This is a genomic window from Porticoccaceae bacterium LTM1 (genome assembly GCA_030252795.1).
In the GTDB taxonomy this organism is placed as follows: Bacteria; Pseudomonadota; Gammaproteobacteria; order Pseudomonadales; family Porticoccaceae; genus SCSIO-12696.
Window position 1 is genome coordinate 3,052,573 of record CP127080.1, and the last position, 57,671, is coordinate 3,110,243.

The 57,671-nt window shown below is 52.6% G+C and carries 55 protein-coding genes (2 of these 55 only partly in view); 27 read left to right on the forward strand and 28 right to left on the reverse strand.

Annotated elements, in window-relative coordinates; genetic code table 11:
- Positions 1-440, reverse strand: the 5' portion of a protein-coding gene (locus QP938_13235; protein ID WIO74247.1) for a hypothetical protein. The gene continues 136 nt to the left of window position 1, outside the view; only the first 440 of its 576 coding nucleotides appear in the window; it begins with the start codon at positions 438-440; the stop codon falls past the left edge of the window.
- Complete coding sequence (locus QP938_13240) at positions 430-1,170, reverse strand: SURF1 family protein (protein WIO74248.1); 741 nt, start codon at positions 1,168-1,170, stop codon at positions 430-432. Before QP938_13240 ends, QP938_13235 begins: the two co-directional genes overlap by 11 nt.
- A 76-nt stretch (positions 1,171-1,246) precedes the next feature.
- On the opposite strand from QP938_13240, the gene QP938_13245 reads away from it, so the two are divergent.
- On the forward strand, positions 1,247-1,465 hold the full coding sequence (locus QP938_13245; GenBank protein WIO74249.1) for a DUF2909 domain-containing protein: 219 nt from the start codon (positions 1,247-1,249) through the stop codon (positions 1,463-1,465).
- Positions 1,466-1,515: 50 nt separating this feature from the next.
- Here the strand turns inward: QP938_13245 and QP938_13250 are convergent, their stop codons facing one another.
- The 4 genes from QP938_13250 to coxB all read right to left on the reverse strand — a co-directional run bounded on the left by QP938_13250 (position 1,516) and on the right by coxB (position 5,731).
- On the reverse strand, positions 1,516-2,403 hold the full coding sequence (locus QP938_13250) for a cytochrome c oxidase subunit 3 (protein ID WIO74250.1): 888 nt from the start codon (positions 2,401-2,403) through the stop codon (positions 1,516-1,518).
- Positions 2,404-2,413: 10 nt separating this feature from the next.
- On the reverse strand, positions 2,414-2,938 hold the full coding sequence (locus QP938_13255) for a cytochrome c oxidase assembly protein (GenBank protein WIO75672.1): 525 nt from the start codon (positions 2,936-2,938) through the stop codon (positions 2,414-2,416).
- Between the two features lie 85 nt (positions 2,939-3,023).
- Positions 3,024-4,580, reverse strand: a complete 1,557-nt coding sequence (gene ctaD, locus QP938_13260; protein WIO74251.1) for a cytochrome c oxidase subunit I — start codon at positions 4,578-4,580, stop codon at positions 3,024-3,026.
- Between the two features lie 11 nt (positions 4,581-4,591).
- Positions 4,592-5,731, reverse strand: a complete 1,140-nt coding sequence (coxB, locus tag QP938_13265) for a cytochrome c oxidase subunit II (GenBank protein ID WIO74252.1) — start codon at positions 5,729-5,731, stop codon at positions 4,592-4,594.
- A 695-nt stretch (positions 5,732-6,426) separates the two neighbouring features.
- Between coxB and QP938_13270 the strand changes: the two genes are divergently transcribed.
- Positions 6,427-7,761 carry an MATE family efflux transporter gene (locus tag QP938_13270; protein ID WIO74253.1) on the forward strand — a complete coding sequence of 445 codons (1,335 nt, stop codon included), beginning with the start codon at positions 6,427-6,429 and terminating at the stop codon, positions 7,759-7,761.
- Between the two features lie 86 nt (positions 7,762-7,847).
- Positions 7,848-8,519, forward strand: a complete 672-nt coding sequence (locus QP938_13275) for a hypothetical protein (protein WIO74254.1) — start codon at positions 7,848-7,850, stop codon at positions 8,517-8,519.
- A 77-nt stretch (positions 8,520-8,596) separates the two neighbouring features.
- Here QP938_13275 and QP938_13280 read toward each other — a convergent pair whose 3' ends face one another.
- The gene (locus tag QP938_13280; GenBank protein ID WIO74255.1) at positions 8,597-8,839 is read right to left on the reverse strand and encodes a YheV family putative zinc ribbon protein; all 243 of its coding nucleotides are present in this window, start codon (positions 8,837-8,839) and stop codon (positions 8,597-8,599) included.
- Between the two features lie 194 nt (positions 8,840-9,033).
- On the opposite strand from QP938_13280, the gene QP938_13285 reads away from it, so the two are divergent.
- From QP938_13285 to QP938_13300, 4 genes are all read left to right on the forward strand, one after another.
- Complete coding sequence (locus QP938_13285) at positions 9,034-11,565, forward strand: TonB-dependent receptor (protein WIO74256.1); 2,532 nt, start codon at positions 9,034-9,036, stop codon at positions 11,563-11,565.
- 88 nt (positions 11,566-11,653) lie between these two features.
- Positions 11,654-12,187, forward strand: coding sequence for a gamma carbonic anhydrase family protein (locus tag QP938_13290; GenBank protein ID WIO74257.1), 534 nt, complete (start codon positions 11,654-11,656; stop codon positions 12,185-12,187).
- Between the two features lie 24 nt (positions 12,188-12,211).
- Positions 12,212-12,463, forward strand: a complete 252-nt coding sequence (locus tag QP938_13295; protein ID WIO74258.1) for a hypothetical protein — start codon at positions 12,212-12,214, stop codon at positions 12,461-12,463.
- Between the two features lie 123 nt (positions 12,464-12,586).
- Positions 12,587-13,165: a YceI family protein gene (locus tag QP938_13300; protein WIO74259.1), complete on the forward strand. Its 579-nt coding sequence runs from the start codon at positions 12,587-12,589 to the stop codon at positions 13,163-13,165.
- Between the two features lie 83 nt (positions 13,166-13,248).
- Here the strand turns inward: QP938_13300 and aroE are convergent, their stop codons facing one another.
- The gene (gene aroE, locus QP938_13305) at positions 13,249-14,076 is read right to left on the reverse strand and encodes a shikimate dehydrogenase (GenBank protein WIO74260.1); all 828 of its coding nucleotides are present in this window, start codon (positions 14,074-14,076) and stop codon (positions 13,249-13,251) included.
- A gap of 512 nt (positions 14,077-14,588) precedes the next feature.
- On the opposite strand from aroE, the gene QP938_13310 reads away from it, so the two are divergent.
- The 9 genes from QP938_13310 to QP938_13350 all read left to right on the forward strand — a co-directional run bounded on the left by QP938_13310 (position 14,589) and on the right by QP938_13350 (position 18,776).
- The gene (locus QP938_13310; GenBank protein WIO75673.1) at positions 14,589-14,750 is read left to right on the forward strand and encodes a cold shock domain-containing protein; all 162 of its coding nucleotides are present in this window, start codon (positions 14,589-14,591) and stop codon (positions 14,748-14,750) included.
- A 92-nt stretch (positions 14,751-14,842) separates the two neighbouring features.
- Positions 14,843-15,118 (forward strand): hypothetical protein, encoded by a 276-nt coding sequence (locus QP938_13315; GenBank protein WIO74261.1) that lies wholly within the window; start codon positions 14,843-14,845, stop codon positions 15,116-15,118.
- 3 nt (positions 15,119-15,121) lie between these two features.
- Entirely contained in the window at positions 15,122-15,532 is a 411-nt protein-coding gene (locus QP938_13320; protein ID WIO74262.1) for a hypothetical protein, read from the forward strand.
- On the forward strand, positions 15,532-15,882 hold the full coding sequence (locus QP938_13325; GenBank protein WIO74263.1) for a hypothetical protein: 351 nt from the start codon (positions 15,532-15,534) through the stop codon (positions 15,880-15,882). The genes QP938_13320 and QP938_13325 overlap by 1 nt, the downstream gene beginning before the upstream one ends.
- 36 nt (positions 15,883-15,918) lie before the next feature.
- Positions 15,919-16,326 (forward strand): SMI1/KNR4 family protein, encoded by a 408-nt coding sequence (locus QP938_13330; protein ID WIO74264.1) that lies wholly within the window; start codon positions 15,919-15,921, stop codon positions 16,324-16,326.
- 80 nt (positions 16,327-16,406) lie between these two features.
- Positions 16,407-17,207, forward strand: coding sequence for a glucosaminidase domain-containing protein (locus QP938_13335; protein WIO74265.1), 801 nt, complete (start codon positions 16,407-16,409; stop codon positions 17,205-17,207).
- Positions 17,207-17,749 carry an antibiotic biosynthesis monooxygenase gene (locus QP938_13340; GenBank protein ID WIO74266.1) on the forward strand — a complete coding sequence of 181 codons (543 nt, stop codon included), beginning with the start codon at positions 17,207-17,209 and terminating at the stop codon, positions 17,747-17,749. Before QP938_13335 ends, QP938_13340 begins: the two co-directional genes overlap by 1 nt.
- Before the next feature lie 80 nt (positions 17,750-17,829).
- The gene (locus tag QP938_13345) at positions 17,830-18,123 is read left to right on the forward strand and encodes a hypothetical protein (GenBank protein WIO74267.1); all 294 of its coding nucleotides are present in this window, start codon (positions 17,830-17,832) and stop codon (positions 18,121-18,123) included.
- A gap of 95 nt (positions 18,124-18,218) precedes the next feature.
- Positions 18,219-18,776: a CBS domain-containing protein gene (locus QP938_13350; GenBank protein ID WIO74268.1), complete on the forward strand. Its 558-nt coding sequence runs from the start codon at positions 18,219-18,221 to the stop codon at positions 18,774-18,776.
- A 107-nt stretch (positions 18,777-18,883) separates the two neighbouring features.
- Here the strand turns inward: QP938_13350 and QP938_13355 are convergent, their stop codons facing one another.
- Both QP938_13355 and QP938_13360 read right to left on the reverse strand, forming a co-directional pair.
- Positions 18,884-20,323, reverse strand: a complete 1,440-nt coding sequence (locus QP938_13355; protein ID WIO74269.1) for a diguanylate cyclase — start codon at positions 20,321-20,323, stop codon at positions 18,884-18,886.
- An 87-nt stretch (positions 20,324-20,410) separates the two neighbouring features.
- Entirely contained in the window at positions 20,411-20,830 is a 420-nt protein-coding gene (locus tag QP938_13360) for a VOC family protein (GenBank protein ID WIO74270.1), read from the reverse strand.
- 90 nt (positions 20,831-20,920) lie between these two features.
- Here QP938_13360 and soxR point away from each other — a divergent pair, with 90 nt between their 5' ends.
- A complete protein-coding gene (gene soxR, locus QP938_13365; GenBank protein WIO74271.1) occupies positions 20,921-21,364 on the forward strand; it encodes a redox-sensitive transcriptional activator SoxR in 444 nt (147 codons plus the stop codon).
- A gap of 24 nt (positions 21,365-21,388) precedes the next feature.
- On the opposite strand, the gene hemF is transcribed toward soxR, so the two are convergent.
- The 5 genes from hemF to QP938_13390 form a co-directional block, all read right to left on the reverse strand.
- Positions 21,389-22,291 (reverse strand): oxygen-dependent coproporphyrinogen oxidase, encoded by a 903-nt coding sequence (hemF, locus tag QP938_13370; protein WIO74272.1) that lies wholly within the window; start codon positions 22,289-22,291, stop codon positions 21,389-21,391.
- A 170-nt stretch (positions 22,292-22,461) separates the two neighbouring features.
- A complete protein-coding gene (locus QP938_13375) occupies positions 22,462-23,025 on the reverse strand; it encodes an L-threonylcarbamoyladenylate synthase (GenBank protein ID WIO74273.1) in 564 nt (187 codons plus the stop codon).
- Between the two features lie 20 nt (positions 23,026-23,045).
- Positions 23,046-23,552 carry a 5-(carboxyamino)imidazole ribonucleotide mutase gene (gene purE / locus QP938_13380; protein WIO74274.1) on the reverse strand — a complete coding sequence of 169 codons (507 nt, stop codon included), beginning with the start codon at positions 23,550-23,552 and terminating at the stop codon, positions 23,046-23,048.
- 269 nt (positions 23,553-23,821) lie between these two features.
- Positions 23,822-24,916 carry a DNA-processing protein DprA gene (gene dprA / locus QP938_13385; protein ID WIO74275.1) on the reverse strand — a complete coding sequence of 365 codons (1,095 nt, stop codon included), beginning with the start codon at positions 24,914-24,916 and terminating at the stop codon, positions 23,822-23,824.
- 93 nt (positions 24,917-25,009) lie between these two features.
- Complete coding sequence (locus QP938_13390) at positions 25,010-26,023, reverse strand: LysM peptidoglycan-binding domain-containing protein (protein WIO74276.1); 1,014 nt, start codon at positions 26,021-26,023, stop codon at positions 25,010-25,012.
- Between the two features lie 129 nt (positions 26,024-26,152).
- Here QP938_13390 and def point away from each other — a divergent pair, with 129 nt between their 5' ends.
- The 6 genes from def to QP938_13420 all read left to right on the forward strand — a co-directional run bounded on the left by def (position 26,153) and on the right by QP938_13420 (position 32,418).
- Complete coding sequence (gene def, locus QP938_13395; GenBank protein WIO74277.1) at positions 26,153-26,659, forward strand: peptide deformylase; 507 nt, start codon at positions 26,153-26,155, stop codon at positions 26,657-26,659.
- Between the two features lie 33 nt (positions 26,660-26,692).
- Positions 26,693-27,655 (forward strand): methionyl-tRNA formyltransferase, encoded by a 963-nt coding sequence (fmt, locus tag QP938_13400; GenBank protein ID WIO74278.1) that lies wholly within the window; start codon positions 26,693-26,695, stop codon positions 27,653-27,655.
- Positions 27,655-28,962 (forward strand): 16S rRNA (cytosine(967)-C(5))-methyltransferase RsmB, encoded by a 1,308-nt coding sequence (gene rsmB / locus QP938_13405; protein WIO74279.1) that lies wholly within the window; start codon positions 27,655-27,657, stop codon positions 28,960-28,962. The genes fmt and rsmB overlap by 1 nt, the downstream gene beginning before the upstream one ends.
- A gap of 69 nt (positions 28,963-29,031) precedes the next feature.
- Entirely contained in the window at positions 29,032-30,426 is a 1,395-nt protein-coding gene (trkA, locus tag QP938_13410) for a Trk system potassium transporter TrkA (GenBank protein ID WIO74280.1), read from the forward strand.
- A gap of 208 nt (positions 30,427-30,634) precedes the next feature.
- Complete coding sequence (locus QP938_13415; protein WIO74281.1) at positions 30,635-32,083, forward strand: TrkH family potassium uptake protein; 1,449 nt, start codon at positions 30,635-30,637, stop codon at positions 32,081-32,083.
- Between the two features lie 20 nt (positions 32,084-32,103).
- Positions 32,104-32,418 (forward strand): tetratricopeptide repeat protein, encoded by a 315-nt coding sequence (locus QP938_13420; protein WIO74282.1) that lies wholly within the window; start codon positions 32,104-32,106, stop codon positions 32,416-32,418.
- A gap of 268 nt (positions 32,419-32,686) precedes the next feature.
- Here QP938_13420 and QP938_13425 read toward each other — a convergent pair whose 3' ends face one another.
- From QP938_13425 to QP938_13435, 3 genes are all read right to left on the reverse strand, one after another.
- Positions 32,687-34,585, reverse strand: coding sequence for a PhoX family phosphatase (locus QP938_13425; GenBank protein ID WIO74283.1), 1,899 nt, complete (start codon positions 34,583-34,585; stop codon positions 32,687-32,689).
- 145 nt (positions 34,586-34,730) lie between these two features.
- On the reverse strand, positions 34,731-35,510 hold the full coding sequence (locus QP938_13430; GenBank protein WIO74284.1) for a transglutaminase-like domain-containing protein: 780 nt from the start codon (positions 35,508-35,510) through the stop codon (positions 34,731-34,733).
- 83 nt (positions 35,511-35,593) lie between these two features.
- Positions 35,594-35,824 carry a DUF350 domain-containing protein gene (locus tag QP938_13435; protein WIO74285.1) on the reverse strand — a complete coding sequence of 77 codons (231 nt, stop codon included), beginning with the start codon at positions 35,822-35,824 and terminating at the stop codon, positions 35,594-35,596.
- A 641-nt stretch (positions 35,825-36,465) separates the two neighbouring features.
- On the opposite strand from QP938_13435, the gene QP938_13440 reads away from it, so the two are divergent.
- On the forward strand, positions 36,466-38,235 hold the full coding sequence (locus QP938_13440) for an AAA family ATPase (protein ID WIO74286.1): 1,770 nt from the start codon (positions 36,466-36,468) through the stop codon (positions 38,233-38,235).
- An 81-nt stretch (positions 38,236-38,316) separates the two neighbouring features.
- Positions 38,317-38,649 carry a hypothetical protein gene (locus QP938_13445; protein ID WIO74287.1) on the forward strand — a complete coding sequence of 111 codons (333 nt, stop codon included), beginning with the start codon at positions 38,317-38,319 and terminating at the stop codon, positions 38,647-38,649.
- A gap of 508 nt (positions 38,650-39,157) precedes the next feature.
- Here QP938_13445 and QP938_13450 read toward each other — a convergent pair.
- Together QP938_13450 and QP938_13455 are read right to left on the reverse strand one after the other, a co-directional pair.
- A complete protein-coding gene (locus QP938_13450; GenBank protein WIO74288.1) occupies positions 39,158-42,385 on the reverse strand; it encodes a S41 family peptidase in 3,228 nt (1,075 codons plus the stop codon).
- A gap of 228 nt (positions 42,386-42,613) precedes the next feature.
- Complete coding sequence (locus tag QP938_13455) at positions 42,614-43,465, reverse strand: SIS domain-containing protein (protein ID WIO74289.1); 852 nt, start codon at positions 43,463-43,465, stop codon at positions 42,614-42,616.
- A 172-nt stretch (positions 43,466-43,637) separates the two neighbouring features.
- Between QP938_13455 and uvrD the strand changes: the two genes are divergently transcribed.
- Together uvrD and QP938_13465 are read left to right on the forward strand one after the other, a co-directional pair.
- Positions 43,638-45,824: a DNA helicase II gene (gene uvrD, locus QP938_13460; protein ID WIO74290.1), complete on the forward strand. Its 2,187-nt coding sequence runs from the start codon at positions 43,638-43,640 to the stop codon at positions 45,822-45,824.
- 154 nt (positions 45,825-45,978) lie between these two features.
- The gene (locus tag QP938_13465) at positions 45,979-47,088 is read left to right on the forward strand and encodes a TRAP transporter substrate-binding protein (GenBank protein ID WIO74291.1); all 1,110 of its coding nucleotides are present in this window, start codon (positions 45,979-45,981) and stop codon (positions 47,086-47,088) included.
- 62 nt (positions 47,089-47,150) lie between these two features.
- Here the strand turns inward: QP938_13465 and QP938_13470 are convergent, their stop codons facing one another.
- The 8 genes from QP938_13470 to QP938_13505 all read right to left on the reverse strand — a co-directional run.
- A complete protein-coding gene (locus QP938_13470; protein WIO74292.1) occupies positions 47,151-47,906 on the reverse strand; it encodes an endonuclease/exonuclease/phosphatase family protein in 756 nt (251 codons plus the stop codon).
- Positions 47,907-47,987: 81 nt separating this feature from the next.
- Positions 47,988-48,692 (reverse strand): transglutaminase-like cysteine peptidase, encoded by a 705-nt coding sequence (locus QP938_13475; protein ID WIO74293.1) that lies wholly within the window; start codon positions 48,690-48,692, stop codon positions 47,988-47,990.
- A 158-nt stretch (positions 48,693-48,850) separates the two neighbouring features.
- Positions 48,851-50,059 (reverse strand): hypothetical protein, encoded by a 1,209-nt coding sequence (locus tag QP938_13480; GenBank protein WIO74294.1) that lies wholly within the window; start codon positions 50,057-50,059, stop codon positions 48,851-48,853.
- Between the two features lie 15 nt (positions 50,060-50,074).
- On the reverse strand, positions 50,075-53,209 hold the full coding sequence (locus tag QP938_13485; protein ID WIO74295.1) for an efflux RND transporter permease subunit: 3,135 nt from the start codon (positions 53,207-53,209) through the stop codon (positions 50,075-50,077).
- 12 nt (positions 53,210-53,221) lie between these two features.
- Entirely contained in the window at positions 53,222-55,228 is a 2,007-nt protein-coding gene (locus tag QP938_13490; GenBank protein WIO74296.1) for an efflux RND transporter periplasmic adaptor subunit, read from the reverse strand.
- Entirely contained in the window at positions 55,225-56,508 is a 1,284-nt protein-coding gene (locus QP938_13495) for a TolC family protein (protein ID WIO74297.1), read from the reverse strand. The genes QP938_13490 and QP938_13495 overlap by 4 nt, the downstream gene beginning before the upstream one ends.
- 85 nt (positions 56,509-56,593) lie before the next feature.
- On the reverse strand, positions 56,594-57,019 hold the full coding sequence (locus QP938_13500) for a hypothetical protein (protein ID WIO74298.1): 426 nt from the start codon (positions 57,017-57,019) through the stop codon (positions 56,594-56,596).
- A gap of 86 nt (positions 57,020-57,105) precedes the next feature.
- Positions 57,106-57,671, reverse strand: the 3' portion of a protein-coding gene (locus QP938_13505; protein WIO74299.1) for a pirin family protein. Its footprint extends 349 nt past the window's final position; only the last 566 of its 915 coding nucleotides appear in the window; its start codon lies off the right edge, out of view; its stop codon occupies positions 57,106-57,108.

Here is a 57,671-nt window from a genome sequence, read left to right on the forward strand (position 1 = left end):
AGCTCACTGAATGACCCGCCATCATGCACCGTCAATACCGAAGGATACTGCTCTTTCAGGCGTTGCTGTTGTTCAGCAATGGGCTGATCAGGGCTTAGATACAGTCTTTCTATGCGATCGGCACGCTTGGCCAGCAGGGTGTGTAATTGACGGGTAATAAACAACGCCTGCTGGCAGGGTTCCCCACAATCGCCGTTGTCAGCAATGACCAACTTCCACTTACCGTTATCCTGCCAGGGTCCAGCGGACAAACCGGCCAGAGGCAAATCCGCCAGGCCCTGTTCTGCTTGTATCCAGGTGCCGAAGTTGGTGGTTCCCATGTCGGCGATAAGCTGGTCCCGTTGATCATCGCTGCGTGGCAACAGCCAGTAACTGGCCGCCACTGCCGCTACCGGTATCAGTAACACCAACCACATCTGCCACTTTTGATTACTGCTCATTCACACTCCCCGCATGATTTTCTGTCTTGTTATTCTTTGTGCTACGCCGAATTTGGCTCAGGAACGTCAACACCAGCAAGGCCAGTGCCATGGCAAACCACTGCACGGCATAAGCGGTGTGTTTTTCCGGCTGTACATTAACCGCCGGCCAATCGATCACCAGGCTACCCGGCTGATACTCAGCAAGCCTGACGGTGTAACTCTCCAAAGGTTTTCCCAACTGCTGAGCCAATTGATCCATTTCAACGGTCTGGATCACCTTTGGCCAGCCAGCAGCGCTGACAGGAAAAGTCTTCGGCTGCTCTAATGGCGAGTAAATCGTGCCATTCATTGTTAGCCGTACATCAATGGCTTCGACCGCTGGCAACTGATCGCGATACAAAGGCGCTTCCACCCAACCACGATTGACCAGTACGGTGGCACCGCTCTGATCCCGAAAGGGCACCAGTACCTCGTAACCTGGACGTCCCTTATGAACGCGATTGTCCAAAAGAAAATAGTGGTTATTGTCAAAGTGGCCCTGAAGGGTAACCGGGTGGTAGCGGGATGGGGTGTTCAGGTCGGCCAGTAATACGGGAGGTTGTGATTGCTGCTGTTCAAGTTTCGAGAGAATCTCGCGCTTCTGATCTGCACGTTCCAGCTGCCAAAATCCCAGCGACACCAATACTGGCAACAGCACTGCAGCGAGTCCGATCAATTTCCAGTTTAGCTGGGTTACTACCTGAACCAACGACTTCCTACCTCGATAAAAACATGCGACCATCAACATTCAATTTTTTGAATCACCATAACTTCAGAGCACAGCCATGCTGCTTAAAGTCATTATTGTTGTACTGCTGATCGCGGTTATTGCCAGTCTTACCAGCGGCCTCTATTTTTTATTTGCCGATCTGGGCGGACGCAAACGAACACTCTATGCACTGGGTATTCGTATCACACTTGCTGCCTTGTTACTGATCGCCATTGCCTATGGGTTTTACTCCGGCCAGCTCAGCGTTCAGGCGCCCTGGTACGGACGCTATTAAACCTTTCCCAATAAAACCGGAGCGCGATAATCACGCTCCGGGTTTTTCATTTAAAGTACGTAGACAAAGATAAACAGACACACCCACACCACATCCACAAAGTGCCAGTACCAGGACGAGGCTTCAAAGCCAAAGTGATCGTCCTTCTTAAAGTGGCCACCAAACACCGACCGACATAGTTGAATCAGCAGCATAATGGTGCCCATGGTGACGTGGGCACCGTGGAAGCCGGTCAACATAAAGAAGGTGGTGCCGTAAATACCAGACTGCAAAGTCAGACCGAGATCGGTATAGGCTTCGTGGTATTCAACCACTTGGAAATAGAGGAATGTGGCACCCAACGCGATGGTTATACCTAACCACAGATTAAACGCTCCGCGCTTGCCCGCCTTAATGGCATTGTGGGCAATATGCACAGTAAAGCTCGAAGCCAGCAGAATAATGGTGTTGTAGAGCGGCAAGTGCCAGGGGTCGATAATGGCGTTGGGACCAATAAATTCGGTGGCTCCTTCACCATTAAGCGCCTGATCTGGCGTGGTCATCAGCGGCCAATCTGCCGTGAATTCACCCCATTGACTCAGCGTATCCGCCTCAAGCCAGTCCAGTCCGTAAATCCGTACATAGGCCAGGGCAAAGAAGAATATAAAGAAGAACATCACCTCGGAGAAAATAAACCAGCCCATCCCCCAAACGTAGGAACGCTTTAGCTGGGCATTGGGCAGACCCGCCATATTCTCCTTAATGACGGTGTTCCACCAACTTGCCAATACTCCGGCAAAAATAAGCGCACCGACCATAAAGATTTCAAAACCGCCGATACCCAACACACTGGAATCATTCAGCCAGTGCGACGCGCCAAATACGGTAGTAATCAACCCGATGGTCGCCAGCAGCGGTAGCTTGCTGGATTCGGGAACGTAGTAGGTTTCACTAGACATTATTTTTCTCCTACCCCTTTCCCCACTGGAAATCACCTTTGGGGGTGAAATGCCCCATCTCGGTGATATCAAACAGTGTGTAAGAGAGGGTGATGGTATGAACCTGTTTTGGAATGTCCTGGTCGATGGTGAATATCATCGGCAACTTGGCCGACTGGCCGGCTTTCAGCGGCTGCTGGTTAAAGCAGAAGCATTCCATTTTATGGAAGTACTCCGCCGCCTTGAACGGCACCAGACTGGGCACCGCCTGCGCCACCATATCGCGATCGGTGGCATTGCGGGCATAGAACTCAATCTGGGTCTGTTCGCCGGGGTGCACCCGTACCACTTCCTGTACCGGCGCAAACTCCCAGGGCATGTTTTCATTGTTGGTGGCAATAAACTGAACCTTGATGGTGCGGCTGGTATCCACCGCCACCGGCACTGCTTCATACGGGCCGGTGATTTTCCCGTTTAACCCGGTGATCTCACAGAACACGTCATAAAGTGGCACCAGTGCGAAGCCAAAGCCAAACATCACCAGCGCCAACAGCATCGCCAGTTTGGCGGTGCGGCTGTTGTTGCTGGCATTTATCCGGTTCTGCTCTGTCACAATTCAGTCTCTCATCAAGACCGGCGGATTATTTCACCGCCGGCGGGGTAGAGAAGGTGTGATAGGGCGCCGGGGTGGGTACTGTCCACTCAAGACCTTCCGCGCCTTCCCAGACTTTCTCGTCGGATACTTTCTTGCCGCCCTTGATGGTGAGAATAATGATCACCAGGAACAGCAATTGCGATGTTCCGTAGAGGAACGCACCACAGCTCGACATCATGTTGAAGTCAGCAAACTGCAGGGCGTAGTCCGCATAGCGGCGGGGCATACCGGCCAATCCGACAAAGTGCTGTGGGAAGAAGGTGAGGTTAAAGCCGATAAAGGAGGTCCAGAAGTGCACCTGGGCCAATTTCTCGTTGTACATGCGACCGGTCCACTTCGGCAGCCAGTAGTACACCGCCGCAGACATACTGAAGATTGCCCCCGCCACCATCACGTAGTGGAAGTGAGCCACCACAAAGTAGCTGTCGTGGTACTGGAAGTCCGCCGGTGCAATGGACAACATCACTCCGGTAAAACCACCAATGGTGAACAACACCAGAAACGCGATAGAGAACAGCATTGGCGTTTCAAAACTGATCGACCCCTTGAACATAGTGGCGATCCAGTTAAATACCTTCACACCCGTCGGTACCGCGATCAACATGGTGGCGTACATAAAGAACAGCTCACCAGCCAGAGGCATCCCTACAGTAAACATGTGGTGCGCCCAGACGATAAACGACAGGAACGCAATCGACGCCGTGGCGTATACCATCGACGAGTAACCAAACAGAGGCTTGCGTGAGAAGGTGGGAATAATCTGCGATATCACCCCAAACGCCGGCAGAATGATGATGTACACCTCGGGGTGTCCAAAGAACCAGAACACATGCTGGAACAGCACCGGATCTCCACCCCCAGCAGCGTTAAAGAAACTGGTACCGGCATGAATATCCATCAACATCATGGTTACTGCACCCGCCAGCACCGGCATCACTGCCACCAACAGGAAGGCGGTAATCAGCCAGGTCCACACAAACAGCGGCATCTTCATGTAAGTCATGCCCGGTGCGCGCATATTGAGTACGGTGGCGATGATATTGATGGAGCCCATAATGGACGAAGCACCCATTACGTGCACCGAGAAGATAAATATCGTCGCAGTCAGCGGATTAGCATATGTAGTTGATAACGGAGCGTAAAAAGTCCAGCCCGCCTGCGGCGCACCACCCTCGGTAAACAGGGTGCACGCCAACATGGTAAAGGCGAACGGCAGGAGCCAGAACGACCAGTTGTTCATCCGTGGCAGCGCCATATCCGGCGCGCCAATCATCATGGGAATCATCCAGTTGGCCAGCCCCACAAAGGCCGGCATGATGGCGCCAAACACCATCACCAGCCCGTGCATCGTGGTCATCTGGTTAAAAAACTCCGGCTCCACCAGTTGCAGTCCCGGCTGGAACAATTCGGCGCGAATCACCATCGCGAATGCGCCGCCCAACAGGAACATGGCAAAGCTGAACCAGAGGTAGAGTGAACCAATATCTTTATGGTTAGTGGTATACAGCCAGCGGCGAATACCTTTTGCAGGACCGTGTGCCATAGCCGCTTCTCCTATTCGCCTTTCTTGAAGTTATAAACATCGATGGGCTGAACCGCATCGCCGGTGTCATTGCCCCAGGCATTGCGCTCGTAGGTGATGACAGCGGCCATATCGACATCGGCTATGTTGGTACCAAAGGCCTGCATCGCCGTACCGGTTTTGCCGTGCACCACAATATTGATGTGGTCACGTACCGGACCCAGTGCGATCGCGCTGCCTTTCAGCGCCGGGAATGCCCCCTGAACCCCTTCACCATTTTCCATATGACAGGATGCGCAGTTGGTGCTGTAAACCTGCTTGCCGCGCTCCATCAGCTCTTCGAGGGTAAAGGTTTTACTGGTCAATTCGCGCAGCGCTGCCGCTTCGGCTTTCTGATCAGCCAGCCACTGGTTGTATTCCGGCTCTGGTACCGCTTTCACCACAATTGGCATAAAGGCGTGGTCCTTGCCGCACAACTCGGCACAAAAGCCGTGATAAGTTCCGGGTTCGTCGATTTTGGCCCAGGCTTCGTGGGTAAACCCGGGGATGGCATCGCGTTTCACCGCCAAGTCCGGCACCCACCAGGAGTGGATAACATCGTTGGCAGTCACCAGAAAGCGTACTTTTTTGCCCACCGGAACCACCAACGGGTTGTCCACTTCACTCAGGTAACTGTCGTTTTTGCGCGCACGGTTGTAGATTTCTTCTTTGGAGGTAGCGAGGCTGCTGACAAAGCCCACATCTTCCCCGATGTAGTCGTAGCGCCATTTCCACTGCATTCCGGTAATCTTGATATCAAGATCCGCTTCTTCGGTGTCGTAGACACTGATTAATGCTGTGGTGGCCGGCCAGGCCATACCAATCAGGATAAAGAAGGGAATAACGGTCCAGAGAATTTCCACTTTGGTGCTTTCGTGGAAAGTGGCGGCAACTGCGCCCTTGGACTTACGGAATTTGATCAGGCTGTAAATGAGGACTCCGAACACCACTACGCCAATCGCGACACAAATCCAGAACATCAACATATGGACATCGTAGATTTCGCGACTAACCTTGGTGACCCCGACCGGCATATTTACGTCCGATCGGGCAGCAGTTTCCGCCAGGGCTGACGCCCAAGGGAACACCGCCGAGCCCAACAACAGCAACAGCTGTTTTGCTCTAGCGAACATTACCCGTTTTCTCCTGTTGTGCGTGCTTGTTATCGTTATTCTGCCCACAACATGTTGCCGTTCCTCGAATCTGTAAATGATGAGGTGGCGGCAACCGAAGAAAACTGCAGCGCGCATCGGCGCGGGTACTACAGGATAAAAACGTCAAGCGATGCGAACAACAGAGGGCTCCGGTCAGCGCCCTACTGCCGGCCAAACGGAATCCCAGCGCTCGAAATCACCGATCGTGTACAACTTGTGCTGTAACAGACTCGACATCTCTCACCGAAAACCGTAACTGGCCGACTGAGTCCATCAAAAACATCTTGATCGAAAACCCGGCAACGAGCAGGTTGGCAATGAGTATTCAAAAGTTTCCCCGCACAAGTCAACCACAACGACGGGATTTTTTTGTGAAATGGGCGGTGAATAATTTCTTTAGCCCCATAAATATTCAAAATAGTTTCGTTTTAGTTACCAGATATTGGAGGGTGCATTACAGGTGCCGAAGATGGATTGGGCTTATCTTGCTGTGACCGTGGCCAGCAGGGATGCTGGCCACGAGTCCCCACGGACGGGTTCACGACGTGTCACAGCAAGATAAGCCCAATTCATCACCTCCTGATTAAGAAATATCGCCCCCTTCCAAGTCATTGCGTTCGGTAAAGCTGCCATCTCGCTCTATAATTGCCGACCACCCTCACAACAACACCCCCATGAAACACCCAGATATCCACAAACAAGTCCTCGCCATCGCCTGGCCAATGATTCTGGCTGGCGCTTCTGTACCACTATTGGGAATTGTCGATACCGCAATTCTCGGCCACCTGGACGAAGTGACTTTTCTCAGTGCCGTTGCGGTAGGAGCCAGTGCGTTGTCACTGCTGTTGTGGCTGTTGTCGTTTTTGCGAATGGGTACAACAGGGTTGGTGGCGCGGGCCTGGGGCGGACAGGATAACCAGCAGTGCCGAGAGCTGTTGTGGCAGTCGCTGGCTCTGGCGTTTGGATTGGGTTTGCTACTGATAGTGTTGCAGCAACCGATCTTTCAACTGATTCTCTGGCTGTTGGGCCCCAGTGACGATATCCGTGACTTCGCCCTCGAGTATTGCCATATTCGCATCTGGGCGGCACCGGCAGCACTCTGCAGTTACGCGGCAATTGGCTGGTTGCTGGGTTTGCAGCGAGCCCGTCAAACCCTGGTTATCCTGGCCACCACCAACCTTGCCAATATCGGCTTCGATTTCTTTTTTATTATGGGCCTTGGCCTCAACAGCGCCGGAGCGGCATGGGCATCACTGCTGGCCGAATACATTGGCGTCGGTATCGCGTTTATTTTTGTGCGCCGCGAACTGAAAAAGCTCGGTGGCGATGTCGATCCCCGCACCCTGCTGAAACCCCGCACCTACAAGCGGCTACTGACCGTCAATCGCGATCTGTTTATTCGCACCGCCTGTGTGGTGTTTACCTTTACCTTTTTCACCGCTCAGGGGGCACGGCTTGGCGATGAAATTCTGGCCGTCAATGCGATTCTGATGCAGCTGGTGATGCTCACCTCCTACGGCCTGGACGGTATCGCCCACGCTGCCGAATCGCTGACCGGGCATGCAGTGGGAGCCAGAGATTCACATCGATTTCGGGCCACCAGCCGCGCCACATTGCAGTGGGGCGGTGGGATTGCCATTCTGGCTTCGCTGGCATTTTTGCTGTTCCAGCAGCCAATTATCGCGCTGTTCACCAGCCTGCCGGAGGTTATCGCTCTGGCCAATAACTACTACGGCTGGTTGGTCTCAATACCAGTGCTGGCGGCAGGCTGCTTTATCCTCGACGGGGTTTTTCTGGGTGCTGATCGCACCCATGCCATGCGCAATATCATGTTTGCGGCGACCGCGTTGCTCTTCCTGCCGGCCTGGTGGCTGGCGCTGCCCCTGGGCAATCACGGATTGTGGCTGGCGTTTGCGCTCTTTATGGCAGGGCGCAGTGTGTTAATGGCCATCAGTTACCGGGCCTTGGTAGGCCAAAGCTCTGATTTCGTCCAGTCGGGTAGAGAATAACCAACGACCCATCTCCGAATATACGGTCACTTAAAGGCGCCCACCTGTTTTGACCTTTGGGCCGCGGATTGTCTAGGGTTGATGTTATGAACACGACATTACTTAAAGACACTATTGCAAATGCGAAAGCTCAGGAAACTGAATCCGGACAGCTCAGCAGCCTGCTGGACTCCCGCATCAGCCACCTGCATCACGCCATTCAGCTACCGGCTAACAATTCCGTACCGGCTCTGCTGAATTTTATTGTTCGCTATATTGAGCACGTACCCGAATTTATCGAGGCGGTTGACGAAATTGCCAAGGATGCCGGCATACGTACCTATACCGACCCGATTATGGGTATCGCCAATGAGTTCTTCCTGCATCCGCCGGAATGCCTCGACAAAGAGGTCGGCCTGGTTGCCCTGATGAACGAGGCATACCTTGCACACCGGCTTATTGAAGAGATCAACGATCGCTATATGAACCACTTTGGCGCGCCACTGGTGCCCATGGATATGACGCGCTCCAACCTGATCATTCACCACCTGATCGGGGAGCCATTCGCTAACCAGCTCGACAGTATTGTCCACAGCGCTGTGGACCAGTTGGAAACCCGCGATCCGCCTGAGCAGCAATCTACGTTTCAAAACTTTTGCCAGCGGCGGCGCGACCAGCGGGACCTGGCCAGGGAGATCAAGCGCTGGCCATGTTTGACGGACGCACTCTCCATAAACCTGATGCTGGATGGGCAGAGTGCCCAGATAACACTTCACTAGAGAATTAAACCTGCTAAACGCAGGGTACTGCGCCGTACCAACGGCGCTGGAACGGGCAGCAAAAGCTGCCTGTTCCGCTATTTGCGGGTGGGGTCTACCAGTTTGACGACCTGGGTTTCCGCTTTCTTTTCCGCTTCGGTGCGATTGACTCGAGTCTCCAGCTCACGTGGTTGTGACTGGATTCGCAACTCCTCTTTAAAGCCGCAACTTACGCACTCTCGGTAATCGGCATCCCCTTCCCGATAGGCGACAATTTTGTCCATTTCTGCACAGCGAGGACAGACCGCTCCGGCAATAAAGCGTTTTTTGGTGGAAAACATGCTGTCAGATCCTGGTAAACAATCCCGACATTATATCCCCGTCCCCTGAAAGACACAGCATTGCGACTCGGCACTTCATCCGAAATTGCTTGATTTTTAACCAATTCACTTCTAAGTCATTAATGGGGCTAGTTTTTTTGTCCCAGGATCACCGTATGGTGGAAGGAATAAACCGACAGCTATGGAGAGGGGTTATGTATCAACGATTACTTTTTTTCGACCGGCGTACTGCCGTCGCCCCCAAGCGACTCACATTAACTTCCGCAATCGCCGCCAGCATAGCCATGCTCGGCGCACCTGCGGTATTGGCCGCTGAAGAGGATGAACAAAAGGTGCTCGAGGAAGTTTTGACCATCGGCACCCGCAGCCAGACAGGCCGAACTCTTCTGGATTCGCCTGTTCCCGCTGACATCCTCACCGAAGAGATCATCGAAGCCACCGGCGCTACTGAAACCGGTCGCGCCATCCAGGCGCTGGCGCCTTCTTTTAACTTTTCCAGCTCATCCATCAGCGACGGTACCGACGCCCTTCGTCCGGCCACCCTGCGCGGGCTGGGTCCTGATCAGACTCTGGTGCTGGTCAACGGCAAGCGGCGTCACAACAGCGCCTTGATTCACGTAAATACCTCTGTCGGCCGCGGTACTGCGGGCGTAGACATGAACGCCATTGCTCCCGGCTCAATCAAGCGCATCGAAGTGCTGCGCGACGGCGCCGCGGCACAGTATGGCTCTGATGCCATTGCCGGTGTGATCAATCTGGTGTTAAAGGATAACCATGAGGGCGGCTCAACCTCGGTCTCATACGGCACCACCGAAGAGGGCGACGGCGAGACCAAAGTCGTCAATTTCTCCAACGGCTGGGGCTCTTCAGATGCCTGGATCAACCTTGCCACCGAGTGGCGCGATCGCGGCCATACCAATAGGGCCGGACTGGACGGAAGCCAGCAGTATTTACTGGAGGGTGACGGCAGTTTCGACCCACGGGAGTTTACTTTTGACCGCAACAGCTTTGTCATTGGCGATGCTGACTCCCGCCAGTATGCACTGACTTTGAACAGCGGCTGGAACATCACCGATGACACCGAGTTATACGCGTTCGCGACTTGGTCTGACCGGGACAATACTTCACGGGGCTTTTACCGCCGGGTGACCGACGTCAATCGCAACCCGGCCGGCTCGGCTTATCCCGACGGATTCCTGCCCCACATCAATACCGCTATTGATGACCTCTCGTTCAATGGCGGTATACGTCGCAATCTAGGTGATGGATGGAACCTTGACGTCGGACTGGGTTATTCGAAGAACACTTTCGATTTCACGATCTCGAACTCCCACAACGCTTCAGCGGTACTGGCTTTCGGCTCCAGCGACAGCTCTGCCTTTGCCGGCGGCGTGGAGTTGGGCCTGTTCACCTTCAACGCCGATGCCACCAAGCAGCTTGATTGGGGCCTGCTGGCCTTCGGGATTGAGTACAAACGCGATGTGTACGAACTGACACCTGGCGAAGAGCTCTCCTGGGCTGATTACGACGGTTTGGACCCAGACAGCGGCGAAGGCGGCATCCAGGTGTTCCCGGGCTTCAGGCCTGAAAATAGCGTAGATGAGAATCGCAACGCCAAGGCCCTGTATCTCGATGTAGAGTGGAACGTCGATGAAGACTTACTGCTCACCGGCGCCATTCGGTTTGAGAATTACAGTGACTTCGACTCTACCATCACCGGTAAGGGCGCCTTCCGGTGGAAAGCTACGGATCAAGTGACCTTCCGGGGAGCCGTCAGCACCGGCTTCCGCGCGCCCTCCATGCAACAGCGCTTCTTCAACAACGTCAGCACCCAGTTCGTATTTGACCCTGACACTGATGAGCAAGTGCCGATTGAGGTGCGCACAGTGCGCAACGACAGTTCTGTTGTTCAGGCGCTTGGCGTTCCCTCGCTGGAAGAGGAGGAGTCCATCAACTACAGCCTGGGCGCTGTCTTGCAGCCCCATGAAAACTTGAGCATCACGCTCGATTTCTATCGCATCGAGATTGAAGATCGCATCGTGATCAGCGGTCGGTTGGCCAAGAACATTGACGATGATCTGGATGATCTGCTGGAGGCCGCAGGAGCCGACAGTGCCCAGTTCTTCCTCAACGCGGCAGATACCGAAACCGAAGGTGTTGACCTGGTTGTGACCTGGGATGTTCCACTGGATATGGTCGATCAGAATCTGCGTGTGTCCCTGGCAGCCAACCACACAAACACCAAAGTCACCGACGTATTCGTCCCCACCAGCCTGGGCTCAATTCCGGGAATTGAAGACCTGATCTTCACCTCCCAGGACAAGTCCATTCTGGAAGAGTGGCAGCCGAAAGACCGGGTCAACCTTACCGGCAATTGGCAATCCGGCGATTTCACCACCGTGCTCTCGTTCAACTACTATGGCGAATACACCGTAGAGGATGGGCCACGTCAGAACTTTGATGGCAAAACCCTGGCCGACCTGCAGCTGAACTACGACTTTTCTGAACAGTTCACGCTAACCCTGGGCGGCAATAACATCTTCGATGAAACACCGGACGAAAACCGCGTCGGCCAATCCCGCGGCAGCCCAGATGGCGGCCTGGTGGACCCGGTGACCGATGAATTTATCGTCGACTCCCCTGGAGTATTTGTCTTCTCACGACGTTCCGCCCCGTTTGGCTTCAACGGCGCCTACTGGTACCTGAGAGGAACCTATAAATTCTGATTTCTTTCCTTAAGTGTTTTGGGGGCGCCTCAGGCGCCCCTTTTTTATCCAATTTGTTATGATCTGTGCCCCACGACAGGAGCACACCATGACCACACTGCGACCCCACCACGGCAAATCCCCCCAACTCGGCAAGCGGGTTTACATCGATCCTGCCTGTACCGTAATTGGCGATGTTGTTTTGGGTGATGACTGCTCGGTCTGGCCGGCGACAGTGATTCGCGGCGATATGCACCGCATCCGCATCGGCCAGCGTTGCAGCGTGCAGGACGGCTCGGTACTGCATATCACACACGCCAGCGACTACAATCCCGCTGGCTGGCCACTGACCATCGGCGACGATGTCACCATCGGCCACAAAGCGGTACTGCACGGCTGTACTGTAGGCAGCCGCGTGCTGGTAGGAGTTGGTGCCATTGTGATGGATGGGGCGGTGGTTGAGGACGAGGTCATTGTCGGTGCCGGCTGCATGGTGCCACCAGGCAAAACCCTGGAAAGCGGCTATGTTTATGTGGGTAATCCGGCTAAGCAGTTGCGTCCGCTCAGTGACAAAGAGCGGCAGTTTTTCCGCTACACCGCCGGCAATTACGTGAAATTGAAGGATCAATATCTGTCTCAGTAATCAACGTGTTTCAAGGAGGAAACCATGTCATCAAAAAACAAGTATCGCGTCGCCCTGTATAGCACCCTGTTACTGATCACTGTCACTGCGGCTGTGCCTTACCCGGTGCCCGCCGAAGCGGCCAAACACGCCAGCGCCAAGCAGTGTTTGAGCTGGCAGAAGCAGCTCGACAAGATCAACAAAAAGCTCCGCAAAGGCTACAAGGTCAAAGAGGGCAGGCGACTGAGGGAGCGCCGGGACGAATTGGAAACCAAAATCCGCAAGCTCTGTAACTGATGCGGAACAAATTCGGGTCAGTATCAGTCCCACCTCACAGACCCTGACGGCCACCTGTAAACCGTGGTCATAAGCGGGCTACAATGCCCACTTTCAATATTGGTTTTTGTCGGAGAACTTTTTATGCGTTTTATCAAACTTGTTGCTGGCTTGGCCGTCGCACTCAACTCAGCATGGGCATTGGCTGACTGGCAACTCAATAACGACCAGTCCAACCTTACTTTCGTCTCCACCAAAGCTGGCAATATCGCAGAGGTCCATCACTTCAAGCAGCTGGGCGGTGGCATTTCCGGCAACCAGGCCAATGTCACCATCGACCTGGCCAGTATCGACAGCCTGATCCCGATTCGCGACGACCGCATGAAAGCCATGCTGTTTAACGTGGAGAAGTTTGCCGAGGCCAGCATCAGCGCCAGTGTCGATATGAGCGCTTTCGAAGCGATGGCAAATGGTGATTCAAACCAGATGTCGCTGGATGCCGCCCTGAATCTGCACGGCGAAACCAGTGCAATGGCCATTCAGGCTGTGGCAACCAAACTCAGTGATACTCGCTTAATGGTAACCAGCTGGCAGCCAGTAATCGTCAATGCCGCTACGTTCAAACTGGCGGAAGGTGTTGAGAAGCTCCGCGAGGTGGCAGGTCTGCCGGCTATCAGCCAGTCAGTGCCAGTAAGTTTTGTACTGGTCTTTGAAAAGAAATAATCCTGAATAAGAGGGTGCGCACAGCGCACCCTACAGGTTTTTTAGGGTGCCCCACGTAGAGTGCGCCATGTAATTGCCTACTTCTACCCAATCAACTGCCGACGAATACCGGCAATCACCTGAGCAGTTTCCGGCCGCACACCGCGCCACAAATAGAATGACTCCGCTGCCTGCTCAACCAACATCCCAAGGCCATCACTGCAAGCTTCTGCTCCCTGCTGCTGGGCCCAGCTCATAAAGGGGGTAGGCTTTGAACCGTACATCATGTCGTAACAATGCGCGCCAGCGGCGAGAAGATCATTGGGTAGTGGTGGCAACTCTCCCGACAGGCTCGCACTGGTGCCATTGATCACCAGATCAAATTGCGCCCCCGCCAGCGCATCAAAACCACTACCGGAAATAGTGTCCATGTCGGGAAAAAGATCCGCCAATTGCTCGGCTTTTTGCACGGTTCGATTTGCGATCACCAGCTCTGCAGGTCGTTCTGCAAGCAATGGCTCCAACACCCCACGCACTGCACCGCCGGCTCCCAATACCAGAACCCGACGCCCGGCAATGGACCACTGCAGGTTTTGGCGAATATCGCGCACCATACCGACTCCGTCAGTAGTATCCCCCAACAAGGTGCCATCCTCTGACAGCACCAGGGTGTTGACCGCCCCCGCCAACCTGGCACGTTCGGTCAACTGCCCGGTTACCGCCAGCGCCTCCTGTTTGAATGGCACGGTAATATTCAATCCCTTGCCGCCTTGAGCCATGAATTCTTCTACCGCCTGTGCGAAATCATCCAACGGCACACACTGGGACACATACTCCATGGATTGGTGGGTTTGCTCGGCAAATATGCGGTGAATCTGCGGTGATTTGCTGTGGGCGATAGGGTTACCAAAAACGGCGTAGCGGTCGATCATGGTCAGGCTTCTAGTGAGGGCAAAGAGGCATTCTAACATTGGCTATTTGAGCATGGCTCGGGCAATCGGTAGAATGGCCGGTTCTTTGGCGGCAAAGAAGGTTACCGGGCGCTGCTGCCATAGGATCTCATGCTGATTTTCAGCACTGGAATTGCGCCTGTTTTGGTTCAGCGGAATTGAGTATGTTATTCACACCCGCTTTTGTTAACACTATTTATTAGAGATATATCGTTACTATGAAATTCGATACCACAATTAAAATGTGCATCAGCCTGTTACTGGGCGTGGCACTGCAATACTTTTTCCCCGCCGAATGGGTTTGGTACGTGGCGGGCGGCCTGGTTGTTGCACTGTTGATCATCAGTGCTATTTGTAACCGCAAGCCTTCTGAGAAAAAGCCAAAAGGCAAATCTGCGCGCCGCAGCTCAAGCACCAGAAAAAGTGATTCTGGCAAAGTCGGCAACACCTCCGGTACCGTAAAATGGTTCAATAAAGACAAGGGCTTTGGTTTTATCGAGCAGGATGGCGGCGGCGACGTCTTCGTTCACTACCGCGATATCAACGGCTCTGGGCGCCGCTTCCTTCGTGAAGGCCAGCGCGTTACCATGGACGTGGTGCAGGGCGAAAAAGGCCCGCAAGCACAAAACGTCAGCAAGCAATCATCTTCTCGCTGATTATTTGCAATAGAAATTGAGGCCGGCTTTGCCGGCCTTTTTTGTTACACTTTCGCTTGAACTACAGGCATTTGAACAACAGGGATATGGTTATGTCCGAACAACCGGATGAAGGTCAACTTACCGGCCAACTGCTGATCGAAACAGTCGAAAACCAAATTGCCGATAACAATCCTCCAGAGGTCAAACTGACCTTGATGCGGCTGACCCTGTCCGGCATGGATCGCCAGGAGGCCATAGAATGCATTGCCTGCGCGTTATCGGTTGAAGTGTTTGATGTAGTGAATAATGGCGCCAAATTCAACGCCGAACGCTATGCCAAAAATCTTAACCTGCTTCCGGACATGCCTTGGGAAGATAACGAATAAGCCATGAAGGAACATAGCTTCAGTTTTGGCACAGCCAGTGTACTGGCGCCAGATCTTGCGGAAATCATCGTCAATGAAGGCGTTATCATGACCAAAGCCATGGTAACCGAGTACCACGACTGGATTGAGCAAGAGCTCGCCGACCCCTGTATGCTGCTGATCAACAAGGTGAACGCCTACACCTACGAGTTTGAAGCCCAGACCAGGCTCGCTACAATACCTAAAATACAGGCCATGGCGGTGGTCAGCTACACCAGAGCGTCCACCGGAACAACCCAGCTGCTTAATAAATTTCCCAGATCCCAGCCGTGGAATCTGCAAATTTTCAGCAGCCGCGATGATGCCCTGCGGTGGCTGGATCATCAGCGCAAAAAGGCTAAAATCATCAGTGCCAATCCCGACGAGATGCCTTGATGAAATGCCTGACTGTTCAAATCGAAATCAACCGACTGCCCGACAACAATGTACAGGCTTTTGATGAAGCTGAATTCTTGAAGCGGGTACATAGCGTCAATCGCTATCCTGAAATCGACCGCCCAGAGATTGGCAAAGGCGATTATCATAACGACTTTATCAGCTACAATTTTTTCACCGAGCAACTGCCCGAGCTCTGGCAACAATTGAGGCAGGTGCTGGTCGAAGATGCTGACTATTTTGTCACCCTATCCCCTGTAGCTATTATTGCCTGCGAAGGCGAGCAAGGCTGGGACGACTATCGATTGCTGCATCACTTCGATGCCAATGAAACAACTGTATCGATCTGACGATATAAACTGCCCGAACCCTATTGAGAGACTTCGATGGAAGATGTGATTGAAGCACTGCGCGAGGCCGCAGTGGATGTGCCTGTACCTCTGGAACTGCCGGAATATGATGATCTGGTAGTGATCGAAGAACAGATATTGATCCCATTACCTGACGACTTTAAGGATTTTCTGTTGGAAGTCAGCGACGTGGTTTATGGCACCCTGGAACCCGCCACTGTCATGGATCCACTCTCACACACCTACCTGCCGGAGCTGGCTGCCCAAGCATGGGATATCGGCCTGCCCCGCGAACTGATTCCGATCTGCGAAGCCCGCGGCGGCTACTATGCCATTAACGAAGGGGGTGAAGTGAGTTACTGGCGTAACGGTAATTTCAGCGACGACGAATGGCCCTCGATATGGCACTGGGCCAAAGAGGTCTGGCTGGAAGAAGATCAGTAACCGCCATTCACTCGCAAAAATAACCCTCAAGTAACCAAATGCCGTTATAATTGCGCACTTTTTAACCAGTGAGACTCTGCATGCGCTCCAGACAAGGCTTTTCCTTTGCCCGCACTCTGGCACCTTTTGGCCTGTTGCTGCCCATTGTGGCGGCAGCGCTGCTGTTGGCACCTGCACCCCAGCCTTCACCCTGTATCGTGGTGGTGGCGGAAACCAGCGTAGAGCCAGCAATACCAAACTTCAGCGCTTTTCCAGCAGGCGATGAGCGCAAGGAGGCATTTGTCAGCTACTTTCTTCCACTGATCAATGCCGAAAATGAACGCATTCGCCAAAATCGCAGCCAGCTTCTCTGCCTGCAGCAGCGCACTCAACTGCTGCCCGAGGAAAAGCACTGGATTAAGTCCATCGCCAAGCGCTACGGCATGAACAAATTCAACCCCAAAAAAGCTGGTCACTGGCAAACACTGCTGCGCCGCGTCGATGTCATTTCGCCGTCACTGGCTCTGGCTCAAGCTGCTAATGAGAGTGCCTGGGGCACTTCGCGCTTTGCCCGGAAAGGCAATAACTTTTTCGGCCAATGGTGCTTTAAAAAAGGCTGCGGCATGGTGCCACTATCTCGTCCGGATGGGGCAACTTATGAGGTGGCCGTATTTAAATCACCAAAGCAGTCCGTTAGCCGCTATATGCTCAATCTCAACAGCAGCCATCATTACACCGATCTGCGCCGCTTGCGCGAGGAAAACACTATAAGTGAGCAGGTGCTGGCTGGCACGCAACTGGCTCTGGGGCTGACCAAATACTCAACCCGTGGCGAATCCTATATCACTGAATTGCAGGAGATGATTCTGCACAACAACTGGCACGAGCTGGACCGCAGTTAATGAGCAACAACCAACCCGTTACCATGATCGTCCGCCATCGTGTCGATGCTGGCAAAACAGAACAATTCGAACAGTGGCGCAAAGGTATTCGCCAAGCCGCCAGCCAATACCCCGGTTTTGAAGGCATCGAAACCATTCGCCCGGTCAACGAAAGCGACGAATTCGCCTGCATCATTCGCTTTGACAGTTACGCCAATCTGGAGCGGTGGGTAGACGCTCCCGAGCGACAAAAGTGGATGGACAAAACCGTACAATTCAGCTCACAGCAACCGGAAGTAGAGCATTTTCACAGCCTGGAATTCTGGTTCGATAATCCAGAGCCAAAATCACCCGCAGCACCTCCGCCCAAATATAAAATGGCGATGATCAGTTTTGTGGTAATCTGGATCCAAGTTACCCTGCTGGTACCCATTATTGCTGACTGGATTGGCCAACCTTTTATTTTGATAACTGCCGTAGCCGTATCAACGATTGTACTACTGACTACCTACCTGTTTATGCCGTTGGTCACTCGCCTGTTGCGCCGTTGGTTGTTTGGATAAATGCTTTTAATGAACGGGAACTTACTGTCTGGTAATTACTCGTAGAGTAGCGATATCAAGATATTTAGAATGAGTCAAATATGATACGCCTGTTGTTGTTATTTGCCCTGTTACTGTTTGCCAGCGTTCACGCTGACAGCGGTACTGTGGTCGACAACAGCACACTTTTCAGTAATGGCAGCCTCATTCTTGATCAATCCGATTCCGCCAACGACAACTTCGATAACGACAATCCCGATTTTGGTGTTCCCGACACGGTTATTTTTCATGCCGTGCCTGCTGCGCCAGTCCATACTGTTTACCACTCTTGCACACTGCTTTGCAGTAATTCACTTCAATACGCTATTCGTGCACCTCCCGCTATCCAGTTCTGATTCTTTTTTTAACAAATCCGCCGGGGCCAAAGCTCCCGTCGAAGTGTCACCCAACCACAGGTGGCCATAGTGCAGAACAACTGGAAGAACACACCATGCAAAAATTACATATCTACCAGCCTTCAGAGCAGGACGATCTAGCCTGGCCAGAAGCTGACAAAAACTTCACTCTCAACACTCCAGCCATTGAGTTTTTCAGTGACTTTATGCAGTCCGAGCCTTTGGTTATCGAGGGCGCGACATCGGCATCAGAAGCAAAAATGTTCTTTCACAAAGAACACGTAAGCATGAAGCTGGTGATCGACGACGACAGTCACTTTATCGGGGTTGTCAGCCTAAAAGAACTGGACGAGCAGGAGATCATTCGCCGTGCATCAGAAGGTTTCAAACGAGAAGACATTCTGGTCAGCGACCTGATGAAGCCCAAACATGAACTGATGGCGCTGGATATTCACGAAGTCACCCGCGCCACTGTCAGCGACATCATTCAGGCGCTCAAGGAAAACAGTAAAGAGTACTGCCTGTTTATCGACCACAATACTCACAAAATTCGCGGCATTGTCTCCGCCGAGGGCATCGCCCGCAAACTACATATTCCGATCAATATTCAGGACAGACCGGAGTTTTATAAAGCCTTTAGCGCAGTGTCATAGAAGGGAGCAAAAGGGCACTTAATAAAATAAGTGCCCTTGCTGACCTTTGATATAAAAGATGATTTTTCGCTTCGCAGGGTGGGCCTTGCGCACCTTTCATTGCCGGATCAAGTAGATATCTCGACCCGATTACGCCCATTCTGTTTGGCCTGATAGAGCGCCTGATCCACTCGGTGAATCAATTCAGCTTCCCGCTCACTGGGCAGGTACTCCCCAACGCCAAAACTCGCGGTTACGGCAATAGCTTCTCCGTTAATTCGTAATTTCTGGGTTTCAATTTCCAGGCGAATTTTTTCGGCCAGTATTCTTGCCTGGTCGAGGTCACAGTCCTGGGCCAGCAGAATAAATTCTTCCCCGCCCCAGCGACAAAGGTAGTCGCCTTTTCGAGTTAGCCTGGTCACGGTATCCGCCACCATCTTCAGCAGCTGATCGCCACAAAGATGGCCGTACCGGTCATTAACTTGTTTGAAGTTGTCGAGATCGAATAACAGCACGGAACAGCTACGGAGTTTACGTTTTGCACTTGTGAGTGTTTTGTGCAAAACCCCGTCAAAGGCTTGCCTCGTCATGGCACCGGTAAGTTTGTCTCGTGATGCCATAATTTCCAGTCGATTCTGGTAACTGCCCACTGTGAGGTTAGCCACAATCAGTACCAATGCCGTAATGGCCACCGCTATAGCTATATTGATAAACAGGGTATTTTTAATCTGCCGGACCACTGGCCTTGATTGTTGCTCAACCAGTAATAGCCATTTGAACTCAGGCACCAATCGCGCATTTACAAACACAGTCTGATTATCTCGAAGGTAATTGAAGCTGCCCCCTGTAGTCGCCAACAGTGCTGTGGCAATTGGCGCCATTCCTTCGCGATCACGAATGTGTGCCGGCGGATTAACCTCATCTCGCTGCAACTTGATATTGCCGCTTTGGTCAATAAACAACACCGTTCGCCCGTAGCGCTGCTCGTAATCGTAAATCAGCTCTTTAACTTGTTGCAGTTCAAGACCTACACCGGTAACACCAATTAACTCGCCTTCGTAGCCATAGACTTTGTAATTGATAAATACCGATATACGTGACTTGTCGGCCGTATCTGTGTCGATATTGATTTCGTAGTCATCCTGCATAGAACGGGAGCGAAAATACCATTTGTCCGCAGGATCTTTCGAGTCGACGGTTTTAATAATTCCAGTTGGGTGGTAATAACGACGGGTAGCTTCAGAGACAAAATAGCTTGTAGTTGTTGCGTAGCGCTCTTCAATTACAGATAGAAAGCGAATCATTTTTTGCGGATCCTGCTCGCCATCCAACGCCCAATCGCGCACGAAGGTATCGTGTGCCATCAGTGAAGAGATAAAAATTGGCCGAAGCAGGTCCTGCTGAATCTCCGAGTAAATATTGTTACTGGTGAGTGGCAGGGTATTTTCCGAGAGCTGTTTTTCCAGCTCATCGTAGGCGACAAAATAACTGACATAACTGGTGGCGAGAAAACCACCGATTAACAGCACGCTGATAAACAGCGTCAGGTAAAGTTTATTCTTTTCCATACAACCGGCATTTAACTTTGAGTTCTTATGCCTTGCAGTAAACGGCAAGGCATTACGACGGTCAAGGAAAATGTGATGCGTGTCTCATCAGCTCGACCTGTTTCGCTGCTCCGGCAAGTCACTCAGGTACTCGACAAACTCCACCTCAAATCCGGCCGGGTCATTGAAGTAGATATTTTTTCGCCACGGCTCATCGGCTCCGTCCAGAGCGATTTCATATCCGGCTTCCTGTAATCGACTAATAAGGGCATCGAGGTTGTTGATGGCAAAGGCAAAGTGAGCCAGCCCGATTTGATGGCCGTCCAGATCCCGGTTTTTGCCTTCTCCATGATCACTGAGTGCCAGGTATTGATAATCATCGCCAAAATGCACCCATTTGCGCGGTTTACCGCGCCACTCGCCCTCACCCTGATCGCGAATACGCCAATGGGGAAAGGCCGCACGATAAAAGTGCAGGGCAGCATCCAGATCATCCACCACCAAATTGACGTGTTCAAAGTACAGCATGATTGTTCTCCTTGAAGTGAGTTTTGACGCATGCTAATACCTCAACTTAACTTGAGGTAAAGTACTTTTTTTCAGTCAGGAGAATTTATTGTGAGCTCAGAGTGGACCGTTGGCCGGGTGGCCAACCGCTGTGGTGTAAAAATCAGTACGTTGCATTTTTACGAACAGAAAGGGTTGATCCAAAGTACACGCAATGCCGGCAATCAGAGGCGCTACAAACCGGATGTATTGCGGCGGGTATCGGTGATCAAGGCCGCCCAGAAAATGGGGATTAGTCTCGCCTCCATTAAAGAGGCTTTTGAGTCCTTGCCTGACGAAAGAACCCCGACCGTGAAAGACTGGGCCAAACTTTCTCGTCACTGGCAGGCTGAACTCAACGAGCGAATAGCCTATCTGGAACGTTTACGGGATTCGCTCACGGGTTGCATCGGTTGCGGCTGCCTGTCTTTGAGCAAATGCCCAATCTACAACAGTGAGGATCGACTGGCAGAAAAGGGCAGTGGGCCGGTGATACTGGAACTGAAAGACCAATAACCGGCGTTGGACTTTTAACTTCGACTATACCCAGTCCCGGTGAGGCAGGAATTTTTCGGTCAACTCTGCTTCGGCACTGCCTGGCTCCGGCTGCCAGTCGTATTCCCAGCGCACTAACGGTGGCAGTGACATCAGAATGGATTCGGTACGCCCACCGGTTTGCAGGCCAAACAAGGTACCGCGATCGTAGACCAGGTTGAACTCCACGTAACGACCGCGACGATAAAGCTGGAATTGGCGCTCGCGCTCACCGTATTCAGCATCCTTACGACGTTCGATAATCGGGCAATATGCTTTGGTGTAGCTGTCCCCGACAGAGCGCATCAAGGCAAAACTCTGCTCAAAACCCAACTCGTTAAGGTCATCAAAGAACAACCCGCCAACCCCACGTGCTTCACCACGGTGCTTCAGATAGAAGTAGTCATCGCACCACTTCTTAAAGCGCGGGTAAATCTCTTCACCGAACGGTTCGCAAGCTTCTTTAGCGGTCTGGTGCCAAAAGCGGCAGTCTTCTTCATTTCCATAATAAGGGGTCAGATCGTAACCACCACCAAACCACCATACTGGCTCGGCACCCTCTTTTTCAGCGATAAAAAATCGAACATTAGCGTGAGAGGTGGGCACATATGGATTGTGTGGGTGTATCACCAGCGACACACCCATCGCTTCAAAAGAACGTCCAGCCAACTCGGGACGCGCTGCAGTTGCAGATGCGGGCAGTTTATCGCCATGTACATGAGAGAAATTCACCCCGCCTTTTTCGATCACGGCGCCATCAGTCAAGACCCTTGAACGACCACCGCCACCTTCAGCGCGATCCCATTGGTCTTCGACAAAGTGACCACTGCCATCCGCGCGCTCCAGTTCGGCGCAGATACGATCCTGCAGATCCAACAGGTAGGCTTTGACGGCTTGTTTATCAACCATGGGAATTTCTCGTACTCAGGAGGAATTGAAAAGTCGCTGGATAGCTTCGCTTCGCAATGACAACTTAATTGCGGGGCGAATGATACCACTTGTGGGGGACGCAATGTGGTCGCTTCAAAGTCGCTGGATTATTTCGTTCTGCTCGTAATGACAGGCTACAAAAAAATCGTTCAGGCGGGGCGAATAATCTCGCCGCTGATCAGGTCTCGAATTTCGGTTGGCTTGGCTTGTTTGCCCAACGGACCGTCAACAATGGCGGCCAGACCTTCCGGAAAGTAGCTGGCCACTTCATCGGCCGTTTTTGCCGGTGGTTGACCATGGGGATTGGCAGAGGTCGACACCAGTGGGCTTCCAAAAGCATCGCACAGGGCTGCGGCGACCGGATGATCGGTAACCCGAACTGCCAGTGTATTCCTACCGCCGGTAACCCAATCGGGTGCCTGGCCATTATTCGGAATCAGCCAGGTCACCGGGCCAGGCCAGGTGGCAGCCATAGTGGCGCGTTGTTCTTCGCTGAGACCAATCAGGTAGAACTCCAACTGCTCGATACGGCTGGCAATCAAAATCATGCCCATGCCTTTTTCGCGCTGTTTGAGATTCAGGATATTTTCGCAGGCTTGCTGCCTGTCCGGGTCGCAACCGAGACCATAGACGGCTTCGGTGGGGTAGGCGATGACGCCGCCCGCGCGTAGGGCGGAGGCGGCGACTTCCAGATTGGGATCAGATCTTTTCAAAGAACAATCCCTATCCGACATTACATAGAGGCCAGTTTTTCTTGCAGAGCGGCGTCTTTGGCAACAACGGCCTGGGCGTTGGCTTCGCGCTCTTCAACCAGCTTCTTGTGCATCTCGGCATCGGCAACACCGATGATTTGAGCTGCCAGGTAAGCGGCGTTTTTGGCACCGGCTTTACCGATAGCAACGGTTGCAACCGGAATACCGCCTGGCATTTGAACGGTAGACAGCAACGCGTCCAGACCATCCAGAGAGCCATTGATCGGCACACCGATAACCGGCTTCAGGGTGTTGGCAGAAACAGCGCCAGCCAAGTGAGCGGCCATACCGGCAGCACAAATGAACGCGGCACATCCGCGGGCGTCGGCATCTTTAACGTAGTTGTGGGTCTGAACCGGCGTGCGGTGCGCAGAAGAAACCTTCATTTCGAACGGAATGTCGAACTTTTTCAGGATCTCAACGCTCGCTTCCATTACCGGCAGGTCGGAATCGGAACCCATCAAAATTGCTACAAACGGCTTGCTCATGGTCATCACTCCCGTGAGTCGATTTTGGAAAACCGCGCAGGCTACCTGAAGCGCTGTTTTTTGGCAAATTTATTTTCCATAAAACCCTACACTTTCTGTGACAATTGCCGGTGATCGCCACTCAATCGCAACCAGTTTGACCCATATTGGTCAATTGGTTTTAGAGTGGCTGAATAATAATCTTATCGATACTATCCAGTGCGGGCTTTAACGTGAAAGTAGTTTATAGGCCAATTTTGTGCGTGGTGCCTGCTCATCTATTTCCATTGCTACTTCACCCGCAGGTAACGACCGGCATCCTGCTGCAACAGGCCCTTCAGCTCTAGATCCATCAAGGTGCTGGTAAGTCTCGGGGTATCCATCCCGGAGTGGGAAATCAGGGCATCAAAGTCCACCGGGTCGAAACCCAGTAAATCGAGTAGCTTTTTCTCCTGCAAATTCAGTTCGGGGCGGGCATTGGTGTTCGAGGAGAGTTCCTGTTTTTTCAGCTCAAGCATACCGCCCAGTTGATCGCCGATATCTTCAACGCACTCCACCAGGGTTGCGCCATCGCGAATCAATTGATGGCAACCATGGGCAACCGGGCTGTGCACCGAACCGGGCATGGCAAACACTTCGCGTCCCTGTTCCATTGCACAGCGGGCGGTGATCAGCGAGCCGCTTTTGCGCGCCGCCTCAACCACCAGCACCCCAAGGCTCAGACCACTGATGATTCGATTGCGCTGCGGAAAGAGTGACGGAAGGGGAGCTGTATCCGCCGGTTGCTCGGATACCAGTGTACCTCCCGACTCGAGAATTTCTTGGGCCAGCCGTTGGTGGATCCGAGGGTAGATATACTCAACCCCCGTTCCCAGTACTGCAATCGTCTTGCCGCCATCCATGGCTCCTCGATGCGCCATGCCATCGATACCTATAGCCAATCCGCTGGTGATGGTAAATCCGCAATAACTCAGTTCACGAGCAAACGCGCGAGCGGTTTCACCGCCCGACATGGTGTGTCGGCGACTGCCAACGATACCAAGCTGGGGCATCGACAGCAGAGATACATCCCCTTTCACATACAAAAGCGGTGGCGGAGTGTGAATCTCTTTCAGCAGCTTTGGATAATCCGGTGAGGTAATTGGCAACAGTGTGGTTCCTTCACCGGGTTGTTCATCGGCAAAGGGGATATGAAGTCGCCCCTGATCACGGCGTGTCAGCAAACGATCCAGAGCCGTTTCGGGCAGTGCAACTGACAACTCGCTTTCCGATGCATCAAGTGCAGATTGATAATCGCCAAAGTGATGCCAGAGGCTGACCAGTTGAGTGGTACTGAGGTTGGCTACCCGTTGTAACCAGAGAATGGCATGAATTTCCTTTTCCATAAAAACTCCCTGTAAATATGCGAAAGCTACTGTCAGTGTAGCCGCATTAAAAAAGGGCTGGCAATGCCAACCCTTTTTAGATGTGCGCAGCCCTTAGGGGTTGCGTACCAGATCCATCACTTTGAGTGGACGGTCGGCGCTCATCACCAGACCGTAACTCATCTTTTCAAAAGTGCGGAACACCATTACCAGTCCAGCTCTTTCAGGTGGAAGTGTTACCAGGTCCCCGGCAACGCGGTCCCGTACTGTTTCACCTTTCTTGTAAATCGCCAGAATATTTCCGTCTTCAATACCGTCGCGACCGCCCTTGTTGAGCGCCACAACATCGAGGTGGCCCACCTGGGTTAAACCATCTTCGACGCCCATGATCAGGCCATCGATATCCTGCTCAGGTGCACTGGGGTAGAAAATACTTTCCAGCTTGCGCTCTTCAAACGGCAGCAGGCGATCTTCCAGACGAATCTCTTCCACACTGCGAGTAGTGCCGAAGGTAGTGATGTCATCGTTCAGCGCTTTCAATTTGCCTGTACCGATGTCCTTGGCGCGAATACCAAGTACTTCACCGGTTGCAGGGTCAACGTAGGGATCACCTTTACGGTAAACACCATAGACCGGTACGTTCTCATCGATATCACCGCGGGCGTAGAAGTCCTGGCCTGCTCCGGTAAGAATGTGCTGCTCTGCACCTGCCACCACATAAGGTGCAGCTTCCAGTACGCCTTCATCAACAACCCGGTTGCGAGTCAGGAAGTGGTCAATTACATCGCGGGGCAATGCCGAAATGGCTTCAGCATGAGGCATTTCGCGAATTTCCGGGCTCAGCTTGACGTCGCGGCTGCGTTCAACAGTCAAACGCGGCTTGCCGTCAATGTACACAAGCTTGATGATGTCACCCGGGTAAATCAGGTGAGGGTTTCGTACCTGTGGATTAACATGCCATATCTCAGGCCATAACCACGGCGTCTTCAGGAAATGCTCGGAAATATCCCACAGGGTATCCCCTTTTTTGACTGTGTAACGGTCTGGAACATCGTTAAAGGGAGCATCTGCGGCCAGCGCTGCAAACGCCAGTAAGGCAAATATGCCGCCTGTTATTGCTTTTTTCATTGCGACCCGTCCTCTGGTGTATACTTATGCGTCTTGGGTTAAGTGGTTCGCTATTGGAATTACTTAGTGCACCGTTCTAATGGTAGCAGTGGTAAACTGCATTTTGCTAGAAGCTCATCACAAACGTCTATGGCTATTTTAGAGATTCTTGAATTTCCTGATCCCCGTTTACGCAACGTCGCCAAACCTGTCGAGCAGGTAACCGATGAAACTCGCCAGTTGATCGACGATATGTTCGAGACCATGTACGACGCGCCAGGTATCGGTCTGGCAGCTACTCAGGTGGATGTACACCAGCGTATTGTGGTGATGGATCTTTCCGAAGAACACGACCAGCCCATGGTGTTTATCAATCCGGAAGTGGAAGTGTTGGATGGCGACACCCGCGATTACGACGAGGGATGCCTGTCTGTACCGGGCTTCTACGAAACTGTTCAACGCCCTGAGCACATTCGTGTCAAAGCCCTGGATCGCGACGGCAAGCCATTTGAACTGGTACCGGACGGCCTGCTGGCGGTATGCATTCAGCACGAGCTGGATCATCTCGACGGCAAACTTTTCGTTGATTACCTGTCGCCCCTGAAACGCCAGCGCATTCGCACCAAGCTGGAAAAACAACAGCGCCGCCGCGCCTGATAGCGCAGCGGCATCTGACAAGCTACCGAATCCATGACAGATTTTTCTGATACTCGCCTGCGCGTTATCTTCGCAGGCACCCCCGATTTTGCCGCTTACCACCTCAAGGCATTGCTCGACGATGGCGATCACGACGTGGTGGCTGTCTACACCCAGCCGGATCGCCCCAAAGGACGCGGCAAACAGTTGGCCGCCAGCCCGGTGAAAGAGTTGGCACTGGAGCACGGACTCCCGGTTTACCAGCCGCTGTCCCTGAAAGACGCCGACGCCCAACAACAACTGGCTGATCTGAATGCCGACATCATGGTGGTAGTGGCCTACGGCCTGTTGCTGCCCAAGGCAGTGCTGGACACCCCTCGACTCGGCTGCATTAACGTGCACGCCTCACTGCTGCCACGGTGGCGCGGTGCAGCTCCCATTCAACGCGCCATCGAAGCGGGCGATGCAGAAACCGGCGTCACCATCATGCAGATGGATGTTGGGCTAGACACCGGCGATATGCTGATCAAGGCCACCACCCCCATTGATCAACACGACACCGCAGCCAGCCTGCATGACAAGCTAGCCGAGCTGGGAAGGCCGGCACTTTTGACAGCTCTGGAGCAACTGGCAGAGGGAGAGGCTCGCCCCAAAAAACAGGACGACGCTCTGGCCAATTACGCCAGCAAACTCAGCAAGGAAGAGGCACTGATCGATTGGCAGCAACCAGCGGTTGAGATCGACCGCAAGGTGCGCGCTTTCAATCCGTTCCCGGTGGCCACAACCGATGTAGGCGACCAGCGCGTACGCATCTGGGCAGCTGAACCACTGGCGGACAGCGGCACACCCGGCAAGGTATTGCGCGCCGACAGCCTCGGTATCGTAGTGGGCTGCGGCAAAGGCAGCCTCTGCATCACCGAGTTGCAATTGCCGGGAAAAAAACGACTCACCGCCGCGGAAGTATTGCGCGGCAATGCCGAGCTGTTTGCTCCCGGCATCCAACTGGGTAACAACTGATGGACGTTCGGGTCGCCGCCGCCAAAGTTATCGCCGCGACCCTGCGCGAACAGGCCTCGCTGGCAACATTGATTCCCGAGTACCAGTGCAAAGTCAAAGCACGCGATCGTGCGCTGCTGCAAGAACTCTGCTTTGGCACACTGCGCCATTTCCCGAAATTGGAAGCCATACTCGGTAAATTACTGGCCAAACCGTTCAAGGCAAAAGACACCGATGTTCTGGCGGTCTTGGCTTGTGCCCTCTACCAGCTCAACGAAACCCGTATTCCAGCACACGCTGCCATCGGCGAATCGGTACAAGCCACTGTTGGCCTGAAAAAAATCTGGGCAAAGGGACTCGTTAATGGCGTGCTGCGCCGTTACCAACGCGAGCAGGATGAGATTCTCCACTCACTGGCCGGCAATCCGGCTGTTGCAACCGCGCACCCCAAGTGGCTGCGAGACGCCATCCAAACCGCCTGGCCAGATCAGGCGGCCACCATTTTTGCCGCCAACAATGATCGCGCACCGATGACCCTGCGCATTAATCAGCAGCGAACTGACAGGGAAAGTTACGCCAAATTACTCGAACAGGCAGGGATCGACCACAAAGCTTCAGATGTTGCCCCGTCTGCCATAATCCTGGCAGCCCCCATGGAGGTAACCGCTCTGCCGCACTTTGCAGACGGCTGGGTCAGCATTCAGGATGAGGCGGCGCAACTCTCTGGTCACCTGCTGGACGTCAGCTCCGGCCAAATGGTGCTGGACGCTTGCAGTGCTCCCGGTGGCAAAACCTGCCATCTGTTGGAACAGTGTGATGACCTGCAACTGACGGCGCTCGATATTGACGAAGAGCGCTTGCAGCGTGTTCAGGAAAACCTGGATCGCCTGCACCTGAACGCCAAACTGATGGCCTGCGACGCAGCCGACACCAACAGCTGGTGGGACGACCAGCAGTTTGATCGCATCCTGCTGGACGCCCCCTGTTCCGCCACCGGTGTGATTCGTCGCCATCCAGACATCAAAGTGCTGCGCCGCCACGAAGATATTGCTAAGCTGGCCGAAATTCAGGCGAACCTGCTGGATGCGCTCTGGCCACTGCTGAAACCGGGCGGAAAATTGCTTTACGCTACCTGTTCGGTTTTGCCGACGGAAAACAGTGATACTGTGTCGGCATTTCTGGCCCGTCAACCAAGTGCCAGCGAACTGCCTCTGCCGGACTATTTCGGCATGGCAGCACAACATGGTCGCCAGCTGTTGCCACAGACCGGCGGCCACGATGGTTTTTACTATGCCTTGCTCACTAAAACAGATGTCGGGGCATGCTAAAGTTATTAATGCCTGTTAGCAGGCCATTACACAGCTGATTTTCACACTCAGAGTGATAAGAAGAACAATATGAAAATTGTGATTCTCGGTGCCGGACAAGTTGGCGGCACACTGGCTGAACACCTCGCCCACGAACAGAACGATGTAACCCTGGTAGATACCGATGCGGGTCGCCTGAATGAACTGCGCGACCGCCTCGACATCGGCACAGTTCACGGCCACGCTTCCATTCCTTCAGTACTTAAACAGGCGGGTATTCAGGACGCTGACCTGCTTGTGGCGGTGACCTCTTTTGATGAAGTCAACATGGTCGCCTGCCAGATTGCCCATTCGCTGTTCCACACTCCCACCCGCATTGCCCGCATTCGCACACCCGGCTACACCGCCCCCGGTGTTGCTGAAGGACTATTCAACAAGGAACATGTGCCGGTAGATGTAGTAATTACCCCTGAACAGCTGGTCACCGAACATATTCGCCGCCTGATCGAACAGCCCGGTGCCCTGCAGGTGCTGGATTTTGCCGACGGTTCGGTGCAGTTAGTAGCAGTTCGCACCTATAAGGGCGGCACTTTAGTTGGTCACGAACTGAAGGAACTGCGCAATCACATGCCCGATGTGGACTCCCGTGTGGCGGCAATTTTCCGCAAGGACCGGCCGATCATGCCGGAAGGCGACACCGTGATCGAAGATGGCGATGAAGTATTCTTTATTGCCAACAAAAAGCACATTCGCAAAGTAATGAGCGAACTGCGTCGACTGGAAAAACCCTACAAACGCCTGATGATCGCCGGTGGCGGTAATATCGGATTGCGCCTCGCCGCAGCGCTTGAGGGCAGCTACAACGTCAAAATTATCGAAATGAACGAAGAGCGCTGCCAGCAGCTCTCCGAAACCCTCAACCACGCCGTAGTCCTGCGCGGTCAGGCAGCCGACCAGGAGTTGATGCTGGAAGAGGGCATTGAATCGACCGATGTATTCCTGGCCCTCACTAATAACGACGCTGCAAACATCATGGCGTCGATGCTGGCCAAGCGTCTCGGGGCTCGCAAGGTAATGACCCTGATCAACACCCCGGCGTATGCCGACCTGGTGCAGGGCGGGGCGGTGGATATCGCCATCTCGCCACAGCAAGTCACCACTTCCAGCTTGCTGTCCTACGTGCGCAAAGGCGACACCGTCCATGTTCACTCGCTGCGTCGCGGTGCTGCCGAGGCCATCGAAATTATCGCCCATGGCGATCGTCGCTCATCAAAAGTGGTGGGCCGGGCTATTGAAGATATCAAATTGCCGCGAGGCGCCACCATCGGTGCCATCGTGCGGGAAGGCCCCAAGGGACAGGAAGTGATCATGGGCCACCACGACGTGGTGATCGAAAACGGCGACCACGTTATCGTATTCCTGGTGGACAAGCGATACACCAAAGATATCGAGAAGCTGTTTCAGGTTGGGTTTACGTTCTTCTGATTGGGGGGAAGAGAGTGATTCGAGGCTCTGTGCATAGTTTGAGCGGTCGCACGTCGCACGTCGCACGTCGCACGCTTTTTCTGTGCCACCTCCCGAATCCTCTGCATAAAATCCACTCGATAATTTTTGATAATCATTACTGCCTCACTCGGCACCGCTCGCTGTTAGCGTGCGACGTGCGTCGTGAAGCATGCGACGGAAGTTTCTGATGCACCTTACCGTTATTGCCCGAATTCTCGGTTTGCTGCTGATGCTGTTCAGCATCTCCCAGCTACCCGCCATCGGAGTGGCTTTGTACTACAACGAACACACCATCGAGTCCTTTGTCCTGGCATTTGCGATCACCGTCGGAATCGGCTTTTTAACCTGGCTACCATTTAGCCGCTGTAAACGCGACTTGCGACTGCGAGACGGCTTCCTGATCACTGTACTGTTCTGGGTTGTACTTGGTTTTGCCGGTTCTCTGCCACTGATGATTGGCGACAGCCCGCACCTGAGCTTTACCGATGCGGTGTTTGAGTCCCTGTCTGGACTTACTACTACTGGTGCCACAGTTATCAGCGGCCTCGATGAGCTGCCGCGCTCAGTGCTCTACTATCGCCAGCAGCTGCAGTGGCTGGGTGGTATCGGTATCGTGGTAATCGCAGTGGCCATTTTGCCAATGCTCGGTGTTGGGGGCATGCAACTCTATCGAGCCGAAACGCCGGGCCCGATCAAAGACAACAAGCTCACCCCGCGCATCACCGAAACAGCCAAGGCGCTATTCCTTATTTATGTGGCGCTCACCGCCACCTGCGCCGCGGCCTACTGGTGGGCTGGCATGAGCCTTTTTGACGCCATCTGCCACAGTTTCTCCACCATCGCGATTGGCGGCTTCTCGACCCACGACGCCAGCATCGGCTACTTCGATTCGCCGGCCATTGAAGCGATCTGTATTTACTTTATGGTGGTGTCGGGCCTCAACTTCGCACTGCACTACTACGCCTGGTACCGACGCAGCATTGGTCACTACTGGCGTGACCCGGAAGCGAAAATGTACCTGCAGATACTCGCTGTCGGTGCCCTGATCACTTCGGCGTATCTCTATTTCACCAGCACCTACGGGTTTGAAGAGAGTATCCGTCGCGGCCTGTTCCAGCTGGTGTCGATCATGACCACCACCGGATTTGCCACCGACAATTTCAGTGCCTGGCCAACGTTTTTGCCCTTTTTACTGCTGTTCCTGTCGTTCTTTGGTGCCTGCGCAGGATCTACCGGTGGCGGCCTGAAAATCGGTCGTATGCTGATTCTTGCCAAGCAGGGTATGCGAGAGCTCTACCGGCTGGTTCACCCCAACGCAGTGCTCCCCATCAAGGTTCGCAATCGCGCCATTTCCGACCGCATCGCCGATGCTATCTGGGGCTTTTTTGGCGCCTATCTGGCGGCCTACTACCTGATGGTATTGCTGTTGCTGGCATCCGGCCTCGACTACATTACTGCCTGGTCGGCCACCGCCGCCGCACTCAACAACCTGGGTCCCGGTCTCGGAGAGGTAGCCCAGCACTACGGCAACATCAACGACTTTGCCAAGTGGGTACTCTGTGGCGGCATGCTACTGGGACGACTGGAAATTTTCACCCTGCTGGTAATGTGCCTGCCAACCTTCTGGCGCCGCTAACCCCTGCTAATGGAGGTACCATGTCGATTACAGACAACCTCGAAAAAATGCTCGCCAACGGCCAGGACAGTGCCATGCTGCGCTTTGGTTTGGGCAGTGCATATTTCAATGACAAATTGTTTGAACAGGCAGTTCCACATCTTCGTGCCTGTATCGAACAGGACCCCGGCTATTCCGCCGCCTATAAATTTCTTGGTAAAGCCCTTATCAAACTCGGCGAAAATGAAGAAGCCAGATCAATTCTGGAAGCTGGCTTGCCTATGGCTATATCCAAAGGGGACAAGCAGACCGAGCGGGAGATTGAGGCGTTTCTGAAAAAGCTGTCGCGAGCTTAATTGCTGTTCAGTCACTCCCTACTAAGCCTTGGAACAAATACAAGCCCGTCATGCCCGCGCAGGCGGGCATCCATAAGCCTCTGTGTTTATGCTGGTCAAGTGCCTGTTTCACCATGGATCTCCGCCTGCGCGGAGATGACGTGCATTTTAAATTTCTTTGTACTTCATCAGCGCCATCAAGCAGCGAGTGCTACAAACAATAATCCATAAAAAACCCCGGCTGAATCAGCCGGGGTTTTCAATTTAGCATCCTTGCAAATCAATTCAATCAAGAACCGATGATACCGCCATCCTTGCGGGTAATTACAATGGTGCAGTCGCGAGGAACTGTTACACCGTCCTGGGGAGCAGGGAAGTTAGTACGAGTCGGATCGCCATTACCTGGGTGCTGAAGGTTTACAAACATGGTTCGACGATCCGGGGTCATAGTGATACCGGTTACCTCATCGCTGGTTACGCCGGTAAACAGGCGGCGCAGCTCGCCGTTTTTGGTATCCGCTACCAGCATCTGGTTGTTGAGGCCGTCCTTTTGGCCACCATCGGTTTGGATAAACAGGCGACCGTCCGGGTCTGCCATTAGACCATCCGGGTCAGCATAACTTTGCTCTGTCCCATGGGTGTCTTTGGCGATCAGGAAGATTTCCCAGATAAAGTCACCGCCAACATGCTGGTCGCTGTCTTTCCAGCGGATAATGTGGCCGTCGTTATTTGGCCCCATCGGGTTAGCGGCATCGGTTTGGTCGGCACCGCGACGGCTGTTGTTGGTCAGTGTGCAGTACACCCAATCGTTTGGCGCCACAGTAGTCCACTCCGGGCGATCCATCGGGGTCGCGCCCAGCAGGTCGGCGGCAACACGGGCAAAGGTCAGTACTTCAGCCTGGTCAGCAAAGCGCTGTGCCAGAACCGGATTGTCGATGGTCAGCTCCAGCCACTCGCCGGTGCCATCATCATTAAATTTGGCCACATACAGTTTGCCGTGATCCAGCGGGCTCTGGCCCTTGGCGCGCATGCTGCGCCAGTTGGCGTCAGACACAAACTTGTAAATGTAATCGAAGCGCTGATCGTCACCCATGTAGCCAACCACCCGGCCGCCGCGGCCAACAGTGATGGCAATGCCTTCGTGCTTAACGCGACCGAGAGCAGTGCGCTTAACCGGCTTCTTGCTGCCATCGAACGGGTCGATTTCCACAATCCAGCCAAAGCGGTTGCACTCGTTGGCGTAGTCCGGGTTGGACATATTGAAACGCTCGTCATACAACTCCCAGCCATAACCAAATCCACCGGAGCTAAAGCCGTAGCGCTGTTGTTCTTCAGTGGCAGTCCATTCACTGGTAGCACCGAAATAGCCGTTGAAGTTTTCTTCACAGGTCAGGTAAGTGCCCCACGGGGTGTAACCATTGGAGCAGTTATTCACTGTACCCTTGGGGACATTGTTTGCGGCATTTTGCAAAAGAGCGTGTCCAGCCACCGGACCGCTGAATTCCACTTCGGTGTTAACGTGAATGCGGCGGGCATTGGGGCTGGCTGCGGTTTGCCAGGATCCATTTACTTTCTTAAGGGCTACCACAGAAGCACCGTGTGCATGCTGGGAAGCGCGAACATCTTCCAGACTTGCCGGAGTGTTTTTACCCAGCACGGTGCTGTTGTCACCAAACTCGTGGTTAATGCACAGCATTCCACGATCATTACCGTTGGTGCCCCACTGGGTGTTGTAGTACCAGTCCTTGCGGTCGTCCCACAAATCCTGATCCCAACCATTGCGCGGCAGGCCCTCTTCGCGAATCGGGAAAAAGTGCATACCGTCATGGCCGATACCAATCTGCAGTGCCTGGTCTTCGGCGCTGGGCGGGTAATTGTAGGTGGGGCCACCCGGTTGCAGTGGCTCACCCCAGGGGATGAGCACATCGTATTGATAATCAGCAGAAATTGTCGGAATCGGGCCGTTGCCTTCAGCATTTGGAACCGGCGCAAAGTTCATCAGCGGGCTTTGGATATTGTTAAAGCCCTTGGCAATCGCGCCGCCAGCGCCACCGGCAAAGAACACCGCAGAAGCAGTCGCCAGACCACCCTGCAATACCTTGCGGCGCTCCACGTTGGCATTCAGTACATCCTGAAACGGGCGATTGCCCGACTCGTTACAGATTTCTTCATCGTGCTCAAAACTCATGGTGACACCCTCGATATTCGAAGTGATTAATGGCAGTCTCGAGGACCAATGCTAGATGTGAATTGTTGCGGGGGACTTACCGATAGGTGAAGGTTTATTAACGGTTTTGTGACTGGTAGTTTTGGCTTAGATTTCAAGGTTAGCTCTATTTTCTCACACTCGTGCTAACTGAATACCGACTCATCTCCTGCCAGTGTTTACCGGAATAATCGGTTGTGAATTTGTCACCATGATTTACCCAAAAGCCTTCGCGGTTAAACATGTATCTCGGGTGATAGTCCTTATACAGTGCCGCAAGCGGGTAGGGCTTGGTTCGACCCAGTCCGGACTTTCTTGTCGCCTCCAACAAATACTCTTTGCCGTTTTTAAACAGCACCACCCAGGCATGGCCACCGCCATCCATATCTCCGAGCACCACTCTTGCATCTTCGCCCATGGCCATCAGCCAGTCGGCAAGAATAATCGCATGATCCTCACAGTCGCCTTTGGGATTAAAAAATGCCTGTCGGCTGGATTGCCAAACATCCGCTCTGCCGGAGTACTGTTTCTCATCCAGCAGGTAGGACTTTCTTTTGGCCAGGGCATAAAGTGGCAACATCACATTATCCACTTCAAACGGCTGATACCCCTCCAGAAACGAGTGAACCAGATAGTGGTATTGATCAACACCCTGGGCGGACATGGTATGAGGACCATTCTTACCATAGGAGTAACTGGATGGATGGCTCACACCAAACTGGCCATCAAGCAGTTCCTTAATATCTGTATCGGAAAACATTGGACCGAGCGGCAAAATTTGCAGCGACTGTCCAGCCGACGAAATCGATAAATCGGCTTTTCCCAGCTGCTTTAGTGAAACCTCAATATTATTTTCGATATCCCGATCGCCTCCGCTCTCTTTAAGGCTATTAAAGAAAGCAAACATAAAAACCATCAGGATCGTTAAAACAACCTCCGAAACCTTACCTGACTTTCTCGCCTTCCTTGTTCGCCGACCCATCCCTTAACTTACCCCTTGAAGCCGAACGCAATCACAATCGCTACGAAAATCAAGATCGACGAGGCAAAAATCGCCACCGCTACATTGCCTTCTTTCAGCTCGGTTTCCAGATCCACATTCTTCAGCAGCTTTTTATCTACCCAGAACAGCACATAGACACTGACCACAATGGCAATCAATGAGTAGCTGAGGTTGATGGCCAGATTGATGAATGAGGCGGACAGAAATTCGAGTTCCATAATGTGTTAACCGTTCTTATGTTTATAGGTTGTTGTTTATAAATAGACACACATAATAAGTGGAGTTGGCCCGCTGGGAAAGATCGCGTTCAGAAAGGGCACCATTCAGCATTGCCAGCGGCGGCAAAACTAATGGCATTGGCGGCATAAATTAATATAGTATTTGGTCCAGTACAGGTATGTTCGTTCTGTTTGCAGGCCAAGAGCCTGTAGGCGGATAGCCAGATTCAACAGACTCAAGAGTCGAGCTGGCTTGATAGGCAAGGGAGTGCGTTTATCACCAATAGTTTTTACTCCCATACAACTGCAATAAATACAGTTGCCTTCCAGAACCTTCATCCTCACAAATGGAAATATGAAGCCGTTGCTTCTTTTGACGAACTCCGGCAATCCAAGGTTTGCTAATTGGTTGATAACTAAAGGAATTGTCAAAAGGCGTTGGAATGAATACCGAAATACAAGGCCAGGAAAAAAGAAGTCGTGGCTTGAACCCTCTGAGGGCTGCCGATCACTAAGTCCGATAACGCCTTGAATTACTAAAAGAAATGGCTCATAGCGAGAAAGTGATGAGCGCTGATATAGGAAGCCGACAAAAGAAGCTGTGGCTTCATAATTAACTGTTAGGCCACAAGGAGTAAGTAGTGAAAATTGAAAGTATATGGGTTAAAAACTGGCGCTCTGTAAAAGAAGAAAAGCTAAAAGCACAAGATCTAATGGTTATCATTGGTCAGAATAACCACGGCAAGTCGAATCTTTTATCTTCCGTCTTATTCTTCTTTGGTGAGATAAAGCAACAAGATCTGGACTTCTTCCATGGTTCTTCTGAACTATTTGTAGAAATTGAGTTTTGTGATCTTGGTGAGTCAGATAAAACTACTTTCAAAAAATATTTAACTTCTGAGGGAAAAATAGTCGTAAGAAAAACAGCCTTTTTAGGTGGTAGTTTTGAATACCGAGGATACATAGAAAATCCATCGGAGGATTGGCTTCAAGAAGCGAATGCTTCTGCTTACACTAAAAGAGAACTAGCGTCCAGCCTGCCATTCCATCCTTATGTTCCTGATTCTGGACGAATCACCAAGCAAAATATCATCGATGCCCAAAACGAATACATTAAAAATAACAGCGAAGATATTCAATTCGCTTTTGAGCTTGAGACTACAAATTTTCTGGGGTTGAAAAGTGTAGCAAAGGGAATATTTGGTGAAGTTTACTTTATACCAGCTGTAAAAGAAGCATCGGATGATTTTTCTTCTAAAGATTCTAGTGTTTTCGGAAAAATGTATGCTGATGTTGTAGATTTAATGTCTGAGCACAATAAAGACTGGAAGGAAACAAAGGAAAAACTCGGAAAACTATTTTCCACCCTGAACAAAAAAGATCACGAAGGTAACGACAATAATGATCGACCTCAACAATTGACTGACTTTGAGCAAGAGTTAACTGATGAGCTAGTTGCGTGGGGTGCAAAAGTAGATATTGAAGTAAGTGCTCCTGATATTGAGAATGTATTTAAGGCAAATACTCAGGTTTGGGTTGATGACGGTGTTAGAACTGATATAAAACGAAAAGGACACGGTTTACAACGAGCTCTCACGGTTGCGCTAATACAAGTAGTTGCTAAAAAAGCTTTTGCCGAGGCAGAATCGGCGGAAGAACAAGGAAATAGAAAAGCATCAAATTCTAGATACTTTATATTCGAGGAGCCTGAGCTTTATTTACATCCTCAAGCGCAAAGGTCGTTATTCGACTCATTCGTTGCTTTGTCTGAGTCAGGAAGTCAAGTGATCCTCTGTACGCATTCAAGCGGTCTTATTGATGTTGAGCGTTATAAGTCTATTTACATAGCAACAAAGAATGATGAAGTAAACGGAACTAAGGTTAAGCAATGCACTGAAGATTTGTTTGAAGGAGATTCAAAAAAAGACTTCAATCTTTCCTACTGGATCAATCCTGATCGTGGTGAATTATTCTTTGCCAGTAAAGTTGTGTTGCTAGAGGGAGCTACAGAAAAAACTGTATTTCCTCTATTGGCTAAAGAGTTAGGTGTATTTAGGTACGAATATACTTTAATCGATTGCGGTTCAAAAGATAATATCCCCCTTTACGTTAAGCTTATGAATAAGTTTTCTATCCCGTATGTCGCTGTTTATGATAGGGATCATCAAGCTCACAAAGGAGTCGATGCAATTGCGTCGGCAGATCGATCAACACAAAAAATTGTTGATGAGATTGATATCAATATAGGTTCTTCGGTGGTATTGGAAAATGATATAGAAGAAGAGCTTGGCTTGCCAAATGGTGGAAGTAGCAAACCTTATGTGGCATTAAGTCACATTACCGCAGAAGGCTTCGCGGTCACTCCACAAATGGCTCAAAAAATCAGAGCAATTTATGACGCAGAGGCCTAACAAGTTGCTGCACTCGGAAAAATTACTCGCTGCGTTCCTAATTTTCCGGTGAGCAAGGCGTTAAGTTTTAAGGAGATTTAAGTGAGAATTATAATTTCTTTAGTTGTTGTTCTGGGCATTTCACTTTCTTCCGTAGTGAGTGCTTCTGAAGAAGATTTCGAAGTTTTTAGTGTTAAAGATCAAAACGGTTGGCCAATATTGGTGCGGTACCATAGGGGAACTGGGGCGGTTTGGCTAGCATTTAAGGGGAGATATAAGCTTGTCAAAGAGAATGAGGACTTGCCGAAGTCAGAATATAAGGTAATTGAGCATAATTTGCAGAGTCATTGGCGAATTTGTCGAATAGATAAAAAAACCGGAAAAACTTGGTTTTACAATGGCAGCAAGTGGGAAGCTGTGGCAGAGGAAACTTAACAAGCGCCCACTTCGTGAGCTGGAATCGCAACAAGTTGCTCACTTATGTGGCGAGCGCTGTAACTCACACAATGGAAATTAAAATCAGAAAATTACATATCCCTTCAGTTCTAGCGGCAATTATTTTCTTTGCTGGGCTAGTTTCCCTTACTTGGGAAAAATACACGTCGTACGATGACGGTAGCATAGGAACATCAGCGCTATTTGTCATGGCTCCTATTTTGTTGATAAGTGAACTAATTTTTCTGCCGCCGTATACTATCTGGATTTTGTTTATTGGTTTGTTCATTTATATTGATTTCCTGATTTGCAGAAATCCAAAGCGGAAATCCAGGCACTAGTTATGACAAGCGTCTGTGACATTAACCTTGCAATTGATACTGACACCAAAACTTCTATCTTCTCCCGAATTCAATTTTCCGTTACACAACAAAAAAACCCGCAGCCTAAACTGCGGGTTTTTTATGGGTCCCCGCTTTCGCGGGGACGACGGTTTGATTACTGTGAATTACTTCTTCAGCAGCACTTCTACCGCTTTTTCGATCTGAGGATCGCGACCTCGAGACATGGAGTTCGGGTCGTTGTTGATCTGGTGGTCCGGTACCAAATCGCGGTTTTCCTGCAGGTTACCGTCCTGGTCCAGCATACCGATTTGCGGAATACCAAAGATCACGTCACCGCTGATCATGGTTTCCCACCATACCGCAGTACCGGTTGCCGGAACCGGCATACCGATCAACGGACCAATGTCCAGCTGCTTGTAGCTGTGCGGGAACAGGTAGGCGTCTGAGTAGTTGCCTTCACCAGCAACTACCGCTGACGGACGATACCATTTTGCCAGCGGCTCGGAGCCGATCGCGCGACCGCGTGGTAAGAATGTGTAGTACTTCTCGCCAGACAGCAGGGTGTTGAGGTCGTCGTGCAACCAGCCACCACCGTTGAAGCGGGTATCAACAATCAGTGCATCTTTGTCGACGTTGCGACCCAGCACTTCGGAGTAAGTGGTCTGGAATGACTGGGTGTTCATGCCTTTAACATGCACGTAGCCCAGCTTGCCATCGGACAGTTTTTCTACCAGATCGCGACGGTTTTTCACCCAGCGCTGATAGAGCAGTTCCATTTCGTAACGCACTGGAATGGCTTTTACTACCTGCTCAAAGGTACGCGCCTTTTTACCGCTGGTGTCTTTTACAGTCAGCAGCAGGCGATCGCCGGCTTTGTGGTTCAGCATGGCATAGTAGTTGCTGTTGGCATCGATCTTTTCACCGTTGATGGCGGTGATGATCATGCCTGCTTTTACTTTGCTCTCGCTGTTGACCAGTGGACCTTTGTCGATGATTTCGGCGATCTTGATGCCGTCACCGGTGTATCCGTAATCCGGAATAATGCCCAGTGCTGCAGTCTGGTCACCATTGCCATTACCACCAGCACGGTAGCGACCACCGGTGTGCGAAGCGTTCAGCTCACCCAGCAGTTCACTCAACAACTCGGCAAAGTCGCGGTTGTTGTTAATGTCGGCCAGTTTTGGCTGGTACTCTTTTTTCATCAGGTCCCAGTCAACACCGTGCAGGTCTTTCACGTAGAACTTCTCGCGGGCCTGACGCCAGGCGTGTTCAAACATGTAGGCGCGCTCGGCGTCTGCATTCAGGAACATCTCTGCACCGAAGGCGATGCCTTCCGGCTTGCCACTGCCCAAGTTGACTTTCTGCAGGCGACCATCGGACAGTACCACCAGCTCTTTGCCATCTTTGGTCATTTGCATGGATGCACTTTTGGCGCCCAGCTTGCTCAGGATTTTGGTGCTGTTGTCGTCGAAGTCGCGAACCCACAGGTCGTAGCCTTTTTCAAAGCTGGCCAGGTAGTAAAGTTTGCGACCGTCTTTGCTGAGCAGGCCGTCGCCAATATCGGCAGCGTGCATGGTCAGGCGGGCGCGGCGATCTTCGAAGTTGGCAAGATCCATTTCGACAGTTTTTGGCTTGGAGGTTTCTTCTTTCTCCTCGTCACCATTTTCTTCGTCTTTTTTCTTGCCGTTTTTCTCTTCGGCTTTTTTCAGCGCGTACTCTTCTTTGGTGAGGCGGAATTTGTCCCAGGTCTCTTCATTGAAGAACACACCGTAAACATCCATCTCTGAGCCCCAGCTGCCGTGATTGCGGCGGCCGTTCTTGGCAGTCATCCATGTGATGGCGTTGCCATCCAGTGCCCAATGAGGCGCAACATCGGCGTAACCCGACAGGGTCAGGTTCACCACGTCGCTTTTGCCGTCGGCAGCAACAATGCCCACTTCGGTAATCCAGCGACTTGGATTGATGAAGCTGGTCGCCAGCCATTTGCTGTCCGGTGACCATTCAAAGTAGAGGTCGCCATCGCTGTAGGAGTAGTTGTACTTCTCTTGCAGCACAGTGCGGGATTTACCGCTTTCCAGATTGAGTACTTTCAGGGTGTCGCGGTTAGACAGGTAAGCCACTTCCTTGCCGTTCGGTGAGAACGCAGGCTGGAAGGTTTCCTCGTCATTGGCCAGTACCACGCTCTCTTTCAGTTTGAGGGCGTTGTTGAAGTGCTTCTGGTCTTTCTCTACCAGTTTGGTCTGGTACAGGTTCCAGCTGCCGTTGCGTTCACCGGCGTACAGCAGGGCGCGGCCATCTGGTGAGAAGGAAACAGAGCGCTCTTGTTCCGGGGTATTGGTAATACGCTTGGTGGTCTTGTATTCGGTGGAAGTAACAAACACTTCACCGCGTACAATAAAGGCTACTTCTTTGCCGTCCGGTGAAACAGCAAATTCGCTGGCTCCATCCATTTTCACCATACGCTCTACGTCGTTGGTGCTGTCGTCCTGGTTGATGCGGATAGTCAGCTTGCGTGGCTCGCTGCTGCCAGCGTCCAGGCGATAGATGGAACCGTGGAACCCGTAAACCAGGTTGCCCTGGTTGTCGCGGCTCAGGAAGCGAACCGGATGCACGGTGTGGTTAGTGATCTGGGTGGCTTTGCCAGATGCCAGGTCCTGTTTCCACACATTCATGGTACCGCTGCGCTCACTCAGGAAGTAGAACGCGCTGTCGTTATCGGCCCAAACCGGCTGACGGTCTTCACCCAGCCAGTTGGTGATTTGGGTGTGCTCGTCTTTCTTGGTGTCGTAGAGCCAGATATCGCGAGTTACGGAAGAACGGTGGTGCTTACGGAACGCGTCTTCATAACCTTTTTTGTCCTGGTACAGGAACTTGTCGCCAGCCGTGTTATAGCGGGCTTCTTCGGCAACAATAGTGGTAACCTGGCTAGGCGTGCCGCCACTCAGGTTAACACTGTAGGTTTCTTCGAGACGGCCACTTGGAAACTGGGTATTCGCTGCAGAGTCCATACGCAGAGAGGTAAACAGCACACTCTTGCCATCAGCACTGAAATCACTGGGGATATCGTTGGCAGAGTGGTAGGTCAGGCGCTGGGCTTCACCGCCGGTGCTGGGTACAGCAAAGATGTCGAAATTACCGTAACGGTCGGATGCAAACGCCAGCATACGGCCATCGCGGCTCCACACCGGGTAGGTATCGTGGGCGCTGTGAGTGGTTACCGGCACAGCGGTTCCACCCTGGCTGTTCACCACATAGATATCTCCCTTGTGGCTGAACGCTACTTTGCTGCCGTCCGGGGATACCGCTGAGTAGCGATACCACTCGCTGTCTGCGGCCTGCGCAGATAGCGACCCCAAAGCCAGCATGGATGCAATAAGTGCTTTCATTTTCATGCTATTACCTTGTTTTCGTATTGGAAAATTACAGAAACGGGTGACCGCGGGTAATCCGCGTTCACCACAAGAGAGCTGAGACTCTCCCCCCATTTCAAATAAGATCTGTGATTCTGCCCGTGAGCATTTAAGAGTACAGACCTGAAAGACCGAATTACGCCATATTGGTTTCATTCGAATGGCGAAAATATTAAGTGTTACTTTATAACATTGCAACAAAAATGCCCGTCATTCGGGCATTCGAAGTACTTTAAGTCCTTCCTGAAGTTCCTGCAGATGGGTTTGCAGCTGCTCACCCTTGTGGCGGGCGACCCCAATCGCCAACACATCGATTACCACCAGGTGGGCGATGCGTGATGAGAGTGGTGTGTAAAGTTGAATGTCTTCCACTACATCGATGGGCAGTGGAATAGAGGAGGCTTCCAGAACCGGTGTGCCGGTAGGAGCCAGCCCTATAACCTCGATGCCGCGGTTGCGCAGCAACATCATTGAATCCAGTAATGCGCGGGTACGGCCAGATTGCGAGATCGCCACTACTACGCTGCCCGGCTCCAGTGAGGTCGCCGACATATTCTGCAAGTGCGGATCGGAATAGGCCGCCGAGGGAATCTGCAAACGGAAAAAGCGGTGCTGTGCATCCGCCGCAACCGAGGCCGATGCACCAAAACCGTAAAACTCCACTCGCCTGGTTTGCGCTAATGCGGCAATGGCGACTTCCAGTTGCTCCGGGTTGATGTGGTCGCGCACCTGCAGCAGGGTATCAACTGTGGAATCGAATACCTTGTGGGTGTACTCGCGAACCGTGTCGGTTTCGGTAACTGCAATCTGCCCGTAACTGGGGCTGGAAGCCAACTGCTGAGCCAGTGACAGTTTGAATTCCTGAAATCCTTTACAACCAACCGCGCGGCAAAACCGAACCACCGTGGGCTCGCTGACCTCGGCGCGGCGTGCCAGGTCGACAATGCGCAGGTTGATAACCTCCACCGGATTGGCCAGCACAAACTCGGCCACTTTGCGCTCTGACTTGCGCATATTATCTAAGGAGGCACTGATAGCCTGGGTGAGAGTGGCGGGTTTCAAGGGCTAGCTCCGATGGGCGTTTGAGCCATTGTAGTTTTTTTCACAAACTTTGTAACGGCTTAGCGGTAGGGACGCCGTACCCACCACTTGCTTGTACATTGTTAATCGGTGCGCACGTCGGGCAAAACACTGTATATAAATCCATATGCAAACGGTGCTAGAATCCGCCCCCATGGACGTAACCTCAATATTAGACAGCCTCAATCCCGCCCAACGCGATGCGGTTTCCAGTTCGGATCAAAACCTGCTGGTTCTCGCTGGCGCTGGCTCGGGTAAAACCCGTGTACTGGTACACCGCATTGCCTGGTTGATTCAGGTAGAGCGCGTATCCCCGTACGAAATTCTGGCGGTGACCTTTACCAATAAAGCAGCCCGTGAAATGCGCGAGCGCATAAACGATCTGTTAGGCATGCCACCCAGTGGTATGTGGGTGGGCACCTTTCACGGCCTCGCACATCGTCTGCTGAAAACCCACTGGCAGGAAGCGAAACTGCCGGAGAACTTCCAGATTCTCGACTCCGACGATCAGCAACGGCTATTGAAGCGAGTTACTGCGGCGCTCAATCTCGACGAGAATCGCTGGCCGGCACGCCAGTCACAGTGGTTTATCAACGCCCAGAAAGATGAAGGCCTGCGCCCTCATCATATTCAGGAGACCGGAGACCACTACCTCACCACCATGGTAAAGATTTACGCCGCCTACGAAGAAGCGTGTCAGCGCGGTGGCATGGTGGATTTTGGCGAATTGCTACTGCGCGCTCATGAGCTATGGCTCAATAACCCGGCTCTACTGCGCCACTACCAGAACCGCTTCCGCCATATTCTGGTAGACGAATTCCAGGATACCAACAGCATTCAATACGCCTGGCTGCGTATGCTGGCCGGTGCCGGCAGTGCAAACCAGCCCTCTGCCGTTACTGCAGTGGGCGACGACGACCAGTCCATCTACGGCTGGCGCGGTGCCAAAATCGAAAACATCCGCAACTTCGGCAACGATTTCAAACAGGCGAAAACCGTCAAGCTGGAGCAGAACTATCGCTCCACGAGCAATATTCTTGATGCCGCCAATGCGGTGATTGCCCGCAACAGCGACCGACTCGGCAAGGATTTGTGGACCGAGGGTGACGCTGGCGAGCTGCTGTCTCTCTACGCAGGGTTCAATGAGCATGACGAAGCGCGCTTTATCGCCGACCGCGTGCAAAGCTGGTCCAATGAGGGCAATCGCTACGACGAGTCAGCAATACTGTACCGCTCCAATGCCCAGTCGCGAGTGCTGGAAGAGGCGCTGCTGCGCGCCGGTATTCCCTACCGTATCTACGGCGGCCAGAAGTTCTATGAACGGCTGGAAATCAAAAACGCACTGGCCTATCTGCGCCTGATGCTTAACCGCCACGACGACGCGGCCTTTGAACGGGTGATCAATACCCCGACTCGTGGCATTGGCGACAAAACCGTGCAACAACTGCGTGATGCGGCTCGCGCCAATGGCCAGTCACTGTGGCGATCGGCTCAGCTGGCGGTTGCCAATGGCCAGTTCACCGCCCGCGCAGGCAATGCCGTAGTAGCCTTTTTGACCTTGATCGACCAGCTCGACAGCGAAACCGACGAGCTGGAGCTGCATGAAATTACCGAGCATGTCATTGAGCGCAGCGGCCTGGTGGATCATCACAGCAAAGAGAAGGGCGAGCGCGGTCAGGCGCGGGTGGAAAACCTGAAGGAACTGATCAGTGCCTGTCGCGGTTTTGACCGCAGTGGCGATGATGAAGAGCGCTCACCGCTGGGCCGTTTCCTCGATGAAGCAGCACTGGATGCCGGAGAGCGACAGGCTGACGACCGCGAAGATGCGGTGCAGATGATGACCCTGCACTCCGCCAAGGGTTTGGAGTTCCCGCTGGTGTTTTTGGCCGGTATGGAAGAAAACCTGTTCCCGCACAAGATGAGCCTGGAAGAACCGGGCCGTCTCGACGAGGAGCGTCGCCTCGCTTACGTGGGCATTACCCGCGCCATGCAAAAACTCTACCTCACCTTTGCCGAAAGCCGCCAGATGTACGGCAGCGAGAGTTTCAACAGCGTGTCACGTTTTGTACGGGATATTCCATCAGAATTGCTTGAGGAAGTACGCCTCAACAGCCAGGTACGCCGCCCCACCAGTTATGCCCGCAGCGATTCACCGAGATTCAGTGATGAGGGAATTGATACTGGCCTGAGCCTGGGCCAGCGAGTTAATCACAAGATCTTTGGCGAGGGCACAGTACTTAATTTTGAAGGCAACGGTGCTCATGCCCGCGTTCAGGTGAACTTCGAAAACGAAGGCAATAAATGGCTGGTGGTGGCATACGCCAATTTGCAGCCGTTGTAATAAACCGTGTATAAATCCTCGCTTGCGCAGTGGTCTCTCACCATCATCCTGAGCACAGCGAAGGATCTCAAGCCACCAGCTGCACCGAGATCCTTCGCTGCGCTCAGGATGACACGTGAAAGCGTGAGAACAGCATAATAATGGGACAATGATAATGAACCTCAAACAACTTCTAATTCTGCCAACCGTTCTTCTCGCCGCTGCAATCAGCGGTTGTGGTGAAAAAGATACCGCCGGCAAACAGGCCAGCGCCGAGCCACAGCAAACCTACAAGTGGAAGATGGTCACTACCTGGCCGAAGAATTTCCCTGGTCTGGGTACCGCCCCGGAGAAGTTCGCCGCAATGGTAGACACCATGTCCAATGGCCGCCTGAAAATTAAAGTCTATGGCCAAAATGAACTGGTACCAGCCTTTGAAGTGTTTGATGCAGTGTCCCGCGGCACTGCCGAGATGGGTCATGGTGCCGCCTATTACTGGAAGGGCAAGGCCCCGGCGTCGGTGTTGTTTGCCACCTATCCGTTTGGCTTTAACGCTCAGGAACTGAATGGCTGGCTGCACTACGGCGGCGGCCTGGAGTTGTGGCGCGAACTCTACGAGCCGTTCAACCTGGTTCCTTTTGCCGGCGGCAACACCGGTGTACAGATGGGTGGTTGGTTCAATCGTGAAATCAACAGCCTGGAAGATCTCAAAGGCTTGAAGATGCGTATTCCCGGTCTGGGCGGTGAAGTAATGAACCGGGCCGGAGCAGAAGCCGTAACCATTCCCGGTGGCGAGTTGTACACCGCCATGCAGACCGGTGTAATTGATGCTACAGAGTGGGTAGGCCCTGCCAACGACCTTGCCTTTGGCTTCCATCAGTTAGGCAAATACTACTACGCTCCCGGCTGGCAGGAACCTGGTCCGGCTCTGGAAATTATCGTCAACAAGGAAAAGCTGGAATCGCTGCCCAAAGATCTACAGAAAATTATCGAAGTGGCCGCCCGAGCCGCCAGCACCGATATGCTGGATGACTACACCAACAGTAACAGCATTGCTCTGCAAACCTTGATCAACGAACACGGTGTGGAGATTCGCCAGTTTCCGGATGAGGTATTAAAAGAACTCTACCGTATCAGTGAAGAAGTGCTGGCCGAATACGCCGCCGAGGATGAGATGTTTGCCAAGGTACTGAAGTCCATCAATGAATTCCGCACCCGCGTACGCGCCTTCCACGCCCTGACCGAGCAGAACTACTACCGCGTGCGGGATTTGGATAAAGAGTGAGCTTGGGGTCGGACGAAATTAGTGTGAATTAGGGGAGCGGCAAATGCTGCTCCTTTTGCTATCTATTCAGGTAGTTCAAAAATACCCAACAGTGCGGCGTGATCGGATAGGGAGCGCCATGGGCCTTTGCTAAGGCAGCGACCCGCCAGTGGTTTCAAACCGCGGTAGAAGATTCGATCCATCGGCAGCATCGGGAACCAGATCGGGAAGGTGGCGGCGTGGTGACCATCCAGCTCCATAAACAGCTCTTTGGTATCCAGGGCATCGCCGAGCAGTTTTTCGATGCGCCCGCGCCAGTCATTAAAATCCCCGGCAATCACCATCGGCTCGTCGTGCGGCACATGGGATTCGATTCGATCCACCAGCACCTCTACCTGCTCCATGCGCTCGGATTCAAACAGGCCAAGGTGAATGCAAAGGGTGTGCAGCTTGAAGTTCTTTTCTGGAATCTCCAGCACTCCGTGCAGAATACTACGGCTGGCCAAACGACTACGAGCGACGTTGATGTTCTCGACAAATTCAAACGGGTATTTGCTGAGAATGGCGTTGCCATGATCGCCTTTTTTATAAATTGCATTTTTGCCGTAAGCAAAGTGGGGCCAGATCTGTTCTGCCAGATATTCAAAGTGTGGGGTATCGGGGAACGAGCCGCGTTTGCGCTTGTGGCGCGAAGTCGAACCATGCACTTCCTGCAAAAATACGATGTCGGCATCGACAATTTCCAACAGTTCACGCATCCCCTTCAGCACAAAGCGGCGGTTGCCTGTGCAGAAGCCTTTGTGAATGTTGTAGGTCAGCACCTTGAGTGATTCAGCCATAGCAATCCAAAACGTGGACAAAAATACGGACAACAAATCCCGCTACCTAAAGACTAGCCAGCCCTGGCACTATTTTCCCGTTTATTCTTTGATAACCAGCACCGGCACTTCGCCGCTTTTTACCCGCTCCTGCAACGCCTGCCAGCGCTTCTGGGTTTTGATGTCACCGGCTTTTTCATACTGGAAGCGGCTTTTCGCAAGCCACAGGTCCTTGCCGTTGAAGCTGTACACTGGAGTAAGGTCGAGGCGCTGGTCAGCCGCGAGGATTTCATCTTTGAGGTTATCGAGAATCAGCGGCATGGCATCCGGTGCCAGGTAATAGGCCAGCACCATGTGAGCTTTATCGAGGGAGCTGGCCTTGCAGTGGATCAGCCTGAGTTTGTCGATCTCCACCCCCATCTCCAGCAGGGTAAAGTACTTGGCGCAGGCAAAGTCCTCGCAGTCGCCAGCATCTAGAATCAGAAACTCCATTGGTGTTGCCCAGTAATTGCTTTCACCCCAGATCTCACTGTCATCCAGAAAGCGCGCACCGTTAAAAAACTGATTCACCTGCGACAGCTTGTCACGCTCTTCCAGTCGCGGAGCACTGTCGATCAGTTCCTGCCAATACTTCACTCGTGCGGCTGCCTGCTGGCCATACAGGCGTTCCACTTTCTCCAAAGTTGACTCTTCAACAACCGTTTCCGGCTCCGGGGGCAGTTGGACTTGTTTGGGCTGGCTGGAGCAGCCAAATAGAAACAGTGACAGCCAGATCAGTAACGCGACCGATTTGAAGTGCTTGTACATTGAGCCTCGCATAATTCTTATTGTGGAGCAGCGGCTTTCTCCGCTCCTGCAGGGATATTCATATTTCAGAGAACCATAACAAAGAGGGCAATGGTAAATCCATCGCCCCCTTCACACGCTCTGCTTTCAATGCAGGTCTGGCCGTGTAACCTGCTTCCTTACGGCTTCACTTTATAGTTGATCATTCCGGTTAATAGACTGGATGGTTTACCGCGCTGGGTGACAGCAAAATAAACACCTGAAGTGTTGCGCACCAGTTGTGGCACACCGCTTTGCATTGCGGAAGACAGTTTTGCCAAAGTGACAGGGCTGTCTGCCTGACCATTTGAAAATACGCGCCTGACGCGCAATTCACCGGCTTCTATCCAGCTGACAAGAGCCGACCTGTTATCCAGAAGAACCACACCCACGCGACCCAACGGATCACCGCCATCAACCCTTACCGGTCTTCCGAAAGTGTCTCCTTCATCCCTTGAGAACAACAGGTTTATCTGTGGTGTTGATCCGGCTCCTGTATACCAGGAGATCACCAGATCGCGATCCTTTGCATCGACCGAAGGCCCATTTACCGGGCAGCCGTGAAACTCCCAGCCATCCGCGTGAATGACTTTGGGTGACATCCACTCGCCATCGCGATACCTCACTATGGCTATGTCACGGATCTCGTTTGCAGAACGATCGCGGTACACTACGACCTTACCGCTACGTGTATTGGCTGCAGCGGTTTGGCAGCAATCACACACCCGCTGATCAAGCACCACCTCAGACGTTTTCTGGCCACTTTTGTCAAACTGTGCATACCGAAGAGCAGTCTGGTTTTCGCGAGTTTCCTCGGCATAGTCCCGACCATCAAGCCAGACTAAATCCAGATCGCCATTCGTTGCCGGCAACAATGACACAAAGCCGTGTTCGGTGGGGCTATTGTCGGTGTGGGGAGTTATCGGATCACTCCAGTTCTTTCCGAGATCAGATGAGAAAGAGACCTGGATATCGTAGCCGCCTCCCGAATGATTTTTCAGCCAGTGTGCGGCAAGAGCGCCATCCTGGAGCCTCACCAATGACGGAAAATCCACCGGATTTACCATCTGGCCTGTGCCAGTAAAAATCACCTGTGGAGACGACCATGCCCCATGCTTGAGTACGGAAAAGTACAGCGTGGATTTTCCTGCTTCCCCACGCTCAATCCAGCTCAAGTAAACACGACCATCCTGATCTGTGAACAGGTTTGGCTGACCACTCTTGCCAGCCGCCGGGGCTGGAATCACTGTCACCATTGGTTGTGGCGCTGACTCCATTTCACTGGCATAACTTGAGTGGCCTGTGGCAAGCCACAGGCAAAACCATAACGCACAATGTTTATAAAACACTTCGACCTCCACTTATTATTCAGCGGTCGCGGTTTTTAACCCCGCACGCTTCCAGACGTAATACACCGCCGGAATCACCAGTAGCGCCAACAGCAATGTAGATACCATCCCGCCGATCATCGGACCAGCAATACGTTGCATCACTTCCGAGCCAGTACCGGCACCGATCATGATTGGCACCAGACCAACGAGCACCGAAATCGTGGTCATCATCTTGGGGCGTACCCGCAAACAGGCGCCTTCTATCACCGCCTCACGCAAATCCTGAATCGAAAGGTTTTTACCACTTGCCTTAGCCTGCTCGGTTAGACGGTTCCAGGAGAGGTTGAGATAGACCTGCATCAACACCCCCAGCTCTGCCGCCAGTCCTGCAAGGGCGATAAAGCCCACAGCAACAGCCACCGAGAAGTCGTAGTCGCTCAAGTACATAAACCAGATACCGCCCACCAACGCAAAGGGCAGGGTACCCATAATCAATGCCACATCGCCGATGCGGCGGAAACTCATGTAGAGCAACAGCACAATAATTGCCAAGGTCACAGGCACCACTACCTGCAGGCGCTCTTCGGCTCGCAACATGTACTCGTACTGACCAGACCAGTTAATGGAGTAGCCCGCTGGCAGTATCACTTTATCCCGCACTACCTTCTGGGCCTCGTCGATATAGCTGCCGAGGTCACGGTCATCGATATCCACCAGTGTCCAGCCATTGATACGGGCATTCTCGCTTTTAATGGCGGGCGGGCCATCGGCCACGGTCACCTCTGCGACATCGGCAAGTGCAACACGACCGCCACCCGGTGTAACGATGGGCAGCAACTTAAGTTGTTCTGCGGAATCGCGATAACGCTGTGGATAACGCAGGTTCACCGGGAATCGCTCTAGTCCCTCGACGGTTTCGGTAACGTTTACACCACCGATGGCAGTTCGCACCACTTCCTGCAAGTCCGCCACATTCAGTCCGTAACGGGCCGCTCGCTTGCGGTCGATATCCACATTGATATACCGACCACCGGCCACTCGCTCCGAGTAAACCGATGCAGTACCCGGTACATCTGCCAGAACCACTTCCAGCTGCTTGCCGATTTTTTCGATCTCTTTCAGATCTGGCCCCGACACCTTGATACCAACCGGGGTTTTAATACCGGTAGCCAGCATGTCGATGCGGGTTTTAATCGGCATAACCCAGGCATTAGTCAGCCCCGGAAACTTAACCAGCTGATCCAGTTCGGCACGCAGATCATCGGTGGTAAGACCTTCACGCCACTGATCTCTCGGCTTGAGCTGAATAATGGTTTCAATCATGGTCAGAGGAGCCGGGTCGGTGGCGGTTTCTGCGCGACCCATTTTCCCGTACACGGTGACCACTTCCGGCACTGTGCGAATTAGCTTATCGGTCTGCTGCAACAGCTCCCGCGCCTCACCAATGGAGATACCGGCGTAGGTGGTGGGCATGTACATCAGGTCGCCTTCATCCAGCGGCGGCATAAATTCACTACCCACCTGCGAGTAGGGCCACCATGCTGAAACCACGGCAACCAGCGCCAGTGCAATCACGGTTTTCGGAAAACGCAGCACTGCTTTGATCAGCGGCATATATCCCGCCACCATCCAGCGATTGAGCGGATTTTTGTGCTCGGAAATGATCTTGCCGCGCACAAAGTAGCCCATCAGAACCGGTACCAAAGTAATCGCCAATCCAGCGGCAATGGCCATGGCATAGGTCTTGGTATACACCAGTGGTGAGAATAATCGACCTTCCTGTGCCTCCAGGGTAAATACCGGCAGAAAACTGACTGTAATAATCAGCAGTGAGAAGAACAACGGTGGACCTACTTCCTGCGCCGCCCTTGTCACCACATCCCAGCGATTCTGCTCGTTGAGTTCATCCCGCTCGATATGCTTGTGAAGGTTTTCGATCATCACAATTGCGCCGTCCACCATGGTGCCAATTGCAATGGCGATACCGCCCAGTGACATGATGTTGGCGTTGATGCCCTGCAGGTACATGATCACGAATGCGCCGATAATACCCAGCGGCAGGCTGACCACTACGACCAGTGACGAGCGGAAGTGGAACAGGAACGCTGCACAGATCAGCGCAACGACGATAAATTCTTCGGTAAGTTTCTCATACAGGTTGTCGACAGCATTCTGGATCAGGGTAGAGCGGTCATACACCTCAACCACTTCCACTCCCGCCGGCAGCCCCTGCTTGAGGCTTTCCAGCTTTTCCTTCACTTCGGCAATCACGGTCTGGGCGTTTTCACCGTAGCGCATCACCACAATACCGCTGACCGCTTCGCCTTCACCGTTGAGCTCGCCAACACCGCGACGCATCTGCGGCCCCTCGACAATTTCAGCCACATCGCCCAGCAACAGCGGCGTGCCGCTATCACTCAATCGCAAGGGAATATTTTTCAGGTCTTCAATAGACTGTACATAACCACTGGCACGCACCATGTACTCCGCTTCAGCCATCTCGATTACCGAGGCACCGGACTCCTGGTTACCTCGCTCAATGGCGGTGCGAATATGGGCCAGCGGAATGTTGTAGGCGCGCAGTTTATTGGGGTCGACCTCCACCTGATACTGCTTGACCATGCCGCCGACAGTGGCCACTTCGGACACCCCTTCAACGGTCTGTAGCTCATACTTGATAAACCAGTCCTGCAGGGTGCGCAATTCAGCCAGGTTGTGCTGACCGGTTCGATCCACCAGCGCGTACTGGTAAATCCAGCCAACACCGGAGGCATCCGGGCCTAACTGTGGTTTGGCCGCCGCTGGCAATTCTCCGGATACCTGGTTGAGATACTCAAGCACGCGACTGCGCGCCCAGTAAATATCGGTGCCGTCCTCGAAAATCACATAGACGTATGAGTCGCCAAAGAACGAAAATCCACGCACCACCTGAGCCTTGGGCACAGAGAGCATCGCGGTTGTGAGCGGGTAGGTAACCTGGTCCTCTACCACCTGTGGGGCCTGGCCAGGGTAGGGAGTCTTGATGATCACCTGCACATCAGAGAGGTCGGGGATCGCATCCACCGGGGTATTTTTGATCGCATAGATGCCGCTGCCCAACAGAACCACCGCCATCAACATTACATAAAAGCGGTTATGGGTTGACCAGCGAATAATGGCTTCAATCATGTTTGACGCCTCTTAGTGCTGGTGGCTTTGGCTGTGATCGTGCGTTTCCATACGCTCCATCTCGGCGTCGAGGTTGGACTCGGAGTCGATCATAAACTGAGCAGATGTCACTACTTTGTCGCCACTGCTCAAGCCCTTGAGAATCTCGACACGGTCTCCGGACTCCAATCCAGCAGTCACCAGTACGGACTTGTAGTGACCATCGCCCAGAGACTTCACCACCCGATCGTAACGGCCGCCGCGAATCAGTGCGGAGCGGGGAATGTGCAGACGGGCGCTTTCGTCGCCAGCATGAATGCGAATATTCGCAAACATATTGGGTTTTAGGCGCTCGTCGGGATTTTCAAACTGAATGCGTACTTCCAAGGTCCGGGACTGTGGGTTAAGTACCGGATAGATGTATTCCACAAGGCCTCGCCACTCACTGCCGGGATAACTGTCGGCTTTCATAGTCACGCTCTGGCCGGGTTTCAGCCACGCCGCCTGACGTTCAAATACTTCGGCAATCACCCATACGGTATCCAGTTCACCTGTGGCGAGAATTTCTGTCGCTGGCTTTACAAACATTCCTTCGCGCACATTGAGCATGCTGATGTAGCCTGTGTGATCAGCCATCACTGCCAGGCGCTGCTGAACCTTGCGGGTTTTGCGCAGCGCATCAATTTGGCTGCCCGATACCCCAAGCAGTGACAGCCGTTGGCGCGATGCGGATATCAGAGGCTTGTTGCCACTTTCCAGTGCGGTTACATACTCCTCCTGAGCGTTTACCAGCTCCGGGGAGAATATTTCAAACAGTACCTGTCCGGCCTTTACTGGATCACCAACACTGTCGATATTCAGAACCTCGATCCAACCTTCAACCCGGGTGTGAATGTGGTTGAGGGTGTCTTCGTTGAACTGTACATAGCCAACTGTGTCGACCCATTGCGTGAGGGATGACTCCTCCACCTCGGCGGTTTTCACCCCGAGGTTGTTTTCCACCGCTGGCGAAATATAAACACCGCCTTCTTCAGCTCCGGCTGTGGGCTTGTACTCTGGCACCAGATCCATTCCACAAATCGGGCAGGAGCCTTCGCTGTCCTTTTTGATCTGCGGATGCATCGGGCAGGTCCAATAATCGATCACCTTTTCAGCCGGTGCTGCGGGTTTGGGCTTTTTTTCCACCAGATCCATCCCGCAGATCGGGCAGCCAGATTGTTTGTCTTTTACAATTTGCGGGTGCATTGGGCAGACCCATTGCGGGGAACCCTTTTCGGCTTCTGGCGCAGGAGCTGGCATTTCGGCTTTGTGTTCTGCCTGATGCTGATGGTTGTGACCAGAGTGTTCTCCGCCCTCAACAGGCTCCTCTTTCAGGTACATACCACAGACATCACAGCGACCGGGTTCTGCCTGTGGATCCTGACAACCCATCGGGCAAACCCAGTGGGTGGCTTTCTTGGGCTCTGCGTTTGCATCTGACTTTGCTTCTTCCTTCAAATGCATTCCGCAAACATCACAGCGACCGGGTTCTGCCTGAGGATCCTGGCAACCCATCGGGCAAACCCAGTGGGTCTCTTTCTTGGGCTCGGCGTTTGCATCTGACTTTGCTTCTTCCTTCAAATGCATTCCGCAAACATCACAGCGACCGGGTTCTGCCTGAGGATCCTGGCAACCCATCGGGCAGACCCAGTGGGTCTCTTTCTTGGGCTCGGCATTTGAGGCAGACTTTTCTTCCTTCAGATGCATACCACACACCTGACAATCGCCCTTTTCGTGTTGTGCAGGCTGGCAGTCCATTGGGCAAACCCAATGGCTGTGTTCTTCACTCTTTGCGAACTCTTTGTCTTCCACCAGATGCATACCGCAGATTTCGCAGTCACCTTTTTCGTGTACCGCCGGCTGACACTCCATTGGGCAGACCCAGTGAGTATGCTCAGCATGCTGCTCGCTTTGTTTTGGCTGTTGGGCGTTTACTGTAAAACCAGTGATCAATATGATCAGGGCAATGGCACTGGCCCAAATACGTTTTTGGATAGTCATTGGGCTATCTCCTTAATCTCGTTAAAGTCCACCAGATATCTGACCCTGGCCAGGCTTTTAAAATAATTAATCTGCAGTCGCTGATTCTCCAGCTGCGCGGACAGCTCCGCCAATACCGAGCGCATCACTTCATCAAAATCTGCGGCATCGGACCGGTAGGCTTTCAAGGCTGAATCAGCCTGTTGCCCCGCCTGGACCAGAATGGTCTGCTGAAACAATTCAAAGCGCTGTTTTAAGTGGCGGGCATTACTCAGGTGGTTGTCCAGTTGTGAGCGCAGGGCAAGAAGATTCTGCTGGCGGTCGCTCAATGCCGCTTGGTGCTGATCAACACTGGCGCGGTATTTCTGGTCCTGTCGCTTATCGGTAAACAATGGCAGTTGTACCGTGACTCCCGCAGAGAAAAAATCCGGCAGGTCGCGACCGGTAAAATCTTCCTGACGGTGGCCATAGCTGACGTTCACCCCCCAGTTCGGACGATAGCTGGATTCTGCCAGGGCGATATGTCGCTGACGCGCTTCCACCTGACGATCCAGAGCCATCATGGCCGGGTGCTGTTGTAACAACTGTGCATCAATATTGTTGGCCAGTTGCCACTGAGGTAACTCACTGGCAATGCTCCTGTTGGCGTCATCACCAATCCATTGCGACAGGCGAGCTCTTTGCCGGGCAATTTCATCGTCGATATCGATCAGGCGATCATCCAGTCGACTTAATTCCAGCTCGGCTCGCAATAAGTCATGCTGGTTTTTCCGGCCTACCTTGTAGAGCGAGTTCACAACCGCCAACAATTGTTTAAAAACCGTTTTGCTTGTAGAAACCACCTCTTTGGCCTGTTGCCAGTAGTAGAGCTCAAGCCACTCTTCGCGAACCTGCCGCAGCACCTGTAGCTGGCGATCCATTGCCTGGTTACTGGCAGCTTGTGACTGTTCTTTACGAATACCACTTTGCGCTTCTAAAGCACCTGTTGCAGGTATCTGCTGCGACAGGGCTATCTTGAATTGCGTCATTGGCTCCTGATCAAACTTGAAGCCATCGGTAGGTAGGTTATCCAGGGACACCTGCAGCTTTGGGTCGGGCAGTTGTGCGGCCGCTACAGCTTCACTGGCCAAGGCACTGGCCTTGAGTTGCAGCGCTTGTGCACCCGGCTCATTGGACAGTGCCTGGCGTTCGGCGTTATTGAGGGTCAATGCCGATTTCTGGTCTGCTGTGCTTGCGTTAACTGCTAACGCGTGCACTGCAAGCACCAGCAAAACCAGCGCTTTATAAGGATGGAAAATCATAATTCACTCCTGTTGCATTCGAAGCCGCGCCACAGGCACGGCTCAACCGGCAGACAATTTGTCTGCTGAATACAAAGAGAAGTGCCTAATCGAGGAAGGTGCAGTTAACCAGATGAATGGGTGGGTCCGATCGTCGCAACGTCAGTTCTTCTACCCATTTGGGTAGTGTCGGGTTGCGATACAGTGGTTCCTGACCCAGCAGTTGCTCAAAAGAAACCAGGAAGAGAATCACCTGTTGATAACAGTCGACACCCGCTTCAGCTGCAGCGCCATGCTTGGCTTCACCACAACAAAAACTTGACGGGGTCTCGCAACAACTGGTTTTCAGCGCCTGTGTCGGTTTTTCACTGTGACAACAATGACTACAAAGGGAAGCCTGTTCTGCCTTTGGGTTATTTATTCCGGAGCTGGCATGCGCGGTACAGAAAAGCTGACCACTGAACAGCAGCCACATTAGCAGTGTTGCTGCTACGCGGCGTCGTGATTTGTTCAGTGTTGATATCAGTGCCATACCATCTGTACAGGTAAATTTTTCCAGATTATAGAACCTTCCCCTTGGGGGAGTGCAAATATTACACAACTTTGCACTCCGGCTTTTCAGCCAGGGTAGGGGATATACTCACGGTTATCCGTAGAGATCGGCTTGAATTTACCAGCTTTCCAATCCTGAATCGCCTGTTCAATACGCTCTGGCCTACTTGATACAAAGTTCCAGTCAATATGTCGTTGGCCAATATCAGAGCCTCCGATCAATGCAATCTGGGTTTCTTCCAATGCCTCAACGCATACGTTGGGCTCCGTTTTCAGAACAACCATGGAATGCGTCTCTACAACGGTATCTAACAGTTTTACTGAACCCGATACCAGATACAGTCCTCGCTGCTCGGCATTGGGTAAAACAAGTCGTTGACCAGCTGTCATTTTGGCTTCGATATACAGCGTGGAGCTAAAGGTTTTTACGGGGGACTCCACACCATAAGCCTCTCCCATCATAACTCTCACCGGGACAGCATCCACTTCAACCGTGGGAATGGATCCGGTGCTGTAGTGGTGAAATGACGGGTCAATCTCCTCATCGTCTTCCGGTAGTGCCAGCCACAACTGCAAACCATTGGTGCGATGCTGGCTGTTACGAACATCCTTGGTTTCTCTTTCCGAGTGAA

Bases quoted from the DNA above. Each gene is read 5' to 3' on its own strand.
- QP938_13360 (WIO74270.1), bottom strand. From the start codon at position 20,830: ATGCTGTACTTTGAACACGTCAATTTGGTGGTGGATGATCTGGATGCT.
- QP938_13280 (WIO74255.1), bottom strand. From the start codon at position 8,839: ATGTTTTCCACCAAAAAACGCTTTATTGCCGGAGCGGTCTGTCCTCGC.
- QP938_13425 (WIO74283.1), bottom strand. From the start codon at position 34,585: ATGAGTTTTGAGCACGATGAAGAAATCTGTAACGAGTCGGGCAATCGC.
- QP938_13325 (WIO74263.1), top strand. From the start codon at position 15,532: ATGAAATGCCTGACTGTTCAAATCGAAATCAACCGACTGCCCGACAAC.
- trkA (WIO74280.1), top strand. From the start codon at position 29,032: ATGAAAATTGTGATTCTCGGTGCCGGACAAGTTGGCGGCACACTGGCT.
- QP938_13390 (WIO74276.1), bottom strand. From the start codon at position 26,023: ATGAAAAAAGCAATAACAGGCGGCATATTTGCCTTACTGGCGTTTGCA.
- QP938_13290 (WIO74257.1), top strand. From the start codon at position 11,654: ATGACCACACTGCGACCCCACCACGGCAAATCCCCCCAACTCGGCAAG.
- QP938_13245 (WIO74249.1), top strand. From the start codon at position 1,247: ATGCTGCTTAAAGTCATTATTGTTGTACTGCTGATCGCGGTTATTGCC.
- QP938_13335 (WIO74265.1), top strand. From the start codon at position 16,407: ATGCGCTCCAGACAAGGCTTTTCCTTTGCCCGCACTCTGGCACCTTTT.
- QP938_13345 (WIO74267.1), top strand. From the start codon at position 17,830: ATGATACGCCTGTTGTTGTTATTTGCCCTGTTACTGTTTGCCAGCGTT.
- QP938_13330 (WIO74264.1), top strand. From the start codon at position 15,919: ATGGAAGATGTGATTGAAGCACTGCGCGAGGCCGCAGTGGATGTGCCT.
- QP938_13495 (WIO74297.1), bottom strand. From the start codon at position 56,508: ATGATTTTCCATCCTTATAAAGCGCTGGTTTTGCTGGTGCTTGCAGTG.
- QP938_13300 (WIO74259.1), top strand. From the start codon at position 12,587: ATGCGTTTTATCAAACTTGTTGCTGGCTTGGCCGTCGCACTCAACTCA.
- purE (WIO74274.1), bottom strand. From the start codon at position 23,552: ATGAGCAAGCCGTTTGTAGCAATTTTGATGGGTTCCGATTCCGACCTG.
- QP938_13450 (WIO74288.1), bottom strand. From the start codon at position 42,385: ATGAAAATGAAAGCACTTATTGCATCCATGCTGGCTTTGGGGTCGCTA.
- QP938_13420 (WIO74282.1), top strand. From the start codon at position 32,104: ATGTCGATTACAGACAACCTCGAAAAAATGCTCGCCAACGGCCAGGAC.
- hemF (WIO74272.1), bottom strand. From the start codon at position 22,291: ATGGTTGATAAACAAGCCGTCAAAGCCTACCTGTTGGATCTGCAGGAT.
- QP938_13270 (WIO74253.1), top strand. From the start codon at position 6,427: ATGAAACACCCAGATATCCACAAACAAGTCCTCGCCATCGCCTGGCCA.
- def (WIO74277.1), top strand. From the start codon at position 26,153: ATGGCTATTTTAGAGATTCTTGAATTTCCTGATCCCCGTTTACGCAAC.
- QP938_13415 (WIO74281.1), top strand. From the start codon at position 30,635: ATGCACCTTACCGTTATTGCCCGAATTCTCGGTTTGCTGCTGATGCTG.
- QP938_13475 (WIO74293.1), bottom strand. From the start codon at position 48,692: ATGTACAAGCACTTCAAATCGGTCGCGTTACTGATCTGGCTGTCACTG.
- QP938_13430 (WIO74284.1), bottom strand. From the start codon at position 35,510: ATGTTTGCTTTCTTTAATAGCCTTAAAGAGAGCGGAGGCGATCGGGAT.
- QP938_13275 (WIO74254.1), top strand. From the start codon at position 7,848: ATGAACACGACATTACTTAAAGACACTATTGCAAATGCGAAAGCTCAG.
- uvrD (WIO74290.1), top strand. From the start codon at position 43,638: ATGGACGTAACCTCAATATTAGACAGCCTCAATCCCGCCCAACGCGAT.
- aroE (WIO74260.1), bottom strand. From the start codon at position 14,076: ATGATCGACCGCTACGCCGTTTTTGGTAACCCTATCGCCCACAGCAAA.
- QP938_13285 (WIO74256.1), top strand. From the start codon at position 9,034: ATGTATCAACGATTACTTTTTTTCGACCGGCGTACTGCCGTCGCCCCC.
- QP938_13315 (WIO74261.1), top strand. From the start codon at position 14,843: ATGTCCGAACAACCGGATGAAGGTCAACTTACCGGCCAACTGCTGATC.
- QP938_13250 (WIO74250.1), bottom strand. From the start codon at position 2,403: ATGTCTAGTGAAACCTACTACGTTCCCGAATCCAGCAAGCTACCGCTG.
- QP938_13490 (WIO74296.1), bottom strand. From the start codon at position 55,228: ATGACTATCCAAAAACGTATTTGGGCCAGTGCCATTGCCCTGATCATA.
- QP938_13255 (WIO75672.1), bottom strand. From the start codon at position 2,938: ATGCTGTTGGCGCTGGTGATGTTTGGCTTTGGCTTCGCACTGGTGCCA.
- coxB (WIO74252.1), bottom strand. From the start codon at position 5,731: ATGTTCGCTAGAGCAAAACAGCTGTTGCTGTTGTTGGGCTCGGCGGTG.
- ctaD (WIO74251.1), bottom strand. From the start codon at position 4,580: ATGGCACACGGTCCTGCAAAAGGTATTCGCCGCTGGCTGTATACCACT.
- QP938_13465 (WIO74291.1), top strand. From the start codon at position 45,979: ATGAACCTCAAACAACTTCTAATTCTGCCAACCGTTCTTCTCGCCGCT.
- QP938_13320 (WIO74262.1), top strand. From the start codon at position 15,122: ATGAAGGAACATAGCTTCAGTTTTGGCACAGCCAGTGTACTGGCGCCA.
- rsmB (WIO74279.1), top strand. From the start codon at position 27,655: ATGGACGTTCGGGTCGCCGCCGCCAAAGTTATCGCCGCGACCCTGCGC.
- QP938_13295 (WIO74258.1), top strand. From the start codon at position 12,212: ATGTCATCAAAAAACAAGTATCGCGTCGCCCTGTATAGCACCCTGTTA.
- QP938_13485 (WIO74295.1), bottom strand. From the start codon at position 53,209: ATGATTGAAGCCATTATTCGCTGGTCAACCCATAACCGCTTTTATGTA.
- QP938_13470 (WIO74292.1), bottom strand. From the start codon at position 47,906: ATGGCTGAATCACTCAAGGTGCTGACCTACAACATTCACAAAGGCTTC.
- QP938_13435 (WIO74285.1), bottom strand. From the start codon at position 35,824: ATGGAACTCGAATTTCTGTCCGCCTCATTCATCAATCTGGCCATCAAC.
- QP938_13500 (WIO74298.1), bottom strand. From the start codon at position 57,019: ATGGCACTGATATCAACACTGAACAAATCACGACGCCGCGTAGCAGCA.
- fmt (WIO74278.1), top strand. From the start codon at position 26,693: ATGACAGATTTTTCTGATACTCGCCTGCGCGTTATCTTCGCAGGCACC.
- QP938_13340 (WIO74266.1), top strand. From the start codon at position 17,207: ATGAGCAACAACCAACCCGTTACCATGATCGTCCGCCATCGTGTCGAT.
- QP938_13355 (WIO74269.1), bottom strand. From the start codon at position 20,323: ATGGAAAAGAATAAACTTTACCTGACGCTGTTTATCAGCGTGCTGTTA.
- QP938_13350 (WIO74268.1), top strand. From the start codon at position 18,219: ATGCAAAAATTACATATCTACCAGCCTTCAGAGCAGGACGATCTAGCC.
- dprA (WIO74275.1), bottom strand. From the start codon at position 24,916: ATGGAAAAGGAAATTCATGCCATTCTCTGGTTACAACGGGTAGCCAAC.